Raw genomic sequence first — 54,101 nt, forward strand, 5'->3', positions numbered from 1 at the left:
GACCACCGAAGCGATCATCTGCGACAAGCCGGAAAAAGAAAAAGCCGGCGCGCCGCCGATGCCTCCGGGCGGCGGCTACGGCGACATGTACTAAGCCGAAGAGGTTTGATGATAGACGGCGGATCGGTAACGGTCCGCCGTTTTGTTCTGCGGGCTTCGAACCATGACGACTTGGTGGGTAACTCTGGGAACCGGCAACCCATCTACGACGCGCGCGGTACCTGAACCTATCTTCGCAGCGGGCCACTTGCGTCCCACCGTTTCGGTGGGGTACAACAATTCGCAATACCGCAGCTACTGCACCCCACCCGCAGGGTGGGAGATTCACTCATTATTGCAATGGCTGGTGTCTCCACCGATTGCTGAATTGGCTTCGGTGGCTGCGGCAGCGTCCACGAACTCGGTATTCGTTTTCTCGCGGATACGACTTTGTCCACCGCGCATCGCGGTCTTGGAATCGATCTATCTGCGGGCCATGGGCTCCCAATCGCTTCTAAATCGCCACTGTCGATTCGCGCCGTCCGGGCTTACCAGACGCTCGACAAATACCGAATCATTTCGTTTGGTGCTGCGCTGAGTTTCCGTTCCCACCTTTATCTGAGGTCGTCTCGCAGTTCCACAAGTCAGGCGCCCGGCGCTCCCGACATGCCGCCATCCGCAGGTCAGTCTTTGATCTCGACGGCGAGGACCCGCAGGTCGGCATCACCGACATTTTGCAGTGTGTGCGGCTCGAGTGGGGATGACCAGAGCACGGCGCCGCGGTCCGGTCGCGAAGCAAGCGACCGTGAATCAACGAGCACTCTCCCAACGTGGTCGTAGCGGATGAAGTCGCTGAAGCTCTGGACATAGAGCACGCTGGGCCATCGATGAGTGTGCAGCGGAACTGTGTCGCCGGGAGGGATGATCGTTTCAAGTACGCGGACGCGCTCGTTTTCCAGGACAACCTTGTGATGCCCCGGCGCGGCGGTGAGAGCGTCGAGGCCGTCCGGCCAAGAGTCGACTTTGGAGATATCGTTCTTTGGATCGTTCATTGCTGCCTGCCTGGCAATAGGGTTTCGAGGAGAAACTATTGATGGTAATAGAAATGTCCAGCGAGAAAATGAGCGGCCACCGGTAACCCACCTCCACCCGCACTACCCGCAACCAACTTCGCAGCAGGCTAGAACACCCCACCGTTCTGGTGAAGTACAACAACTCTCAACACCGCCGCTTCTGTACCCCACCCACAGGGTGGGAAATCTGTCGATTGCTGCAATCATTGGTGTCTCCACCGCCTGCTGTTGATATCGATCCCGCACAGCCAGACCCGCTTCGGCAGCGCAAATAGCGAAACAATTAGCATCATCCCGCGTCATAGACTATGTTGTCCGCGTTAAATAGCTCTCATCGAGGAGTATCACCGATGCAAATCCCGAGAATCCTCACCAGAGCATTGATGATTGCGCTGGCGTACGAGATAGTGTTCAAACTCGCTCATGTGTTTTCTCCGGCGCTCTTTGAGGATCCCGTGGTGCTCGCAATCACGCGATCGCTCGGCGTGCTGGTCGCGGTGATCATGATTTCGTTCCTGGTAGCCTTCTACCGGGCGGAACAATCCAATCGCGGTTTGGCGATTACGTTGCAGATTCTGATCGCAGTTGTGATCCTGGCTTTCCTCCTGCGCCTTCCGGTCGCCCAAACTTGGTTTGGCTTCCAGACAGGTCGTTTGTCCGGTGCAATCATCGGTATCGTGCGATCAGCGCTTTTCATAATGGTGTTGATCCTCTATCGCCGAAAGATTGCAGGGAGCCACGCAGCGCTGAACTCCGCCGTGATCGTCCTGGCCGGGTTCTTCGGGGTCGGCGCAATCGTCAATCTGATCGCGCTCGTTGCCTTCGCGAGCTACCTCAATTCCGGCGCTGTGATTGAGCCGGCGCCTGTCATCATAGCGCTGCTGTTTCTATTGTTTGTATTGACTCGCCTCGCGGCAATCCATTTCCTCTACCGTTACGAAAAACATGAGCTGAAATAGCCACCAAGCCGGTCAGAGCCGGTAACCCATCTCCCTCGCGGGCGCTACCCGAACCTATCTACCCAGCAAGCCACGTGCATCCCACCCTTCCGGTGAGGTACAACAACTCGCAGTTCCGCCGTTTGTGTGGCCCACCCGAAGGGTGGGAACTTCGTTGAGTGCTGCAACGGTTCTTGTCTCCTCTGCTTGCTGCCGTCTCTTAAGGTCACAATCTGTGACCTTAGAATCACAACGCTGTCACGAATCCATTTCTGACGGTGTAACCTCCGCTGGGCAAGAGATCTTCGGCCGCGCCGTGGACATAGATTCCTCCCCCTTGACACGCTCCCACGCTTCTCATAAATTGGACAACTCTAATCGATAATTGTGCGTACTAAACATCTAATTGACCGGCGCGTCGCCAGTCGAATCGGCCGCGCGTCAAGACAGTTCTCAGAGGAGACTATGAAATCAGCCAAACTTGTCCTGTTGTCGGCGTGCGCGCTGCTGCTGGCATTCGGAGGAACCGCCATGTCCCAAGACCAAGAGATGACACCCGAGCAGATGGCCGCCATGCAGGAAAGCATGAAATACATGATGCCCGGCGAGAACCACAAGCACCTGGAATACTTCGTCGGCAAGTGGAATACCACCACCAAAATGTGGCCCGCCGGTCCCGGCTCGACACCGATGGAATCTCCCGGCACGTCCGAAATCAAGTGGGTGGTCGGCAACCATTTCCTGATGGAGGAACATAACGGCACGATGATGGGCATGCCGTACCAGGGCATGGGCTTCACCGGCTTCGATGCCTGGCGCAACATGTACGCTACCTGCTGGATTTCCAACATCCAGACCAACCTGCTCACCCTGACCGGCCAGCGCGATCCCTCTGGCAAGTTCACCTACTACGGCGAGTTGGATGAGCCTTCACTGAAAGTCACTGGCCGCATGATCAAGTCGGTCACGACGATCAAGAACCCTGATCAATACGTCTTCGAGGTCTTCGATCTGCACGCCGGAGATGATTACAAGGTCTTCGAGATCACCTACGCGCGCGTGAAGTAGTCCGCAAGTCAGTCAAGCCGAACTCCCACGCGCCGTCAGGAATCTTTCCCTGACGGCCTTTCTTATGGACTGCGCGCTAAAGATGATTGACATCCCCTGCTACGATTGACTCATTTGTCGGCGTCCCAAACGTCGCAGTCGTTCAACGCGACTAACAAAAGGAGTCAAAGATGAGTTGGAACAAGCAATGGGAGGAGGAGGTCCGGAAGGCCCAGCTCCGCGTCCATTACAAAATCGCTGACAAACTCTACCCGCGCATTCGTTACGGTAGCGAGGAAGACGACTGGGGCGCCGATGTCCAGAAATGTCACGACTGCGGAGTCGTGAAGGGACAATACCACCTTCCCGGCTGTGATGTTGAGCGCTGCCCGAGGTGCGGCGACCAGGCGTTGACCTGCGATTGCCTCTACGAAGATTACAAGAAAGTGTAAGACCTGCGGGACCGTGAGAGATCAGTTCTCCCCGTGCCGTCAGGAATCCGTTCCTGACGGCCTCTGCATCAGTCGGGAAGGGATTCCCGACTGCGCGATTAGCACTTTCGCGAATGTGCCCCGTTCCCTATATTCGATTCACTATGTCTACAAACAATTTCACAAACACACCGCGCAAAGCCGCGGCCGTCGGTTTTCTCCAGATGGTTGTCGCCGGCAAGATTCACGAAGCTTACGACAAGTACATCAGCCCCGATTTCATCCATCACAATCCCTACTTCAAGGGTGATCGTCACTCACTGATGACGGCGATGGAGGAGAACGAGAGGGTCAACCCCGGCAAGATGCTTGAGGTCCAGCATGTGGTCGAAGAGGGCGATATCGTGATGGTGCACTCGCGGCTGAGATTCAAGCAGCCGCAAGCGCCGGAGATGACGGTCGTGCACATCTTCTGCTTCGCCGGCAACTTGGCGGTGGAGGCGTGGGATATCGGCATGGCGGCACCGCCCCAATCGCCGAATGAGAACGGGATGTTTTGAGGAAGGCTGAACGATCGGTCCTGAGCCAATGTCGTCCGATTCGTTGAAAGACTACTATGCCCGCCGCGCCGGTGAGTACGAGCGGATCTACGCCAAGCCGGAGCGACAGAGCGATCTGCGGACATTGGAAGCGAAAGTCACTGAGCTGCTAGCAGACCGACGTGTACTCGAGATCGCCTGCGGAACCGGCTACTGGACGCAGTTTGCCGCACAAAGTGCCCGCGCCATCACGGCAACCGACATCAACCCTGAAGTGCTCGAGATTGCCTGCTCCAAGTCGTATCGCATCGTGCCGCACTTCCTGATCGCCGACGCCTGGGAGATGGACAAGATCGAAGGGGAATTCGACGCTCTGCTGGCGGCATTCTGGTGGTCGCATATACCTCGCGAGCGGCTGGAGAAATTCCTGGCAATCATCTGTAAGTCGTTGTCTGCCAACGCACTGATCGTGATGCTGGACAATCGATTCGTGGCTGGAAGTTCGACGCCGATTGTCTTCACGGATGAACGTGGAAACTCCTACCAGGATCGCATTCTGACCGATGGATCGCGTCATCGGGTGCTCAAGAACTTCCCTACCGGTGCAGAGCTGCGAGCGACGATCGCGGGGGTTGCATCGACACCGCAGGTCATCGAGCTGGAGTATTATTGGCTGGCGGCGTGTCAAGTGGATACCGCCAACAATACTCCTTGATTACCCCATAAAATGCGTTATTATGAAGTACGCGAACAGCTTCATGATCGATATGAATCGGCTGGAAAGGAGACGCCGTGCCTGTCGACTATGAGATTCTGGACGATCTCAAACTGGTGATTGCGAAGGCGAGTGGGCATTTGATTGGGTCCGAGATCGCCTCATACCAGCGCAACATTTGGTCGGGAGCCAAGATTTTCGGCTACGACGAAATCTTCGATCTCACGGAAGTCCAGACTTTCGACTATAAGTCGGTGAGCGACGTGCGCGAGTTGGCGCAGTTGGCTTCTTCAATGGATTGGGCCAGCCGTTCGCGCAAACTTGCCCTTGTCGCGAACTCCGACATGGCGTTTGGTTTGGCGAGAATGTACCAGGCATATCGCGAATCCGATCCATCCAGCCGCACGGAGGTGCAGGTCTTCCGCAATCATGATCTGGCGCGGCAGTGGTTGGGGCGGTAGCTCGCCGGTAAGGGCCTCCTGAAGTTACACAGCCCAGATTCTCTCATTGACTTCTGACTCGCATTCTGCGATCCCTTGAAGAACCAATGACCGAGACAACGCAAGCAGAGCGTCCGCCCGGTGTGGGAGCGGCCATCGGCGTCTTTGTTCTCCTCCTGGTCGCCACGACCGTCATCTCCGTCATCGGCTATCTGACCGCCGGCATCAATCTTGCCAGCCTGCTGGCGGAAGCTGCGATCCTGGTGATTGCGATGGCGGTGATGAAGCCGTTTGGGCTGAAGATTCGCGAGGTAGTAGGAAAGCCGCCTGACGTGCCGGGGCGTTTTTGGATCTGGGCGCTGATTGCGGCACTTTCCGTCGGGTTGGTGGCGAATGACCTGACCGGTTATCTCCATCAAGTTGTTCCCCGTTCCGCCGCTTCGACGGAAGCACTGGTCGAACTGATGGTCCCCAAGTCGTGGGGTGACTACTTACTGCGAATTGCTTGTGCGGCGATTATGGCCGGCATCGCCGAAGAGATCGCTTTTCGCGGTTTCCTGCAGACCGTCTTAACCCGCAACTTGGGGGCCGTCCGGGGCTTGATTCTGACTACGTTCCTCTTTGCCATCATGCATCTTGATCCACGGATGATCCCGGGTGTGTTCTTGATCGGATTGATTCTGGGCTATATCACTTTGTTGGCACGTAGCCTCTGGATCAGCATCATAGCACATGCTCTCATCAATGCCCTCGCGTTTACGGCGGGAATGCTCTGGCCGGAATCGGCGCAAGACATGGCCTCGACGTTGCCGCTGCCGGTGACGGCCGCCATGCTCGCTCTCGCCATCATCGCGGTCAGATCGATGAGACAGGCAGTTTGTCAACGCATTACGAGCGACATGAGTTCTCGTCAGCAGAATGAGTTCTGATCCGAATCGTGACGTGGTGATACGGGAAGGATCTTCGGCTCCCAGACGGTTAGGCCGCCGTCGTCGCGGCGTCGATAGCAATTGCGGCAGCGTTTGGGTTTGCCCGTAATTCCCCTGTCAGCGAAGTACTGCTGTGCCGACGCGGTGAAGACAAACTCCTCGCCGCAGTCGACGCAGATAAGGATTTTCACGACATCTGTCATGTCCGAATCCGTTGCCCGTTTCCAGTGAGCGGGTTATCGAAAGTTATTCGTAATCAGACTCGAGGTAGTCCATCGTCTTCTGCTGGCGCTGGATGCGCTCGGAGAGCCGTTTTGACAGCGCCTCCGCCGCGTTCTCGCCGTACACCTTGAGCATGTGATTCATCGCGATGACTTCGGAAATCACCGTGATGTTCTTCCCCGGCGAGATCGGGATCGTCACAACCGGGATTTCGACGCCGAGGACCGTGGTGTAGCGCTCCTCCAGGCCGAGACGCTCATAGGCGCTACCGCCCTCCCAGTAGGTGAGGCGCACTTCAACTTCGACGCGCTTCTGCAAGCGGATCGCGCGAATGCCAAAAAGCTTCTCGATATCGATGACGCCGATGCCGCGCACTTCCATGTGGTGCCCCAGCAGCTCGTTGCTCTGACCGATGATCGTAGTCTGCGTTTTGCGGGTAATCTTGACCATGTCGTCAGCGACCAGACGGTGCCCGCGTTCAACCAGATCGAGGGCGCACTCCGACTTGCCGATCCCGGACTTGCCGGTGTAGAGCAGACCGACGCCGTAGACGTCCACCAGCGTTCCGTGTTTGGTGATCGACGGCGCAAAGACGTTGTCGAGGATCAGCCCCAAGCGACCAATGAAGTCGGTGGTAGTCAAACGCGTGGAACAGAGCGGAATCTTGGCGGCGTCGGCGACCTCGAGCATTTCCTTCGGCGGCGCGATACCCTTGGTGACCACCATCATCGGGATCGGGAAAGCCACCAGCCGGCTGATCGACTCACGACATTGTGGGCCGGTGAGGGAGAACAAGTATGCCAGCTCGGTCTCGCCGAACACCTGAACGCGCTTGAAGGCGTAGCGGTCGGTGTAGCCGGTCAGCGCCAGACCGGGCCGGAAGATTTCATTGGTTTGGATCGGCCGCGCGACGCCGTCGGCGCCCGCCAAGAGTGTTAGATCAAGGATCTCCTTGCGATCCTTGATGAGGGCATCAACAGTTAAAGCGGACATAGCCTCTAAGTCCTTGAGAAAAACAAACCGCGGTCGACTTCAGCCGGCCGCGGGTAATCTAACGGGTTGAGGCGCTCATGCAAGCCTAATAGTCAACCTCGTCAACTTTGGTCGTCAACTTGACCTTGGCTTTGCGCTCGGACAAGCCCTTCTGGTCGCGTTCTTTCATTTTGCCCTTGTGCTTTTTCAACTGCGCGGCCATCTTGTCGGTCACCATCTCAATGGTCGCAAACATATCTTCAGTCGAGGCCTTCGACACCAGCTTGGATTTCGACACCGTCATCGTCAATTCGCCTTCGCACCGAAATCCGTCCTGAGACAGGACGAGACTGGCCGAGACGATGTTGTCAAAGAACTTGTTGAGCTTCTCAATCTCTGAGATCGCCCGATCCTTGGTCCTTTCCTCCACCTCGTAACGCCGTCCGGTGACTTTGATCTTCATAACGGCTCCTCTCCTTCCAGAAAAAGGAATTTCGCCCAGCGGTGGTCTTTACTCGGGACCGCCGTGGTAATGATGGTGTGTCTTGATAAAGCGAACCGTGCGCGTCTTCAAACGCATGACCACTGAATGCGTGCTCGCGCCGTTGCGGCTGAAACGCACGCCGTCCAGCAGTTCGCCATCGGTCACGCCGGTTGCTGAAAACATCAATTCTTCGCCGGTGGCCAGCTCTTCAGCACGATAGATGCGGTCCGGGTCTTGGACACCCATTCGCACTGCGCGCTGGCGCTCCTCCGGATTTCGAAACTTCAGTCTGCCTTGTATTGCCCCGCCCAGACAGCGTAGAGCCGCTGCGGCCAATACGCCTTCGGGCGCACCGCCGATTCCCACCAATACGTCCACGCCAGTGTCGGGCATGGACGTGGCAATGGCGGCGGAAACATCTCCATCCGGTATAAGCCTGATCCGGGCCCCAAGTTTCCGAATTCGTCGAACTAAATCGTCGTGGCGCGGTCGTTCCAGAATTGCCACGGTCAATTCTTCGAGCTTCAATTGCAGCGCTTCATGAATCTGTCCCAAATTCGTCTCGATCGACTTGGACAGGTCGATCGCCTCACGAGCCTGATGGCCGACCGCGAGCTTTTCCATGTAAGTGTCGGGCGCATGCAGGAAGGAGCCTTTCGGGCCGAGTGCAACCACCGACATGGCATTGGGGCGTCCGAACGCGACCGAATTTGTGCATTCGAGCGGATCAAGCGCCAAATCGACTGCCGGACCGGTGCCGCGACCCACCTGCTCGCCGATGAAGAGCATCGGGGCCTCGTCACGCTCCCCCTCACCGATCACTACCCTGCCGGCGAAGTCCAACTCATTGAAGCGCTCGCGCATCGACTCGACGGCAGCGTGATCGGCAGCGTCGGTGTCGCCACGTCCCATCCAATGCGCACAGGAAAGTGCTGCGGCTTCCGTTACGCGCACCATCTCCAATGCCATATTCCTGTCCATGAATCAATCGTGATGATAGCAAGATGTTAAACGCTTCGAAAGTGCAGAAAATTTATCAGGAAAGTAATGCCGAGTTCTCACATTGATCCCACTGCCACCGTGATCTGCCTGAGTTAGTCTACGAGAATCGCCCCGGTGTGCTGTCCTGACCTGCAGAGATTAGACAGCGCGGCGGCGGAATCGCGCCGGCAGAATCTTCATCTCTTCGCGATACTTGGTCACCGTCCGGCGGGCGATTCGGATATCACGTTGATTGAGGATTTCGAAGATCTCCTGATCCGAGAGCGGTTTACCTGGATCTTCCTTGGCAATGATCTCCTCAATCTGCTGCTTCACAGTCCGTTTGGCGACTTCTTCGCCGTCCTGCGTTTTGACGCCGGAGTTGAAGAAGAACTTGATTTCGAAGACGCCGTGGGGCGTCTGGACATATTTGTCGGACGACACGCGCGAGATCGTGGCCACATTCATGTTGACGATGTTGGCGATGTCTTCCATCGTCAGTGGCTTAAGGTGTTCGATCCCATTTTCGAAGAAATCGAGCTGTTCCTGCACGATTGCGGTCATGACGCGGATCATCGTGTTGCGCCGCTGATTGATCGCGTTGAGCAGCCAGCGCGCTTGCTCCAGCTTCTCGCGCACGTATTTCTTGGTCTCCTGCGGCGTGTTATTGCCCCGCTTGAGCAACTCGCGATAGCCGGCGTTCACTCGCAATTGTGGCACATTGCGGTCGTTGTGCGAGATCACCCACTCTTCGCCAATCTTCTCCACGATCAGATCGGGGATTACCGCCGCCGCCGCGCGTGCGAAACGGCCGTAGGCGGGACGGGGCGACAGGCTCTTGATGACTTCCATCGCCTCCTGCACCCGCTCGAGCGACACGCCCATCGACTTGGCCAGTTGCTGAAAGCTCTTCTTATCGAGCGTTTCAAGGTGTTCTTCAACGATTCGGTAAACCAGATTGTTGTCGCAGTGACGGTCGCGCAACTGCAGCAGCAATGACTCCTTGAGGTCACGCGCGCCAACGCCGGAAGGATCGAAGCGATGTATCTTGACCAGAATTCGCTCGACACGCTCCGGATCGATCTTCAGTGTTTCCGCGATCTCTTCAATTGTAGTCGTCAAGTATCCTGATTCGTCAATATTGCCAATGATGATCTCGCCGATTTCGAAGTCTTCGGTGGGGAGCTTGAGAAAGGCCAGCTGCTCGAGTAAGTGCTCATACAGCGACTGTTCGCCGGCAACGTTAAACTCCGGCATCTCTTCGTTGTCTCCGCCTTTGAATTCTCGGGCGTTGTAGTCTTCGTTGTCGCGGAGATAATCTTCCCAATCGATCTTTTCCTCTTCCCGTGAGTCGTCTTTCTTGTCGGCCAGGATGTCTAATTCCTGTTCCTGTTCCTGGCTCTCAACTTCCTCAAGAAGCGGATTTACGGCAAGTTCATGCCGCAGAAGCTGTTCCAGCTTCAAGATCGGCATCTGCAGCATCTTCAGAGACTGAATCAGTTGTGGGGCGAGCTTCTGCTGGAGACGTTGAGTTAATTCAAGGCGCATATTATCTTATTGTCTGGTAATGCCTTAACTGATCCTGACGACTTTCTATTCTATTATCGGTCATTTATACGGTCAGTTTAACCGGAACTTCTCGCCGAGGTAGATCTTTCGGGCCTCCGGGTCGGAAGCCAGGAATTCAGCAGTCCCGGATTTCAGGATCCGACCGTCACACATAATATAGGCTCGATCAATGGTCTGTAACGTCTCTCGAACGTTGTGATCAGTAATGAGGATCCCAAGGCCTTTGGACCTCAGTGCATTGATTATACGCTGAATGTCTTCGACCGCAATAGGGTCGATCCCGGCAAATGGTTCATCCAAGAGAAGAAATTTCGGTTGCAAAACGAGCGCTCGGGCAATCTCGACACGGCGTCGTTCCCCCCCAGAGAGTTGATAGCCACGTGACTTTGCGAGCCTCATCACGTCAAGCTCTTCCAGAATCTGTCTTACCCGATCAATTCGCTCTGCTTTCTTCATGCCCAGGGTCTCGGCAACTGCCATAACATTTTGCCAGACAGTCAGTTTACGGAAGATGGATGGTTCCTGAGGCAAGTAGCCAATACCCAGCCGGGCACGTCTGTACATCGGCATACCCGAGATTGTCTTCTCATCCAGCAGCACCCTCCCTGCCAGTGGGCGGATGAATCCGATCACCATGTAGAACGTCGTCGTCTTGCCTGCTCCGTTCGGGCCGAGCAGCCCGACGACTTCGCCCTGATTGACCTCGATCGACACGGCATCAACTACGCGCCGTTTACGATAGGTCTTAACAAGCTCGGTGCAATGCAACTTTGCCATCACAGAGTATACTAACGAGTTGATAAATCGGAGGCCAATGAATTTGCGTCCGCTGCCCCAAAACAAGACGAGCGGCAGAAAAGATCTACCGCTCGTCGAAAGGTCGATTAAGAACTGGAAGCTAGGTGGTCGCCTGCTTCTTGGCGAGCTCCTCGGTCTGCCAGATCAGTACCTGATCGGCAGCCGGATCATAGCCGACGTGCTTATAGCGGATCACACCATCCTTGTCGATCACGACCAGCGTTGGAATTCCTGATACCTCGTAATTGGCGGCGACCTGATTGTTGCCGAAAAGGACATTGAAGGTGTAGCCGAAGTCAGCCAGGTAAGGCCGAACCTTAGATGTGTCGTCTTCCCAGACGTTCATGGAGACGAATTCCACGTCGGCCGGCTTACGTTCGACAAACTCTTGCAGCAGCGGCATTGTCATGCGGCAGGGGCCGCACCAGGTCGCCCAGAAGTCGACAACGACGACCTTCCCGCGCAGGCTGGCGAGTGAAACGACTTTGCCCTCGAGATTCGTGAACTCCCAAGCGGGAGCCGGAACGTTCATCTGATCGTTGACGGCCAAGGTGCGGATGGAGTCGGCGTTGGCAAGCACGCCGGCGAGACGAGCCTGGCGCTGGTTATCGGATGCGACCTTGAGTCGTCCTATCAACTCCGGAAAACCGGGCAGTTGCCGCACCGAAGCAAGCGCCTCATTACGTTCGAGGCGGCGATAGTCGCCATAGCCCTGATCGGCGGCGGAGTTCAGATAGAGCAGCGCGGAGTCCGGTTGGTTGTTAAGGGCATAGATCTTCGCCAAATCCACCAGCGCATCAGCCGGTCTTCTGGTCATGGCGACAATGGCATGCTGATACTTGAGGGCTTCGGGATAGCGGGCAGAGGTGCGATAGAGGTCGACCAAATCGCGGCGAACGCGTTCCTCCTTGTCGTGGCTCTGCGCAAATGTCACGAGGGCCGATTCGGCGCCCTGGACGTCGTTCATCGCCTTCAGAATTTCCGCCTGGGCGGATACCGGCCGATAATCATCGGGTAGTGTGACGCCGTAGGCCTTGGCATACTTGAGCGCCTCCGCATAATTCTTGCGATTCATGTAGAGCTGCGCCAACTGCGCAAATCCGGAGGGATACGAGTTGTCGATCTCCAGTGCCTGCTGATAGTGCTCGATCGCTTTGGCCGTGTCGGGCGGATTGCTGTTGAGATAGGACGAAGCCAGGCCGAAGTGTCCCCAGTAATACTTGGGATCAAGGTCGACCGCTTTTTGGAAGTAGGTGATCGTCTCCATGCCGCCAAGACAGCGGCCATAAAGATAGGCAGCCATGGCGGACGTCGGGTTCGTATCGTACAGGTTCTTGTAGTACGCCAGTTTCTCTGGCGTCTTCTCGTAGCCGTCAAAAGCGCTCTGGTAGTCGCGATGCAACAAAGTGGAATTGGGATACTTAGTTAGGAAGTGCTCAAAGACCGCCTGAAAATCCTCGAAGGTGATGTTTCCCTGTTTGGCGACAGCAAGGGCTTCAAGCGAGTCATTTACGGCCTTTACCTCAGCCGGCTCCTGGTACACGGCTGCAGTCGGATCCCCCGGTACTTTGGAACAGGCGCCCAGCATCAATGCGGCGAGTAGTAGGGAAGCAAAGGCAATTCTCATCAGTCCTCCGATATAGTTAGGTGAACTCATCTCAGTAGATGCAATGTATATGAAATGCAACGCCGGGGAACGACAAAAGTTTCGAGCCGGCACCGATTCTTGGGGCAATACGACTCTGTTGTGGAAGGAAAACGAAACGGGCGCATCGTGGGATGCGCCCGGAAATGCTCAAGAATCGTGAGGATTTAGAAACGCAAGCCCAGCGAGAATCGGTGCACTGATTCCAGGCGGCCGAAATCGGCGAAAGCATAGTTCACTGCCAAATTGGTCGATTCCCAGACTTTAAGATCGCAGCCACCGCCAAAGGTGAGGCCTTCTTCTTCATAGTTCACCTTCCAGCCGCCGCGCAGGAAGAACATTTCATGAAAGGCCACCTCCGTTCCGACCGATCCTTGTTGACGGTTGTCGGACGGATCGCGCGCTTCCACGGCGAACGTCACGCGTGTATTCGGCGAGTATTGCAGATCGTAGGCAGCGCCGATGCGGAAGATCAGCGGCAGGTCGTAGGAATCAACATCCAGCACGCCCTTGGCATCGGCATAACTGTCATTGCCTTCCTGGGGATTGTAATTGAAGTTCAGTTCCGACCCCGACATCTTCATTTCCGGTCCGAGATTCGAAATGTTCATGCCGATGCGCAAATTACGATAGCCGGGGTAGAGCAAGGTCCCAAAGTCGAAGGCGACGCCGGAGGCGCGCTCCTCGGAAACGCGTTCGGTGATGTACTTGGTGGAGAGGCCGAACGAGAAGAATTCAGTCCACTGACGCGCATAACCGAGCGTGATCGCATAGCTCGAAGCCGAGAACATCCGGCCGGTACCGTCGGGTTGATCGACGGTGGTGATCTCCATGTCGCCGGAGGTCAGGGCAGTGACGGACACGCCCACGCTCCCGAACGCGAGCGGTTTGGCCAACGAGACATAATTGAGATTCACGCCGGCGACATAATTGATGTTGGAGAATTCGAGATACGAATGACTCAGCGCGCCCAGCCCCGCCGGATTCCAGTAGAGAGCGTAGCCGTCGCAAGCCATCGCGACGGAGGCTTCTGCCATGCCCGTGTAGCGCGCGCCCATGCCGATTTTCAAAAACTGCGCGCCGGCCGTGCCGACCTTCGAGAAGTCCTCGGCGTGCAGCGTGGCCGCGGCCGTCAGCATTGAGAGCAGCAGCGCGGTTGTGATAGTTTGACGCATTGTGATCTCCTCTGCCGATGCCTATTTGACCACCGCGAACTTGCCCACCTTCTCGCCGACATCGGAATTGACGTGGTAGAAGTAGAGTCCGGGCGCGATGCCCTGGCCATTGACTGTAAGCATGTTCCAGACGCAGGTGCCCGAGCCGGAATGCTCGAGTGTCTGCACCAGGTCGCCGGCGAGCGTGTAAATGCTGATGGTTGCCCGATCGGGAAGGTTCACGAATTCCATGCGACGTTCGCCCTCGACGCTTTCCCAAGCCGCGCGCGCGATGTAGGGATTGGGCACGACGCGGATGCGATCCAGAGCCTGTGTAGCCGCCTGCTTATCAATGCCGGGAATACTGTAAACGAAGCGATCACCGGCCCCGTTCAGCGGTGCGCCGCCGACTTCAAAGATGTCGCCGACGTGATAGTTGTAGCTGGCGGTGTCGAGCCGGAAGAACCAGCCGTGGTAATAGGGAAAGGCTTCCGGATGCGGGTCACCGTCATAATGAATATTGACAATCGAAATGTAATCGCGAAGGCGCGGATCCCAGCCGGGATTCCCGGAATCAAGATGATAGATCTCCGCGAGCACCTGCTCGTTGGTCGTGGTATTCCAGACCTCGAAGGGAAGTTGAATCGGCGTGACGTCATCATAGAATGAGTATCCGACCGAGCCACCAGGTGTGAAGCGCAATTGATAGGTCGAGCGGAAGTGAATGTCGCCGCCGAGCGGGAAACCGAAGACACTTCCCATCGCACCGTAGGAGAAACCAAGTTTCAGCGTGGTGTCGGAACCGGTCGCAAAGGAAACCTGGCGAAAATGCGATGGTTCGCGCTCGCCGTTCACGACCAACAGCCGTACGCCGTCGACGATTGGAGCTTGCGCGATGTCGCCGGTTTGATCGATCTGGTCACGAATCAGGGTGTCGCCGGTCGTGTGATTGATGACGAACCAGGTGGTGGCGTACGGTGATTCGTCAAAGCCGACCAGGTAATCTTGGCCGGTGAACTGCTGATCATCAAAAAGCACTGGCACCACTTCACCATCAGACGGCGAGCCGGTGCCGCTGTACTCGTGACGCAACGTCTGTTCGATTGGCACGTATCCAGCGGGATTCGATCGCGGCACGACCGCAGCGGCGTTAACGTCGCCTCCGGGAACGCCATAGGCTGTTTGCAGCGGCCCGACGCCGGAGGCAGTGTCACCCTTGTCGAAGGCGACAATTGAGTACCAGTACTCGAAGCCATTAGTCAGACTGGTGTCCACATAGCTGTGCGGGATTGGTTCGGACGGATCCTCGACGCGCCACATCGCCAGCGGCACGTAGTCGGGACCCAGACTGCCATCGGGATTGCGCGCCAGTCGTCCCCAAGTTATCCCCTTGTCGGTCGATCGATAGATTTTGTAGCCGGCGAAGTCGGGCACGCCGAGCAGCGGATCGATCGACTCAATTGCGCTTCGGTCCCAGGAGAGGCGCACCGACTGCGCCGTCGGGTAGGCGCTCAGGACCGGCGGCTTGGGCGGCGCGGGGCCGACAAACCGATTGGAGTAGATCGTCTGGGCAATCTTGGCCTTATCGCGGAAGTCGTCTTCGTCGTAACCGGCGATCAGGGCGAAGCCGATCCGAATCGTCTTGCCGGCTTCGAGATTGATCCCGGAGGTCGCCTGCACATAGTACTGGTCGGTCGGCGGCAGTGACGCTTCGTAGACCTTCTCGGAGATGTAGGCGTATTTTTCTCGATCGTCGGTGTTCGCGATGCGTTCCCATTCGCCGGTGCGGAAGGCAGTCATGCCGATACCGTCGGGAGTCTCGATATAACGGGTACCCATCAGGCCGGTCACGACGCTCGGTCCCCAGCCGGGGTCGTAACCGTCAGCGTCGTAGGTCCATGCCAGATTCAGCGAGGTGTCCGATGCAACAAGGTCACCAAGACGTCCGTTCTCACCGGTGCCGTCGGGGCCGCCGATATCGAAGTCGCAGTAGAGCCCGAAGGCAAAATCGGTGTAGTCGTTGTCGCTCTTGTTAGTGATATCGAGGACAACGAACATAAAGTCTTCGTTGTAACTGTAGTTCCATTGGTAAATGGTCTGCACCAGCTCCAGCCCCAGCAACGAGGATCCCAGCCCGGCATCATTAAAGCGATAGATGCTCTCCTGCAGCGACGACGGGCCGCCCGGCAAGTAGCTTTGCGTCTGCGGATCCCAGACCTGATTGTAGACCCACTGGCCGGTTTGCGGATCGAAACTGCGCCAGCCGTAGGCCGGATGATCAAGTCCGAGGCCAACCGTATCGTTAGGATCGTATTCGTAACGCTCAGGGTCCGTTGAGAGCCGAATGCGATAGTCGAGGTCGGTTTGGAGATCGCGAATCGGCGCAAAGTCATCATCGGTGTTTGCCAGCAATGTGTCCCCGGCGATTGACGCCCCCATCCAGTATTTGATCTCAGCCAAATAGTCATGGCCGGATCCCTTGGGCCATTCACCAGAGGGGTAACCGATATGACTCAGGCCGCCGATCGTTCCCCAATTGGAGACCGTCGTCCGAATGTTTCCTTTGTCGTGAGTGATCATATCCTGGATCTCAGGGGGCGGCACTTGCGTACCAGCCGCGGCTGCCAGCAGGTTTCCGGCCAGGGCGCTCCAAAGACCGAGGGTCACGAGTATCGGCAGGAGGAGGAAGTTTCTGCTCATGCGATAACCTCCGTGGTTCCTTAACATTAGAAGATCCATTCCAACCCCCACTGAATCGAGCGCGGCGCATCGTAATTTTGCGGATCGTTGGCCAGCAGGCGCCGCAAGGCGTTGACATCGTCAGCAGTGGCCGGTCCGGGCGGATCGGAGGTCAGTTCGTAGTTGTAGCCGTCGATATCGGCCAAGCCAGTTCGCGAGTAGACGTTGACGACGTTGCGACGGTCAAAGAGATTGTTGACTTCGACAAAAAGCCGCAGCTTGGAGTCGACAGCCTGGAAGGGGAAGAAGTCCTTGTCGAAACGGAGGTCGACGCGGTAGTTTGCCGGCATCCGCCCCTCATTGAGTCCGCCCAGGCGCATTCCGCTCTCATCCGTGCGGGTATACGGCATGCCGCTGCCATAGGTAAAGAATGCATTGGCTCCCCACGCGGACGGTACGGCCAGCCCGAATACCTTAAGTTTCTGATGGCGCGGCACCCGGAAATCGACGTTGACGTTAAGCGTGTGGCGCTGGTCGAAGGCCAGCGGGAACTCCTGCACCGGGATAACCGGGGCATCGTCGCCGCGGGTGAAGTAGTCATAGTAGAATTCGTTGGCATCGGACGAGTTGCCCTGCGCGATCATGTACGAGTAGTTGATTGAGCCGGTGAGGTTGGAGTTGCCAACGCGAGTCAACGCGAAGTCCAGACCCTTAACAGAGCCATAGTCCCCATTGTAGTATTGAGTGAACCCGCCAGAAGCGGTAGTCACGAATTTGCTTGATACCAGATTCGCCACATCCTTGAAGAAGGTGGTGACATTCAAGCGAACATTATCGGCGACGCGCTGCGTCAGACCGAGCTCATAAGAAATCGTGCGCTCCGGCTCCATATTTGGGTTGCCGACAATGGGGTAGCCAGTTGTCAGGTCCGCTTGAAGATTGGTAAACATGTACGGATACTGCGGCACTTGATAGTAGTAGCCGTAGTTGAGATGGAAGAGTGTGTTCTCGGAGACCGGATGCGAGAAGCCGAGACGCGGCGAGAGGTGCGTTTTGCTCTTGGAGCGCAAGCGGGTGGTTTTGGTTGCAGGATCGTCCCAGTAGTCGACCTCGGCATTGAGGTAGTCGAGTCGGAGACCGGCGTTGATGATCATGTAGCCAAGCTCAATCTTGTCCTGCAAATAGGCCGCGGCGTAGCTGGGGCCGACATCGTATTTCTCGCCGTACGGGCGAGCGTTGAAGAACTGCTTGTTGTCCCAGACGAGACGGTTCTGGCGGTATTCGCCACCGAGCGTCACCTGATGGTACTTGGAGACCTGCGAGAGCAGGTCGAAGCCGACCGACTTGTACGATGACTCGCGATTGAGGTAGTAAGGATAGAAGAGCGTGTCGTTGACATACCCAGTATAATAGTAGGCCGAATCGGTTGAGTAGTTCTCCTGAATGGTGCCGTTATAAAGACCGTTGCCATCCACGGAGTAACCCGGCCACTGATCCCAGTAGACGTCAAACAGGTGATCCGGCGCGAGTTTGGTACGGGTCTTGAAATAGCCCAGCTTAAACGACACCATGGTATTGGCAGACAACTGCAGAGTGGCGTTGCTGCCGATGCGCGCCGCGCGATTCTTGATCAGGCCGGAATTCTGCAAAGCAAAATCGTAGGAGTAGCCGTTGACGTCGCGGTGCTCGTAGCGTTGCTGTTCACGATCATAGAGGTTGGAGTACAGCGTCACCTTGAGATTCTGCAGCGGACGCAGGGCCAGTTTGGAGGTCAAGGTCCAGCTCTCGGCGCGGTTGTGTGGGAGATACCCGCCATTGTGCGCGTATTCGAGCGAATTGAAGAAGTTGGCCCGTTCGGAGTTAAGGGTCGGGATCGGACCGGCGAGGTTGAATACGCCGTAGTAGTTGTCGGTACGCCGGGTGCGGTCGAATCCACCGGTGTGAACATTGTAGGGACTACTCATGCCATCGGCGAGTTTCAGTTTGCCAACGTATCGATCCGAGCCTTCCTGCGTCAACAGGTTGACGACACCCGAGAGCGCTTCACCGTACTCGGCCGAATAGCCACCCGAAGTCAGGCTGACCGTTTCGAGCGCGTCGGGATTGACCCGGGTGCCGAGGCCGCCGGAGAACTGATCCTGCACCGGCATGCCGTCAAAGTAGTAGGTGACCTCTCCGTAGCGGCCGCCACGCACATGGAGTCCGCCGTCATTGTCGGACACCGTGCCGTTCATGCGCAAGATGACCTGCTGGATGTTGCGGCTGTTCGGTTGCAGGTCGATTTCTTCTTTGGTAATGGTGCGCACCGAAGCCGTGAGGTCGCGCTGGATCAGCGGTCGTTCCGCCACCACCGTGACGGCCGTGTCGAGTTCCACAGTTGCCGGCATCAGTGCAATCGTGACGGGGGTGGTCAAATCGAGCAAGACCTTGAGCCCAGCCCGGATTTCGGTCTGATAGCCGATGAGCTGCACGGCGACGTCATAAGTGGCGACCGGGAGGTTCAGGATGTAGAATTCACCGTCAAGATCCGTTGCCGTCACAATCGGTTCGCCGACGATGGTCACCGTTGCGCCGGCGAGCGGCTCGCCGGTTTCGGCCGAGACAACCGTGCCGGAGATTTTTCCCGTGGTTTTGGCCATTGTTAGACCAGCAAAGCCGGCAACGATCAACGCTGCCAGGATCGCGCCTGCGAAAACTCTATTGCTTCTCAAGCTACCTCCGGTTGTTTGACGGTGAACAACCCGCTGCAGCATCGCGCTTCAGCGATCGACAATGTTTCGCACCGAGTGCCATCCGACCCTCATCGGGCGGAAACGACGGGGTTGAAATTCGCTTAGACGACTTGCGACCGATGAGTCGGATTTCGGTGATCTCAAGAGCTTGTATCGGAAGTCAGGGAGCTTTTTTAACGCCGGCAGCCGCGAAAATCAAGGTGGTGCCACGAGAAATTCGCCAAAAAAGTCCCGCTAATCCGGTCTTCGAAATTGGCGCGCAGAGCACGACGCTCGTGGTACGGCTACTTGTTCCAAGCTGAACAACTGCAGGCGCTGATTCTCATCGACCGCAAGAAATTTCTGCGATTGGTGTTTCGCAGTGAAGCAAATGCACCGACAAAACGCGGAATCCGCATAAAGGCGGTACTCCAGCTTCCGATAAAAACACTTGAGCAGCAGTCGTGTGGCTATCCGCCTCTGAGGCAACGACTATTCCAAGGCCGACCTCGCAGTCTGACGCCGCAGCGGCAAAGGCTGTTCAACACCCGCATCACCTTTGGGAGGGAATGTTCGTGCCGACTGCATCGGGTGAATGCAGACAGTGTCGGAGACCACTTCGCCGGAACGGGATTGACGGGGGCACGCGTTTGTGAGTCAGAGTCGCCTCTCCGTTCTCGCCTTGGCCCTCCTGCTACTGCTCGGTTCCGCGCAGAGCTTTGCCGCGCGCCGCGTGGCAGTGTTGTACGCCGATTCCAGCAAGCACACAATGCGCACCATTGCCGGACTGGAATGGTCGCTGCGCGGCTGCAATCCTCCTTGCAGTCTGATCATCCACTATCTCAAGACCCAGGACCAGGCGCAGGTCGCTGTGATTAACGACTACAAACCGGAATTGCTGGTCACCGTCGGCACGACCGCCACCGCATTCGCCGACCGCAGTTTCCCGAGTTTGCCGATCGTCTTCGCCAAAGTGCTCAACCCAATTGAATCCGGCTTCATTACATCCTGGGACAAGCCGGGGTCACATGTCACCGGCGCCGCCCTGGACATTCCGGTCGACCAGCAGATTCAGCGTTTTGCCGAAATCCTGCCGGGACTCAAACGTATTGGCGTGATCTATACCAAGAGCACGGCGCGGTTGGTCGCGGAAGCGCGACGCGCGGCTGCAGCACTGGGTCTGCAATTGGTGGATATTGCCATTGCCACGAGCAAGGAGCTTCCGACCGCGGTCGACAGTCTCTGTCATTCCGTTGACGGCATCTGGACGGTCGCCGATGAATTGCTGTCGTCACCGCAGTTCATCCGGCACACCTTGCTGGAAACGCTGCGCTGCGGCGTACCGATCATGGGCTTCAATCAGAATTTCGTGGAGAACGGCGCTCTGTTCTGTCTCGAGGCCGACTACAAGTTTATTGGCCGCCAGGCCGGTGAACTGGCCTTGCAGTTGTTGTCCGGGCGCGAATTGGCGAGCGTCAAGCCGACGACTCCGGACGTGGTCTATCTCTATCTGAATCTTAAGTCCGGAAAGCTGCTCAATGTCAACCTGTCGCAGGAATTGATCAGCGTCGCCAAGGAGACCTACTGATGTCGTTGTTGGAACGCATCCATAATCGGGTCGGCCTGAAGTGGCGTTTGATTATCGGCGTCAGTGCGTTGCTTCTGATCAACTCGCTGATGTTGTCGATGTTCTTGCTCGATGAGTTTTCCGAGTCGGCGCTGGATGGGCTGCGTTCGCGGGGCATGTCGCTGGCGCGGAACATGGCGCATAATGCCGAGTTTGGCGTGATGCTCGAAATCGAGACGGAGCTGGAAGGCCTGGTCAACGGCATCCTGACCGAACCGGAGATCTTGTTCGCGCAGATCTATACTGCCGACGGGCGAGTCTTGCATGAAGGTCATCAACCGGAGGTCAAAGACGGGGCGGTACGCATCGGCGACGCGGCCGAGCACATGGAGAAGATGTTTACAGCGACCGATGCCATCGTGGCCGCGCACGATCACTCCCTGTCCGACGCCTTTGACTACATCGAAATCGTCGCTCAGGTGCGCTCGCACAAGAACGACGTCTCCCGCGAGGAACTCGGTCAGGCGAGCACCGCCGCCTTGACCAACCAGGGAGAAGTGATCGGCTTCGTGCGGATCGGCATCAGCACCAGCCAGACTGTCTCCAAGATCAGCGAAACACGACAAATGATCGTGTACTCGACCTTGTTGCTGGTCATGCTCGGGATCTTGCTGTCAGTGACGCTGGTGAAGATGATCGCCAGCCCGATCAATACGCTGGTCGAGGCGACCGAAACAATTGCCTCGGGTAATCTGTCGCAGCGCGTCAAGATGCAAGCCGATGCTGAGCTGGAGCGCTTGGCCGAGGCCTTCAACACGATGTGCGATTCGCTCCAGCGCACTCAAAATGAACTGGAGATGCATAACCAGACATTGGAGCAAAAGGTTCGCGAACGGACGCAGAAGCTGGAAGAAGTACAGAAGCAGGTCATTCAGTCGGAAAAGATGGCCGCAGTCGGCCAATTAGCCGCCGGAGTTGCTCACGAGCTCAATAACCCACTCGGCGGTATCCTCGGCTACGCGCAATTTGCGCTGGAGAAGCTGCAAAGCGGCAAGCTCGACGAACGCGACTATGCCAACTTCCAACGTTACCTGGCTGATATCGAACTCCAGGCGCGGCGCTGCAAGATGATCGTCAAGAACTTGCTGAAGTTCAGTCGTTCCTCCGATAAAGCGGAGTTTGATCTGGTCGACGTCAACGCGGCGCTGGAAGAGACGTTTGTCTTCACGCAGCATCAACTGGGGATGAAGGATATCCACCTGACGGTCGAACTGGAGCCGAACCTGCCGAACGTGCTCGGCAATGTCAATCTGCTGCAACAGGTGTTTACGAATATTCTCATCAACAGCATGCAGTCGATGCCGCAGGGCGGCGATTTGGTGGTCCGCACGCGACACAATCCACCGGTCGGCGAATTCGGCGGCGCCATCGAAGTGTTGTTTACAGACAGCGGCATCGGTATTCCCGAGGAGAACCGCGCCAAGATTTTCGAGCCGTTCTTTACGACCAAGAAAGTCGGAGAAGGTACCGGACTGGGGTTGTCGGTGTCTTACGGTATCGTCCGTGACCACGGCGGCGACATAAAACTCGATTCCCAGGTCGGCGTCGGCTCAACTTTTACCGTCGTTTTACCGATTGTTAAAGAGAAGGCTCGCGTGCCCATAATTCAGAATACCTAAAGTATCAAGGTGCAGGATGCCCGACCCAAAGAAGATATTAGTCGTTGATGACGAAGAAGTTATGCGTGAGTTTCTGCTGGAGGTCTTTTCGGCGCAAGAGCCGGTCGGCGCTCACAACGGTGAAGAAGCTCTGGCGGTGATTCAGCAGAGCCAGGTCGATCTCGTCATTACCGACCTGAAAATGCCGGGGATGGACGGGTTGACGCTCCTAAAGAAGATTAAGGAGCACAACAAGTCGATCAAGGTCATTGTGGTGACTGGCTATGCATCCTTGCAGACCGCTTCAGAATGTATCCAGGCCGGCGCCGCCGACTTTCTCAAAAAACCGTTCTCGATCGCGCAGATTCGTGCTGCGGTTCAAAATGCTTTGGGCACGATATGAACGAGCCACGCTCCATCAAGTCGATCCTGGTTGTCGACGACACCGAAATCATCCGGGACCTGTTGGCGGACGTTTTGCGCAACGATGGCTATCAGGTCGAGAAAGCGCCGAACGGAATCGAGGCTGTATCCAAGGTGGCGCAGCAGCATTATGATCTCGTGTTTACGGATATGCACATGCCGCGGCAGGATGGCCTGACCACAGCGCGCAAGGTGCACGAACTTGACAAGCGCACAATGGTAATTGTAACCGATTCCTATCCCGACAAGCTCGGCCGCGCCACTGAGAATCCCGGCGTGGTCGGGACGATCTGCAAGCCGTTCGACCTGGCAGAGTTGCGAACGGTGTTACAGCGCGCCGAGGCAATTGCCGCGGAGCGCAGCGCAGCGAACAGAGGAGAGACAAAATCGCAGGCGACGCCGCTAAAATCCTGATCGTCGATGATGAAGAAATCGTTCTTCACTTTGCCACCGACGCCCTCTCGACTGTGGGACACACAATCTTGTCCACCCCCAGCCCGCAGGAAGCCCTGCGCCTGGTTTCCCATGAGAAGTTCGATTTCGTACTGACCGACATCAAGATGCCGGACATGGACGGGATCGCGCTGGCGCAGCGCGTGCTCGAGATCGATCCCGAGGTCGGTATTCTCTTCATGACCGGCTATGCCGATGTCGAGACCGCCAAGAAGGCCATCGCGACCGGGGCTTATGACTACATTATGAAGCCGTTCGAATTGGCGGAAATCCGGAAGTCGGTGGCCACGGCCTTTGCCAAGCGCCGCGAGTTGCAGAAGAAGCAGGGCGCCGGCGGACTGCAGCACCTGTCCAATCTGATGGGTGCCCTCTACACTGCCGGCGACTCCGAATCACTGATTAAACTGGTGTTGCGGTTCGCGCTGTTTCATTTCGGCTTGAAGGAAGGCATGGTCGTTTTCTACAACAAGGCCGCCGAACTGGTTCAAGTTGTGCTTGGCACAGCCGGCCAGGACACACATTTAGTCAAGGCCGAACCGGCGCCGGCAGCGGAGTTTCCCGAAGATTTCTTCGCCGCCGGCGAATCGGAATACACCGGTAAGATGAACCAGCATCCGGCGCTCCGCCGACTGCTGGGCCTGCCCGCCTTCCGAGGATTAGCGGAACTCCTGAGCGACAACGCCGGATCCTATTGTTTCTTCTCGCTGCCGGCCACGGACAAGCTCAAACTGGTGTTGGTGATTAAGAGCGATCAGCCGGTCAGTGTGACCGAGGCCGATCGCCAGATGCTCACCGTCTTATTGAGCCTTAGCTCGATCTCCCTCGACAATATCGTGCTGCTGCAGGAGGCGCAGTCGGCCATGGTACGGCTGGAGGATTTCAAGGATCATCTGGTCAGCATCGAGCGCGCCGCTACTCAGGGGATGATGTCGTCCGAAATCGCTCATGAGCTCAATAATTTCATCGCCATTGTCTTGTCGAATATTGAGTTATTCGAGATGAAGGCGGCGGGCGCCTATCCGGAGTCCGCAGTCAAGTATCTGGAAAACGTGAAGAAGAACATCGGCAAGTTCGAGAAGTTCACGGCCTCACTGTCGGCAGCCGGCAAGCTGGATACCAAACGACAATCTTTCGATCTCAATGAACTCATAAATGAAATCGCCACCTTCGCCCGCCACCAGCGGCGGTTTCGCAAGATTCGTCTCGAGTTGACCCTGGATAATGCGCTGCCGCAAGTCTTTCTCGACATGTCGCAGATGCAACAGGTACTGTACAACATGATCAATAACGCCGCCGATGCAATCGGCGCCGAGCGAGCCGACGGCGTGATCAGAATCAGCACCTGGTCTGACGTTGAAAAGCACGCATTCAAGCTGGTCGTGCAGGATAACGGCTGCGGCTTCAGTCCGGAAAATCTGCAGAAGGCATTTCGCGACCGCTTCACTACCAAGGAGCACGGCCACGGCTTCGGCCTGACGGTCTGCCGCAAGGTGGTCAAGAATCACGATGGCACGATTGACGTCGAATCCACGCCCGGCCACGGGGCGTCCATCACGATTTCGATTCCGCTTGCCGATCCACAGACCGCACAGACAGCGCCCGCCGCGATCGCAGCACCGGCCGCAAGCTGAACCACCACGGTTTCCCCATTAGCTCTTGATGGAGTGTAAGTTCCGATCTGAGCGACCGCTCAGTTGGTCAGGACTGTCAGGAGAATTTGGAATTACCGCAGCCGCAACTCGTACCCGGCTTGCTACCGCTCGAGGATGTGGCAAACGTACTGAAGAGGCGCTCGAGTCGATCGGAGGCACAATGCGGGCAACGTTGCTCGTTGGCGACGCGCTCACTGGCGACCAGCAACTCGAATTTCCGGCCGCATTCTTTGCAGCAGTATTCATAGATCGGCATCGCGGTCTTTCCCTTCACTCAATCTCAGTCCAATCAGGGCGCCCAAAGCAGCACCAACCAGCGTCGTCGCCCACGGCGACGAGGTGATGCCTCACGTACTATGGCAGCCGATGAAATAATAATAGAGGTACCCCGCAATGGCAAGCGCCGCGGCCGAGATCAAAACGATTGACGTAGATTTCATAGTCATAGCATCGACGCACCTCGCGTCAAACATGATACGCAAAAATCGACAAATGGTGGGAATTCCCCGAATTAAGGGGCTCGAAAATCCGCTTGCCGCCGGGATCGTGAAGGCATATCGTGCCTGCAACCGGGGAGTATGTCATGAAATATGAGTTGAAGCGAATCGCGATCTGGCCCGCCGTCAAAATCTCATTCTTGGTGCATCTGATACTTGGTTTTGTCGTGGGCATTTTTTATGCACTCTTTTTTGCGCTATTGATGTCGCTGCCGGCGTCGATGGGTGACGCTGATCTGGCGGCATTGTCGGCGTTCTCGGGAGCGCTCGTTGTGTTCCTGCCGTTTATTGTCTCGATCTCGATGGCGGTTTTCAACACGATCTTCATTGTGATCGGGCTGGTGATATTCAACTTCTTTACGCGGATCGCCGGCGGGCTGGAGTTTGAGCTTGCGCCTCTGGCTGAAACCGCACCAGTGGCGGTCGCCAGGCCGATGGCACCACCGCTACCCACCGCTGCACCGCCGAGCCCAACGGAAGCGCCGACAGCACCACACTCGCCGTTCTCCCCCCCAATCAACACCGGCGAGGAACCACCGCAAGCACCGTCATTATGAGCTTTCAAGAGATTCGTGTTCGTATCGCGCCGTCACCAACCGGGTATTTTCATGTCGGTACCGCACGCGCCGCGCTGTTCAACTGGCTCTTCGCCCGCCATTCCGGTGGCAGGTTCCTGCTGCGCATTGAAGACACGGATCAGGAGCGCTCAAAACAGGAATATGTTGATGTCATCCTCGGTGGACTGAAGTGGCTGGGGCTCGATTGGGACGGCGACGTAGTCTATCAATCGCAGCGGCTGCATACCTACAAGCCGTTTGCGGAGAAGTTAGTTGAAATGGGCAAGGCCTACCGTTGTTTCTGCAGCGCTACCGCACTGCAACAGAAACGCGAAGCGGCACAGGCGGCTAAGGTAGACTACCACTACGACCGCACTTGCCGTTCGCTCAGTCCGGCGCAGGCAGAAGCGAAAGTCGCGGCCGGCCAGGCGCACACCATCCGCCTGGCGCTGCCGACCTCCGGTACTGCCTGGTTCGATGATGTGGTGCTCGGAAGGATTGAGAAGGACTACCGCGATCTCGATGACTTCATCATTCTCAAGTCAGACGGCAACGCCATCTACAATTTCGCGGTGGTGATTGACGATCATGAAATGGGGATCAGCCACGTGATCCGCGGGAATGACCATATTGCCAACACTTTTCTGCAAAAGGAAATCTACACCGCGTTCGGTTGGGACTTGCCGGTGTTCGGCCACCTGCCGCTGATTCTGCGCATGGACAAGTCGAAAATGTCAAAGCGCAAAGGCGACAAGAGCGTGGATGAGTATCAGCATGAAGGGTACCTGTCCGAAGCGATGTTCAATTTCCTGGCGCTATTGGGTTGGTCGCCGAAGGACGACCGCGAGAAAATGTCGCGCCAGGAACTGATCGACGCATTTACGCTCGAGGGCATCAACGCCTCCAATGCCGTCTTCAATCCGGAGAAGCTAACCTGGCTTAATCATCAGTATGTAATGGAGAAGTCCAATCACGAACTCGCGGAAATGGTAGCGCCGTTGCTGGTCGAGTCGGGATTGACAACAAAGTACTACCTGGAGACGCGCTGGCAGTGGTTGATGAAGATCATGGGATTGCTCAAGGAACGCTGTCGCTTGATTACGGAGTTTGCCCCGGCCGCGAGCTATTTCTTCACCGAAAACTTCACCTATGACGCGAAAGGCGCACTCAAGGCATTCACGTCAGAGGGCGCCGGATTTCTCAAGAAACTTGCCGAGCGTTACACGGCGCTGCCGGAGCTTTCGGAATCGGCTGCGGATCAGACGTTGCGGTCGCTGGCAGAAGAGCTGGGAGTCAAGCCGGCGGCCATTATCCATCCGACACGGCTGGCGGTATCAGGACTGACCGGCGGGCCGTCGCTGTTCGCGATGCTGGAGCTGATCGGCAAGGAGCGAGTGATCGCTCGACTCCAGCGAGCGGTCGAATTCATTTCGTCGAGAACTTAGGAAACTCCGGAGTGGGGGTTACTTGGCTGCAGCAATTGTCGTCAAGACTAACGAGTTGTACTTGGTATCGACGGTGTCATAAGCGGAAGTCACTACGGCCGGGACTTTGCCCCCGGTCAGTAACACGCCGACATCGCTGCGAGTATACATTGTGAGGGCTTTGTAGACGCCGTAACTGGTCGCCAGATTCGGCCCGATCAGCAGGTCAGCTTTGCCGGCGACTTCACCCTTGGCGCCCTTTTCCTTGGCTGCTTCCTCAACGATCGCCACATCCATCGAGAGCGGCCCGTCCACAAGACAATTCTTAATCTGCCCTTTGTCGACCATCTTCGCGATCACAGCTCCGACGATCGTAACCGGCATTTGGGGATAGATCACTTCGACAGCGGCCAGCATCGCCACTTTCGGCAGTGGGTTACCCAGTTTGCGCGCGACCACGACGGCATTGTTCACGATATCAACCAGGTCCATCATCTCCGGCTGCGGGTTGACAACCGGATCAGAGGCGAGCAGGAGACGATCAACTTTGTCGCTCTTGAACACCGCGATGCCGGTGACAAGATTCTTGGCGACGCGGAATCCGAGCCGGCGTTCGAACAGCAGTGACAAGAAGTCCTTGACGCCAAAGACGCCTTTGCCGATACCGCCGACCTTGTTGTCGCGGATCAATTCCAGTGCCTGATAGGCCGAGTAATTCGCGTCGGGCGAGCGTACCAATTCCCAGCCGCGCACTTCAATTCCCGCCTCGTTGCCGGCTTTGAGGATTGACGCCTCATCCCCGATCAGCACCGGTTTGACGAGACGATGCTTCATCGCACGGTCGATCGCCTGGATCAACTTCGGTTCATGCGGCTCGACAAATGCAACCAGGAGCGGATCAACCGTCTTCTCCCGCGCCAGTCGTTCAAGCGCCGCAAAATCCTTGATCATGCGCGCCCTCGCCGATAGAAATTGGCCAACAAGCAGGCAATCGAGATCGACGCCAGTTTATTGCGCGCCGTATCGGTACGAGACACCAGACTGACCGGGACTTTGGCGCCGACGATCACGCCGGCAAAGGTTGCCGGAGCCAGCAGGATCAGTACCTTCGAGATGATATTGCACTCTTCGATCGAGTCGACGAGGAAGATGTCCGCATCACCGGCGACGTAGTTTTTGATGCCGCGACCGAGCGCCACCTCGCGACTCGTGGCCGCGTCCAACGTCAGCGGGCCGTAGACTTCGCAGTCCTTGATGAGACCGTCCTTACTCATGGCAGTCAGTTGGGCGGCTTCAGTCGTTGCCGGCAGTTTCGGGTGGATGTAGTCGACCGGGGCCGAGACGGCCACTTTCGGCGTTTCATAGCCCAGGCAATGGAAGAGTTGGACAGAATTGTTGATCATCTGGAGCTTCTGCTCGAAGTTTGGCTTGACCACCATGCCGCCGTCCGTAATACCGATCAGTTTGTGATAGCCGGCGAAACCGAGCACTGCGACATGATTCAGTGTATCCGACGCGCGCAGGGCGAAATCACGCGATAACACCGTCTTGAGCAGGCCGGAGGTTGAGATGAACCCTTTCTGGATCAGATCGGCTTCACCGTTGTCGGCGGCCTGAGCAGCCAGGTAAGCTGACTCGTTGGCGTCTTTGGTGCTGACAATCTTGAAGCCGCTGAAGTCGATCCCGTGCTTTTCGCCGATCTCGCGCAATTTGGCTTCCGAGCCGTAGAGTGAGAAAGTCGCCGTGCCCAGTCGAGCGGCTTCAGCACATGCCTTCAGGACGTCATCATCCTCGGCCGCTGCTACCGCCACCCGAAACGGGCCATGCTTTGAGCCCAGGGTCTTGGCTGCATCAATGATACCGTCAGCGGTGGTGATTGTCCCGTACTCGGTTGCCATGTGGTGAATGTAGCAATCTTGAAGATCAGAGTCAACCATTGCGCTCTGCTGTTACAAAATCGACCGAAATTGGCTTTCGTGCGGCTTGACTTGCGGCGCGCCAGCATCTATCGTTGACATTCAGGTAGGGAACGTGCACATCCCCCTTGACTCGACTACAATGCTCTAATGATAAACCCGCGGAGGGACCGTGAATTTCAAGAAGATCGGAATTGTCGGATTCGGGCAGATGGGATCAGGTATCGCACAAGTAACGGCGGCAGCCGGATACCAGATCATTGCCCGCGAAGAGAAAGAGGAACTGCTTCAAAAAGGAATCAAAGGGATCGAGAAACTGCTCGACAAGGCCATCGAGAAGGGCAAGGCAGTGGCTGAGGACAAGAGCAAGGTGCTGGGCAATATCAGGACCACCACCAAATTGGAGGATCTTGCCGACTGCGATTTGGTCATCGAGGCGGTGACGGAGAACCTGGAGGTCAAGATTCCGATCTTTCGCGCGCTCGACAAAATCTGCAAGCCGACCGCGATCTTCGCCTCGAATACTTCGTCGCTCTCGATTACCGATATGGCGGTGGAGACTTCGCGTCGCAGCCAGTTCGTCGGCCTCCACTTTTTCAATCCAGTACCGGTGATGAAGCTGGTGGAAGTTGTGCGCACCGTCATGACCGATGACCAGAGTTTTGCCGACGCAGTGGCGTTTGCCGAATCGGTCGGCAAGACCGTGGTGCGCGCCAAGGACTCGTGCGGTTTTGTCGTCAATCTGCTGCTGGTGCCGTACTTGATCGATGCGATCCGCTGGTATGAAGCCGGGCTGGCGACCAAGGAGGACATCGACAACGGCATGAAGCTGGGCTGCGCCCATCCGATGGGACCGCTGGAATTGACCGACTTCATCGGGCTCGACACGATCATGTACATCGGCGATATCATGTTCGAGGAATTTCGCGAACCGCGATACGCCTCGCCGCCGCTGTTAAAACGAATGGTCAAAGCGGGATACCTGGGCCGCAAGTCGGGTCGCGGGTTCTACGAGTACAGCAAGAAGTGAGGACTGAATGACTTACAACAATATCTTGGTCGAGATCGATGGCGCGAAGGCGAAGATCACCTTTAACCGGCCCAAGGCGCTGAATGCACTCAACTCCGAAACGCTCAAAGAAGTCCAGCACGCGTTCACAGAGTTGGAGAATGGCGGTCAGGTTCGCGTCGTCATCTTCACTGGCGGCGGTGACAAGGCTTTCATCGCCGGCGCCGACATCGCCGAACTGAAAGAACTCGATGTCGTCCGCGGCAAGGCTTTCGTTGAGCTGGGCCATGCGGTGCTGGCGCAGATCGAGAATTCGAAGATCGTGTCGATCGCCGCGGTTAACGGTTTCGCACTGGGCGGCGGCTGCGAGTTCATGATGGCGACGGACATTCGCATCGCCTCGGAGGTCGCCAAGATGGGTCAGCCGGAAGTTAATCTCGGGATTACGCCCGGCTTTGGCGGAACACAGCGGTTGCCGCGTCTGGTGGGCAAAGGCCGCGCGAAGGAACTCACGGTGACTGCACGGATCATCAAGGCTGACGAGGCACTGAATATCGGTTTGGTCGAGAAGGTCGTTCCTGCAGATCAGCTTCTGGCTGAAGCCGACAAGATGGCGGCCACGATCTTATCGAAGTCGCCGGTGGCGGTGTCGTACGCCAAGGAACTGATCAATCGCGGCATGGAAGTCGACCTCGACAATGCCAACGCATTCGAAATTCAAGCGTTTGCCGCCCTGTGTGCCACGGCGGACAAGAACGAGGGCCTGGGCGCATTTCTCGAGAAGCGCGACACCAAGTTTTCCGGCAGATAATCGGCAGTGACGGTGGTTGTGGCCGACCTGGCCACGACCGCTGTCTGCAGGGCTTACCGACGTAACGTTCCTTGATTTCGCATCGACTAATCCGTTATACTGAGTTTGTATGATCGTCGGACTAATCGGACTCGGGCTCTCGGGCAAGACCACCATCTTCAATGCCGTGACGCGGGGCAATGCTGAGGTTTCCAGCTTCCAGTCGCAGAAAGGCGCGTTTAACCGCGGTCGAGTGTTAGTGCCGGATTCGCGTGTGGATTGGCTGGCGACACTTGAGAACTCGAAAAAGAAGACCTTCGCCGAAGTCGAGTATATCGATGTCGCGGGATTCTCGGGTGAGAAGGAAGCCAGCGTCGAAAATGAAATTCCGCAGGTCCTGCGTGAATGTGATGCGCTGGCGCATGTTGTGCGCGGCTTTGCCAACGATGAGGTACTGCATCCCAAGGGCTCGGTCAATATCAAACGCGATATCGAGACCCTGGAGGAGGAGCTTGTCTTTGCCGATTTGCTGTTGATCGAGAAACGAATCGACAAGGTCGAAAAGCAGGCAAAACTGGTTAAAGACGATAAGGTGCGGCATGAGTACGAAGTGCTCAAGAAGGTCAAAGAGGCACTCGAAAGTAATCAGGCGTTACGTGCGACCGATCTGACGGCTGAGGAACTCAAGGCGATTCGCGGTTTTCAATTTCTATCACTGAAGCCGTTGCTGGTGGTCATCAACATCGGAGAGGAAGATCTGCCTCGTCTCCCGGCGCTCAACGCCGAATTCGCCGCTTTGTCGCAGCGTCCGAACACCGATTCTGCGGTGGTTTGCGGCAAGATCGAGATGGAATTGGCGCAACTCAGCGACGACGACCGCAAATCGTTCATGGCGGATTTAGGCGTCCGGGAGTCGGCTCTCGACCTGTTGATTAAGAGGTCTTACGACCTGCTCGGCCTGATTTCGTTTTTGACGGCGGGCGAGAAGGAATCGCGCGCGTGGACGGTGCGCAAGGGATCGACGGCGCCGACAGCGGCCGGCGTAATTCACGCCGATCTCGAACGCGGGTTCATCCGTGCCGAGGTCGTACACTACGACGACCTGAAACGCCATGGTTCGCAGGCGGAGGCCAAGAAACACGGCCTAGTGCGGCTCGAAGGCAAGAACTATATCGTACAAGACGGCGACGTCATTCTGTTTCGATTCAATGTCTAAGACGCCGCGCTTCCCCGCTCTTCCGATTAATCTCCTCTCGGTGCTGGCCATTTTTCTTCTGGCTGCTCCCTGGCAATATCCCAATTCATGGTGGGGGCTCAACCTGCTGCAATTTCACGACTGGTCGGTGCGGACAATTGTCTTAATCGCATCAGTGCTTTGTGCCGCGTCGGTGATATTAGGAGGCGAGAATCTGCGCCTCGGCGAGTTGCCGCGCAAGCTGTTGATCTATCTCGGCGTGCCCGCGCTGCTGACCATCCTGTTCATCGCTCTCAGGGTGCGCGCGCATTTTCTCGGCGACGGTCTTCTGCGCGCCCGTGAGATCGAGGTCGGGGTGTCGTGGTTGCCGACTGAGCCGCTGGCGCAACTCGTCAACTTCGTCATGTATCAGTTGACGAATGTTCCGCTCGGTTTCATTGGCACCGATGCCGTCCGAATCGTGTCGTTTATCGGCGGGATTGCCTATTACTTCGCCTTGCTCTGGTTCGTGCGTACGGCCTTCGTCGAGCCGGCGCTGCGCCTGCTGATGTTTATCGTGTTGTTCTTCTCCGGGACGACGCTGCTGTTTTGCGGTTATGTCGAAACCTACATACTGATACCGGCGTTGATGGCCTTATTCTTTACCGCCGGTATCAAGGCTCTGCGCGGCGAAATTCCACCGTTAGCGGCGTGCGGGTTCTATCTCCTGCTGGTGCTTTTCCACTTCAAGGCACTGATTTTCGCGCCGTGTTTACTTGTGGGCGCCTATTTCGCCCATCGCGACGGCCGCAAGGGAGTAACGCTTCTCTACAGCGCTGCCGTCGTGCTCTCGGTGGTCCTGGCGGCGGTCGTGCCGCGGCTCTCGACACTGCCGACCCTGGGAGTCAGTCAATTGATCATGGGGCTGAGCCCCTCCGAGAGCAGTTACACGCTCCTGTCGTCCCAGCATTTGATTGACGTCATCAACGAGTTGTTCCTCACAGCCGGGGTGGGGTTGATTCTGATCGTCGCCTCCCTGACAGTCAAGCCGCGTACCTCCTGGCGCGAGCAACGCCCGCTGTTGTTGGTTGCGGCGGCACTCCCGGGTGCAATCGCGATGCTGCTGCTTCTGCACTCACGATTGGGCTACGCCGTTGACTGGGATCTGTTTTCCGCCGCCGGGTTGACTGTAACGTTCTTTGGCGCAATGCTGTTCAGCGAGTACAAGGAATTCCGCGTGTGCCAGGTAGCGCCCATCGCACTCGCGGCGGTCGCATTTGCACTGTTTTTCTCCTTTGCCGCTGTAAACGCCAGCTTCGAAAAGGCCACGCAGCGACAGATTCAAATCTTGAGCCTGTATGATCTCGAGGGCGCGGTGGGATTCGAGATGATGGGCAATCACTTGCGTAACGAGGGCAACATGGTGCTGGCCGAACGGATGTGGAAGCGTTCGTTGGCGCTGCGACCGCATACGCGCATTTACGCCAACCTGGCGCAACTCAGCCTGAATGAAGGCCGCTTGACCGACGCCAAATATTATTGTGATAAGGGTCTTGAATTAGACAGCACGGCGGCGGCGTTGTGGACGCACCTGGGACAGGTCTACACACGTCTCGGCGACTACGATCGCGCCATCGATGCGCAACAGAAGGCAATTCGTTACGAACCGCGCGATCCCGTATACTATCACAACTACGCCATTACTCTCGGCTTGATGCAGCGCTGGGCCGAGGCCGAGCAGTATGAGCGCGAGGCGTTGACGCGGATGCCAAACGACCTCAAGGCGTTGCTCGGACTTTGCGTTGCATTGATCAACCAAACCAAACTTGACGAAGCCGAGATGATCTGTAACCAGATGATGGCGATCAATCCGATCACGCCGGATCCGTACATGTATCTGGCGCAGATATTCGACCGGCGCGGACAAATCGACCGGGCGCGCGCCGTACTCACCGGTTATCTCCAGAACTATCCAGATAGCCCCGCGACCGTGCGCATCAGCGAGATTCTGGCAGAGCTCAATCGCCGATCCGGTGGCTAAGTCCTTATCTGCAAATGGGTAGTGAAGCTTTTTGCGATTTTTACGATATAGTACATGTAGTCCCCAGTTTGGGAGTGAATCACCGGGATGCAACGTTTCGCTCTCTGGATGGTTGATCTATAGGAGGTTGCATTGCAGGCGCCAGTTATGACGAAGAATGATCAAACCCCGATGACGGAAAAGGTCATGCCGATCCTGCCGCTGCGGGGGATGGTGGTGTTTCCTTACCTGATCATGCCGCTGATGATTACCGATCAGCGGCAGGCAAAGCTCGTTGACGATGCCCTGATGGCGGGTAAGACCATCGGCCTCTATACGCAGCGGGAGAATCAGGGCGAAACCAACGACCCGCAAGACGTCCATTCAGTCGGTACGGCGGCAACGGTCCTGAAGATGTTGCGTTTTCCCGACGGTTCGGTACGATTCCTGGTGCAAGGGCTCCATCGCATCCAACTCAAGTCGATCCGCGAGACGGAACCGTTCATCATGGCCGAGATCGATATCCTCAACGATATCGAATCATCCGGGGTGAAGATTGAAGCCCTGAAACGCAACGTGCTCGAGTTGGTCAAGACCGTGGTCGAACTGGCCTCCAACGTCTCGGAGGAAATCTACATCACGGCTATCAACCAGGAGAGCCCGTCCAAGCTGGCCGATTACCTGGCCTCCAATATCAACCTCAGCATCGCCAACAAGCAGGATTTGCTGGAGACGCTCGACGTCCAGCAGCGGCTCGAAAAGCTGATTCAGCATCTCAACAAGGAAGTCGGTGTGCTGCAGCTGTCGAAGAAGATCCAGAATGAAGCGGCTCATGAGATGGGGCGGATGCAGCGCGACTACATCTTGCGCGAACAACTCAAAGCGATCCGGAAGGAACTCGGCGAGGATGATGACCGCAGCAATGAAATCGAGGAGTTCCGCAACCGGATCATCGAGAATGGATTGCCGAAGATCGCTCGGGAAGCGGCTGAGAAGGAACTCGACCGGCTCGCCAAGATGAATCCTTCGGCCGCCGAGTATATCGTCAGCCGCACTTACCTCGATTGGATGACGACTCTGCCGTGGAACCGGTCGTCTGATGAAGCTCTCGACATCAACAAGGCCGGGAAGATTCTCGACGAGGACCATTTCGGTCTGGAGAAGGTCAAGGAGCGCATCCTGGAGTTTCTCGCGGTGCAGAAGCTCAAATCAGAACTCAAGGGCCCGATCCTTTGCTTCGTCGGTCCGCCCGGCGTGGGCAAGACCTCATTGGGACGTTCAATTGCCCGTTCGATGGGACGGAAGTTCCAGCGCATTGCCTTGGGCGGCATGCACGACGAGGCAGAGATTCGCGGTCATCGCCGCACCTACATCGGTTCGCTGCCGGGTCGGATTATCCAGGCGATCCGCCGCTGCGACACCAACAATCCGGTGATCATGCTCGATGAGGTGGACAAGATCGGCAAGGACTTCCGCGGCGATCCATCCTCGGCGCTGTTGGAAGTGCTCGATCCGGAACAGAACAACAGCTTCTCCGATCACTACCTCGATGTCCCCTTCGATCTGTCCAAAGTGATGTTCATCACTACCGCCAATATTCTTGACACGATCCCATCGGTGCTGCTCGACCGGATGGAAGTTATCCGCATCCCGGGTTACACCGACAAAGAGAAACTGGCGATTGCCAAACGCTATCTCGTGCCGCGGGAGATCGAAAACCACGGTCTCAAGAAGACTGATCTGCAAATCGCCGATGAGGCAATTCTGAAGGTGGTTCACGATTACACTCGCGAATCGGGCCTGCGCAACCTCGACCGCGAGTTGGCGGCGATCGCCCGCAAGGTTGCCAAGAAAGTCGCGACCGGGCACAAGGGCCGCGCCACCGTCAAGGCCAGCGATGTCCCCGATTATCTCGGACCCGAGCGCTTCATTTCCGATCGGATTCCGCGCGAGGGCGAGGTTGGAGTCGTGCCGGGACTGGCCTATACCTCGGTAGGCGGCGATATCCTCAACATTGAAGTCACCCGAATGGCGGGTAAAGGGCAGTTGACCTTGACCGGTAGCCTGGGCGATGTCATGAAGGAGTCCGTGCAAACGGCGCTGTCGTGCGTCCGCTCCTCTGCCGCTGATTTGGGTATCGATTCCACGATGTTCGACAAGATTGACCTGCACGTGCACGTCCCGAGCGGCGCGGTGCCGAAAGATGGTCCGTCGGCCGGGATTACGATTGCTACGGCGCTGGTCAGCCTTCTTTCTGATCGTCCGATCCGCCCCAAGGTGACGATGACCGGTGAAATCACGCTGCGCGGCGTAGTGCTGCCGATCGGCGGCCTGAAGGAAAAGTGTTTGGCCGCTCTGCGCTATGGCTTCAGAGAGGTTATCATTCCGCGTGACAACGAGAAAGACTTAGTCGATCTGCCGCCGGAAGTGAAGTCGCATATCAAGTTTCACAGCGTCGAACGAGTCGGCGAGGTCTTCCACCTCGCGTTCCTGCCCGCAAAACCGGCGCGCAGGCGTAAGTAGCCTGTTGAGGGCGGAGATTGGACCGCCCTCGATTTGTCCCCCAACCGCCGCTTGCCGACAACGGCACTTCGTTATTGCTTACCCAAATTCACATTGAACCTTTCGTCGACATTCGCGTATTATCTCCCAATGCTGGAAACCACTGAACGACAGCGCACGGACTTCACCGAAGGCTCAGTTTTGGGCTCGATTCTCAGGATGGGGCTGCCGTCTATGATCGGCTTCTTGTCCCAGCACCTCTATTCCGTGGCCGACATGTTCTGGGTTTCGCGGCTTCCCGAAGGCGAAAACGGCGTTGCTGCGATCACGTTTTTCACCAACCTGATGTGGATCCTGTTCGCGTTCAACAGCCTGATCGGTCCCGGTTCGGTGGCAATTATTTCCCGCCGATACGGGGAACGCGATTTTGATCGCACCGAAACGGCGATCAAAGAGACACTGATCCTCAAGCTCTTTTTCGGCCTACTCGTCAATATTGTCGGTCTGATCTTCCTTCCCATCATGCTGCGTCTGCTCGGTGCCGAGGGCGAGGCTTATGCCATGGGTGTCACCTATGGCCGCATTGTAATCATCGGGTTACCGGTGTTCTATGCGGCCTATTCGATCTTCACGGCGCTGCGTGGCGTCGCCAATCCCAATTTGGCGATGGCGCTGATGATCGGCTCAAACGCGCTGAACGTCATCCTCGATCCGTTGCTGATGTTCGGCTGGTTCGGGTTGCCCGCGTATGGGATCGCCGGCGCGGCCTATGCAACCGTTGCCAGTTTCGCCATCTGTTTTGTCGTAGGGATGTTGTTGTTCCTCTCGCCGTATGTCAATGTCCAGCTGCATTTGCGCAGCCGGGTGCCCGTCTCGGTCGCGTCGATGTGGAAAATGCTCTGGCTCGGTGTGCCGGCCTGGATCGGGGAGCTGTCGTGGTCGCTGTCACGTTTACTGATTACCCCGATCATCGCCACCTTCGGAACCGGCGTGGTCGCGGCGTTCGGCGCCAGTATGCAGGTGTTCGGCTTCGGTATCGCTTTGATCGTCGGCATCGGCCTGGGGCTGTCGTCGCTGATCGGCCACAACCTCGGCGCGCTCAAGTATGTACGGGCCAAGACGACAGCCGATCACGCGATCTGGCTGGGGGCAGGGATTATGGGCACTCTCGGTCTGCTGACGTTTGTCTTTGCCGAAACCTACATGCGGATTTTCTTCGACAATGCCGAGACTATCCGACACGGCGCAACCCTGCTTCGGATTACGGCGGTCGGCTACCCGTTTTTTGGCGCGTTCATCATGCTCGAGCAAGTGCACCTGGGTGTTGGTCTAAACACACCTTTTATGATCGTCAGCATTATTCACTCCTGGGCGCTGCAAGTGCTGCCGGCGGTCATCGTCACACAGGTATTTGGCTGGCCGCAGACGGCAGTCTGGTGGGTTCTGACGATTTCCGGGATGATTACGACGGTGGCCTTCTACTGGTACTATCAGCGGGGTCGCTGGCTGACGGCCAAAGTCTGACCTCCGCCTTGCTATTTGACTCCAACGCAAACAACGCATACCTTGACGCTGAATGTACGCGAGACGCATCATCGGCATCGACTACGGCCGGCGGCGCATCGGCATCGCCTACTCCGATCCACTGCGCATGACGGCGCAGCCGCTGGCCACCATCGTGCTGAAATCCCCGGCGGAAGCCGCCGAGCGGGTCCGGCAGGCGCTGCTCGAATTCGACGTCGAACTTGTCATCATCGGCTTGCCAGTCTCTCTCTCCGGCGGCAGCCACGGCCAGATGGCCGAGGAGATCAAGATCTTTGCGCGACGGATCGAGGAGTTCGGTTACCGGGTGCGCCTCGAAGATGAACGCTTCACTTCCAGTCAGGCCAAGGATGCACTGCGCGCCGGCGGCAAGAGCGAAAGACAGATGCGCGGCAAACTGGACGTCATCGCCGCGCAGTTGATCCTGCAGGACTATCTCAACGCCCACTATTCAAAATGATTGATGCGAACTGCCCGCGACATTCTGCTCTGGCTCGTTTCCACGGTATTGCTGTTGCTGATCTTGCCGCTGCTGCCGCTGCTCCTGGTGATCGAAACGATGGCACGTAAGAAAGTCTGGCTGAGACTCGCCCTGGTCATCCTGATCCTGGCCGGCGGCGGTGGGATTATGCTCTATCGATCAGTCATGGAACCGATTGGATCGGCGGGGGCATCCTACAATATTGTCATCCATCCAAAGGATGACGCCGGCGACCTGCGGCAGCGCCTGGCTGAAGCAGGATTGCCGGTGAATCGGCGGCTTTACAACTTTTTCATGAGCCATACCGGCGCCGACAAACACCTGCAGCCGGGACGATATCACGTCCCGGGCGGGATCTCTCACTGGGAACTGGCAAAATTCTTCCGGAAGACAATGCCGGAACTGAGTCGAGTAACAATCCCTGAAGGTCTGACGCTGAAGGAGATTGTACCGATTCTGGTACACGAAATTCCCACCGATTCAAATGAATTGGTGAAGCTGCTCGAAGATGCGCGATTCTGTGAGGAACTCAATATCCCCGCGCCTTCGTTTGAGGGTTTCTTATTCCCCGAGACGTATTCGTTCTATCCCTATCAAGAGCCACACGAAGTAGTCCGCACAATGGTAGCAATGTTTCGGGAGAAATTCACGCCCGAGATGGAGCAACGGCGGCAGAAGCTGAATCGCCCGCTGCTGGAAATCGTGACACTGGCATCGATGATCGAAGCCGAAGCCGCCGCCGGCTCCGAGCGGGAGCTGATCTCGTCAGTCTTTCACAATCGCCTGCGCCAGGGAATGAAACTCCAGTGCGATCCGACAGTGATCTATGCGTTGGGTGGACTCGATCGACCGCTCTTGCGCGATGACCTTGACTACGACTCGCCTTACAATACCTACTTGTACTCCGGTCTGCCGCCCGGTCCAATCGGTGCGCCGGGGCTGGCGTCGTTGCACGCAGCGCTGTTTCCGGCGACCACCGACTACTACTACTTTGTCGCCACCGGTGACGGGCACCACATCTTCACGTCAACGCTCGCGCAGCACAATCAAGCGGTCGCCCGCGCAAAGCGGATGTGGCGGGCACTCCGTCCGTAGTGAACACAGCCCGTGGCACTATTTGCCCGCGTACCCCTGCAGTTCATCGTACTTCTTCACCTGCTCAGAGCTGAGAACCGCCTTCATCTGCAAGTGAGCGCGCATATGGGCGAAACGCAGGTCGCCGCGTAGCTGCGCGATTTTCTTGACTAGCTTCTCCAACTCACTTTCAGTGATCTTAGCGCTGGCGCACAGCCTGTCCAGGCGCTGTTCTTCTTTGACGATCTGCTCACCCAGCTCGAGCGCCCGGCGCTGCTGATCATTGAAGATTTTCTTGGTCGCGGCAATCTGATCATTCGTGAGCTGCAGTTCCTGGGTGTACTCAAGCACATGTTTGGGTCCGGGGTAGTGGTTCAGCTCGGCCGCGTCTGCTAGTCCCATGCCATAGCCGTTAAGATAGCCGTCGATTTCCTCCTGCGTGAGAGCCTTGATTCTTCCGCTGCTTGACGAGCCGACCGCAGCGGTCGAAGTCGACTCGCTTCGCCCCGATTGCAGCGGCACCAGCAGAGCCAGGCACCCCGCCAGCACAACAGCGCGAATCATCGCGAAATTGATTCCCGTGATCATACGTCTCCATACTTCTTGCCCAGTAGTTACCAACTTCCTTCTACTGCGTTAGCCGCGCAAAGATTCACGTTGATCACGAAAATCTTATTCAATTGATTCAACAGCCGCAGATCGATAGATTCGGAATCGGGATGCGATACGGCACAACGATCTCTGAGGAAGTCCGATGAACCTGCCCAATTTCCTGACGATGGTGCGCATTGTGCTCGCGCCGGTGTTTATGGCATTGTTCATCGTCGATAATGCGTGGGCCAAGTTCTGGGCAATGATCATTTTCATTGTCGCCGCGTTGACCGACTTGTTTGACGGCTACTATGCCCGCAAGTACGGCATTTCCACGAGTTTCGGGAAATTCTTCGACCCACTCGCCGACAAGATTCTGACCTCGCTGGCCTTCATCGCCTTCGTCGCCCTCGGTTACGTACAGATGTGGATGGTGCTGCTGATCATTCTGCGCGAATTTCTGATCACCGGGCTGCGTACGATCGCCGCCTATCGCGGCGTCCTGATTACGCCGTCCTGGTCGGCTAAGGCGAAAACGTTTCTGCAAATGACATCGATTACTGTGATACTGCTGGTCATCAACGCACGCACGTTTCTGCCCTTACTGGAGATCGAATGGCCGTGGCTGAAGTCGCCGGCGCCGGAACGCATGATTTTTTGGCTGATGTTCGCGACGGTCGCCATTACCGTCGGCACCGGCATTGACTATCTGTGGAAGAGCCTGTATCTTCTGCGCAACACAATGAAGTAGGCTGCTTGCGAAACTTTCTGATCAAATGCATCGCCACCGGGCTTGGCTTCGGCCTCTCACCGACCATTCCCGGCACGACCGGCACGATTCCCGGGGTTGTGCTGGCCTGGTTCCTGTTTCCTCTGGGGATTCCCACCCAGATCATCAGCACCGTCGTGATGTTGGCGGTCGGGGTCTGGGTTGCGACCGAAGCCGAGCATTTCTTCGGCCACGACGGCAAACCGATCGTCATCGACGAGATCGCCGGCATCATGGTGAGCTATTGTTTCGTGCCGGTGACCTGGCAGAACTACCTGGCCGGATTCGTGATCTTCCGTATTCTCGATATCATCAAACCGTTTCCGGGACGCTATTGGGAACGCACTTTGCCGCGCGGTTGGGGTATCATGGGCGATGACTTCGCCTGCGGCGTCTACACGAATCTACTTTTGCAGGGACTCATCTACCTTAGGCTGTGGTCATGATCGCGGAACTCATCATCGTCGGCGAGGAAATCCTCTCCGGGCAGACGGTCGATTCCAATTCGGCCTATGTTGCGCGTCGACTGGCGGATATCGGCATCGAGGTCGCCCGCAAGACCACGGTCGGCGACCGGCATGACGATATCAGGGAGGCGATCCAGACAGCCTGGCAGCGTTCGCCGGTCACGATCATGACCGGCGGCCTCGGGCCGACGAAGGACGATGTCACCAAGAATGCCATTTGCGCTGCATTTGACCGCAAGCTGGTCCTCAATGACGAGGTGATGAGGCGTCTCGAAGCGCTGTTCCAACAGCGCAATCGCAAGATGCCAGCGATTGCCCAAAGCCAGGCGCTGCAGCCGCAAGGCGCCGATCTGCTCGTCAATCCGATCGGCACTGCCCCCGGGATTGTTTTCCAGGACTCTGAGCGCTTCTTCGCGGCGCTGCCGGGCGTGCCGGCGGAGATGGAAGCGATTCTCGATCAGGCGATTATTCCATACCTCTCCAAGCGCCCGGGGCGCGGGGCGATCATCATTCGACGCATCCGCACCATTGGCATCACGGAGACCGAGATCGCGGAGACCATCGCCGAACTCGAACCGGCCGGCGAGAGACTCAGGTTGGCATACCTGCCAAGCTACAAGGGTGTTGATTTGCGCGTGACGGCCACGGCATCGATTCCGGAAGAGGCCGAATCTGCCGCCGATCAGTTGGTCAAGGCAATCTGCCTCAAGTTGGGAGACTACGTCTTCACAATCGGCGAAGAGTCAATGCCGGATATCATTGCCCGGCTGTTGATCGCACGCGGACAGACGCTCGCGACGGCCGAGTCGTGCACCGGTGGACTAATCGCAAAGCGGCTGACCGACCTTCCCGGCAGCTCGCAGTTCTTCGTCGGCAGCGTAGTAGCCTATGCCAACGCGGTCAAATCGGCAGCCTTGAATGTGCCGACGGAACTGATTGCCGGACACGGCGCCGTCAGCCACGAAGTTGCCGAAGCGATGGCGTGTGGCGTGCTGCAATTAACCGGATCCGACTACGCGGTGTCGGTGACCGGTATTGCCGGACCAGGCGGCGCGACGCCGGAGAAGCCGGTCGGGCTGGTGTACGTCGGCTATGCTGATCGTAAGGACAATGTGTCCGTTCTGAAGCTCAACTTGTTCGGCACGCGCGAGCGCATCCGCGAGCGCGCGGCCACGCAGGCGCTCGACTTCTTGCGCCGGAAATTGCAGCCGTAGTATGCGCCTCTTTATCGCCGCCCGAATTCCAACGGTTACGCAAGATCAGGTCGGCGATTTCATGGAGCAATTCCTCAAGCTGCCGGGGCGGGTCAAGTGGGTCGAGCCGCACAATATTCATATCACGTTGAAGTTCCTCGGGGAGACCGCGCCCGAATTGCTTGAGTCGGTGAAATCTTCCATCCGCGTTGCCGCAACCGGATTTGGCCCCTTTGATGTCACCCTGCGCAACTGCGGCACGTTCCCGAATCCGCGGGCACCGCGCGTGTTCTGGGTGGGAATCAATGATCCGGAAATGAGGTTGGCTGCGATCGCTGCGACGCTTGACCGCGAGACCACGCAGCTTGGTTTTGAGTCGGAGAAGCGGGCCTTCTCACCTCATCTGACACTGGGCCGCGTCAAGGAACCGGAACGACTGGAGGCGCTGAAAGCGGCCTTTGCCCGCGCTTCGTTCGGGCCGGTGCCCGTACATGTCGACGCAATTCACTTGATCGAATCGCACCTTCGACCCTCTGGGCCACTCTATAAGGATCTTGCGGAATTCAAACTGTAGCTATTCACCTGCCGTCGCCAAGCTGACTTCGTTTTCACATCGCCAGTCTCCGAGCCCACAAGTGCACGCAAATCCTGACTGCAGCGAGTCCATGTTTTGGTTGACTCCCTTTCACGGCGCTGCTTCCTTGAGCAACAGAAATGGACATGTTCGCATTCGAATGCATGCTCGCACTGGCTGTCTTCGCCGGGTTCTTCGGCGTGGTTTACCTGCTGGTTACGGTGCAGAATTTGCGCCAGCGCATCGGCAGACTCGAGAAGCTGCTGACAGAAGGCACAGTCTCGGCCCCCGTGCGACCTGCCGCCGCCGAAGCAGCACCGGCAACACCGGTTGCTGCCGCTGGTACTCCGCGTCTGGTACCATCGGCCGTGCCGCTGGGTTCCGGAACGACCTCGGCTGACCGGCTGGTTCGTTGGCTGCGCGAGGATTGGTTGCTGAAGCTCGGCGCCTTGCTGCTGCTGTTTGGCTTTGCTTGGCTGGCAACATACGCTTTCCTCAACAATTGGATCGGCCCGATGGGGCGAATCGCACTTGGGTTGGTCGCGGGCGCGGCGATTCTCCTCCTGGGTTGGTGGCGTATCCGCACATACCGCCATCAAGGCGGTATCTTCCTGGTTCTCGGCTCTACTACGATCCTGATTACAATCTTTGCCGCGCGCACGTATTACGATTTCTTTACTCCGCTCGCGGCGTTGATCGTGATGTTCATGAGCACTGCCTTTGTAGCTCTGGCGAGCGTGAAGGAGAAGAGCCGGCCGCTGGCCGTTTGCGGTTTGATCCTTGCCGGAGTCGCGCCGCTGTTGACGCACCCGCCGCAGACCGACCAGATCGGATTATTCTCATATCTGCTGATCGTGACACTGGGCGTAATCTGGGTCGTCTTCCTCACCGGCTGGCGCGAGTTGACGCTGACAGCGCTTGCCCTGGTTGCAGCCTATAGTGTGCCGATCTTCTTTGACTCGCGTTATGCCGATCACAGCCACCTGCTACCGTTCGCTTTCGGTTTCGGTGCAATATTCTACCTGACCAACTCGGCTGGAATTATCCGCGCACGTTCCGGTCGCAGTATCACGGACTTGATTGCCGCTGCCGGCACTGGCCTGTTCTTACTGATCTGGATCCGAACTTGCGCGCCTGACGAGTGGCAGAGCCTGATCATCTGTGCCTGGTTGGTAGCCTTCGTGGTTGGCGCTTTTCTCCTGACGCGCGCCACCAATCGCCGTGAACCTTTCTACGTCTACACCGCGGTCGGTGCAGTCTTGTTGGCGGCAGCGACAGCGGTCGAGTTGGATGGCGCGGCGCTGACAATCGCCTACACCATCGAATGCGCTGCCCTGTGTGTCGCCGGCTATTATCTGCGCCGGGATTTGCGGCTGGCACAATGGTTATGTCTGCTGTTTGTCGTCCCGATGGCACTGTCGGTCAGCAGCATCACTTCCAACTCCTGGCTCTCCAGCGTCTTCCACCGCGACTTCTTTGTCTTGGCGGTGTTAGCCCTGACCATGATCGGGCTGGGCACATTCTTCCGGCAATTGACACGCGGCATCATTGAAGCTGGAATGCCGCGATTTGGCCCACCGCTGATTGTCCTTGGTTCACTCTATTCGTACATCTTGTTATGGCAATCACTACATGCGGTGTTGGCGAGTCCCGATCGCGCCGTCACGCTGGCTCTGGTGATCTACACGATCATCGGGCTTGCGAGTTATCTCTATGGCCGCGGCCGCGATCGTCGTGGGCTGGTCGTTTACGGCGGAGTACTGCTCGCGTTCGTTGTTGGTCGGTTGCTCGCTGTCGACGTGTGGAGAATGGAGTTGTCTGGGCGGATCATCACCTTCTTCCTGGTCGGCGCGCTCTTAATGAGCACGGCATTTTGGGCACGTCGCCGACAAAAGTCCGAGTCCGGCAAGTCGGAGAAGGGAACAACATCATGAATCTACCCCGATTGCTCTTGTGGTCCTCTCTCCTTATGATCACGGTCGTTGCGAAGGCAGCGCCGCTGCCCCAGACGCAGATTGACGGCATCACCAGCGCCTACCGGAGCTACAAGACGCCGCAGATACCCGCACTTGCCGTTCCGACGGTCGTTGAGATGTCGTTTGCGTCTGACGTGGTCGAGCGTTGGGAGTTTGCCGTGCTCGATACTGTGGAGCGCATATTCGAGCCGTCATTATTCGAGGCCACTCCGATCATCAACCAATCCTGCCTGAGTATTGACGCCAACACCTATTACCAAGGCGCACAGTTAATGCTCGACGACGATGTTCGCACCTTCGCCGATTTCTACTTCACCGCCGAAGATCGCGGCGAAGCCAACATCACCCTGACCTGCTCCGATTCGATCACCTGTTCCGGCGTGGTGCTCATCCTGGATGAACATGTCGCCTTGCCGCAGAAGATCTCCGTAAATGTTCGCGGAGAACATGGCGAACTGCGGGCGCTAGCCTCCGGCGCCAAACTGGACTCGACTGTCGTTCGCTTTCCGAAAGTCCGCTCCGATTACTGGAACTTCACCATTGAATTCATTCAGCCGCTGCGGATTTCCGAGTTGCGTCTCATTACTGAGCAGGAAGCCCGCGATACGTCGCGCGTTCTGCGCTTCCTGGCCCAACCCGGGCATGGCTACCGTGTCTACTTTGACCCTGACCGCCATATCTGGCCGCCGGTGGCTGAACCAGGCAATCTAACAGACGACCGCGGCGTCGTTCAGCTCCCAGACGTGGCGGCTCAGGCAAACGGTGGATACGTCTTCTCTGATCTTGATGAGGACGGAATTCCCGATATCCGCGACAATTGCATTGAGATTGCCAATCCCGATCAGACCGACGCTGACAACAACGGTCGCGGCGATGCCTGCGACGATCTTGATCGCGACGGCATTATCAACAGCCTCGACAATTGCCCGAACGTCCCCAACCGCGACCAGTACGACCGCGACGGCGATGGCATCGGCGACGTCTGCGACGATCAGGAGAATCGCTTCACCGAGCGTCATCGCTGGATACCCTGGGTCGGGATTGGATTGGCGGCCGTGGTGCTGGGCGTTCTGTTTGCACTGACCATGCGCAAGCCGGGGCAGCCGTCGGCTTAGGTGTCGGGGTTTTGTCCCGCTTCGATGGATACGATATTATCTGAGTTTGCGCTTCAGCACTAACTTGTACTTGGGATCAAAGCGTGAGGGCGAGCATTTGCCGCAGGAGGCCGAGATCAGCCGCTTGCGCCGGGGGTATTCCGTCTTGCAGGCACGGCACTGGTAGACATACCGGGGCTGCATTCTGAGGGTCTGGTGGGTCTTGGCTTTGACTGAGGCGCCAATCCGCGCGGCTTCCCGTTTGAAATCGGCGCTGTGATTGAAGTGAATAATGTGAATCATCTCGTGTTTGAGCGTGTCGTCGATATCTTGTGGGAAGACCTCGTGGTATTTGCGTGACATCACGATTTCCTGCCGGCTGCGGATATATTGCCCGGCGCACAGCATCCGCTGAGAGTAGCGTATTCGCGGCGTCGGCAGTTTGCCGGCAAAGTACTTGATGTTGTACTGCTGAAATCGGCGGTAGAGTTCATCGACCGACGGCAACAGCCCCGTCTCCGCCGCCTCCGGTTCGCGTCGCTTCGACTCGGCCAGAAACGGCTGTTCGAACAGGTCGAGCGTGGTGGGCAGCACGCCGGATGAGCTTTTTTTCCTGTTCATGACCGCCAAACTTAATTAGGTTAAAACCATCTCGCAAGCGGAGGAGTTATGCGTTTTTTGATCGCCGTCGTTGCAGTCTTTGCGGTCGTTCTGACCTCGTGTGCCGAGCAATACCAGCCGCAGTTTCGCACGATCTTCGCGCGCGCAGATGCTCCGCGCGGCGGCGACGGCTCCTATCGAGCGCCTTATGCGGATTTGCAGACCGCGATCGACTCGGCGCGCTCCGGCGACAAGATTATCCTCCTCCCGGGTGTCTATCAGGCAGTATCGGCGAAATATTCCGAAGAATTATGCGGCAACTGCCTCGAACCGCGCACGATGGTAGACGCAACCTACGGCTTCCTTGTCAAAGGCAAAGCGCTGGCGATCGCCGGCGAAATCCCAGATTCGACGATCCTGGTCACCAATGCCGGGTACGGTGTGCTATTTCTCGACAGCCGGGGTTCGACGCTTGAAGGCGTCACGATTACCGGCGGTATGCGCGATCATGACGGCAATGCTACCGACGCCGCCGTTGTCGCCAAGTTCTCACGCGTCACCATCCGCAACTGCAACATCTACGATAACAACCAGCGCGACACGACAGTTGTCGTGGGCATCGGCGGCATCTTCGGCCGCGAGGGCTCCGAGTTGTTTATCGAGAATAACCGCATTATCAACGGCGGCTGGGACGGCATCGCCCTCTACCGCGGCGCCAAGGCATTCATTTCAGACAATGTCATCAGCAAGGGTCGCGGTGCTGGAATCGGGATTACCTGGGATGCCCAGGCAACAGTCTTGCGCAACCGGGTGAGTGAGTTCTGGAAGGGGATTGGCTCGTTCGGGACTTCGCGGGCCGTCGTGCGCAACAACGTTGTGATGGACTGTCTTGGCTGGGGAATTATCGCGACCGGTACCTCGTTCCTGGAGGCAACCAACAATCTGGTCTACCGCAACGGCAATTGCGGTTTTGCCAACTGGGGCGATCGCGCCGAGAAAACGGGCCCGCGCGGCGTCTTCGTCAACAATATCGTGTACAACAACGGTTGGCGGGCGCACTGGGTTTGCCCTTGCGTCGGTATCTGGATGCTCGGCAATCCCAACGACTTCATTGTTACCAACAACTGCGTCTGGGTTGACTCGAACCTGATTTCCGCCGAACGGACGACGCCGACCACCGAGCCGGGCAAACCCCTGAAGTACGCGGGCAACTACGCTGAGATCACGGATCTGACGGGCAAGTTCGGCAATCTGTCAATCAATCCGCTCTTTGCCGATACCCTCACTTTCAAGCTATCGGCGACGTCGCCACTCATCGATGCCGGCGACTCAGTGCTGACCGATCTTGACGGCAGCCGCTCGGATATCGGGATTGGGGGAGGAAATTCGGCGAGTAAGTGACAATTCAGTCACTATTCATATCGCAGGGCCACGATTGGGTCGATTCGTGCAGCGCGCCAGGCCGGATACAAGCCGAAAATCATGCCGGTTCCGGCTGACAGCAGCAGTCCAATTACCGCCCACACCGGCGAGAAGAAGTAGCGCCATTCCAAGACCGTAGTTACCAGCCAGCCCAAACCGGCGCCAAAGACGATTCCCACCACACCACCGATCATTGTCAGGGTCGCAGCTTCGACAAGAAACTGAAACAGGATATTGCGCTTGCGGGCGCCGACGGCCTTACGCACGCCGATCTCGCGGGTCCGCTGAGTTACGGCTACCAGCATGATATTCATCACACCAATGACTCCGACCATCAAACCAACGCAGGCCACCGCCGTTGCGCCCAACTGCACCTTGGAAGTGATCCCCGCGACCTCGTCTTTGAACCGATCCTGCGTCAGAATTCCAAAGTTGTTCTCCTCGTCGGGACGCACCTTACGCACCCGCCGGAGCGCGTTGATCACCTGATCCATCGCGTCGCCGAACTGCGATCGCGAAACGGCACTGCACATGAGAGTCACTTCGGTGGTGTTCGGATAGAGTCGATCGAAGGTCGTCATGGGGATGAAGATGAAATCATTCTCGCTAATGCCGAAGAGGTCTTCAACCCGCTCCTGCACGCCGATGACCGTGAATTTCCAGCCGTTGATCCGGATTTCCTGGCCGACTGCTTCTTCATATGAATCGAACAGCGCCTCGGAGACTTCCGGGCCGATAACACACACCATCGCTTCGCGGCGCATATCGTTTTCGTCGATAAATCGCCCCTGTGCCATCTCGCGATTGGTGACGATCATCTGTGTCGGCCAACAGCCGCGGAAATCATCCGGATTGCGGATCGAGCGATTTCCGTTTTTGGCGATATTGTTGTAGGCGCGCTTCTGCGGCGCCACGGCCTTGACCAGCGGACACATTTCTTCGATCGCGGACGCCTCGATCATTGTGATGTCCTTGCGGCGGCGCTGCTCCTGTGTCAGATTGTCGAAGTCGGTGCTTTCGTCCCACTGGGTGATATACAGCACGTTGCTGCCGATCTTGTCGATCGACGACTCCGCATACGCCGTAAATCCATCCATGATCGAATTCACCAAGATCACCGCGCCGACGCCGACCATCACGCCGATGATCGTCATCAGACTACGGAATTTATTGGCGCGGACCGCCTCCAGCGCCAAGTGCATCCCCTCGCGGGTCTCCCAAAGCCGCTGCGACCAGCTACTCATAGCTGAGTGCCCGAATCGGGTCAAACCGGGAAGCCCGATAGGCCGGATAAATGCCGAAGAACAGCCCTACGGCGGTTGAGATGCCGAAGCCAAGAATGATCGCCAGCGTCGTTGGCGCAACATTGATATCAAGCAGCGAGGTCAACACCATCTTGCCGATCCAAATGCCGAAGAGAATTCCTGCCGATCCGCCCAGAAGCGACATGAATGTCGATTCGTAGAGAAATTGTGTCAGAATGTGGCGCCGTCGCGCGCCCAGGGATTTGCGAATGCCGATTTCCCGGGTGCGTTCGGTCACCGAGATCATCATGATGTTCATGATCACGATCCCGCCGATCACGATCGACAACAATGGCAGTGAAATCATCACGATGCGGAAGCCGGCGGTGAAGTCGTTGATGAAACTCAGAATCGCATCGGGAGTGACAATTGTAAAGTCATCTCCATCGTCGTAGGACACGTGCCGGGCCGAACGGAGCACAACGCGCACTTGATCCATGGCCGGCTCGCGCCGCTCGAGTGACACCGCGCTGATCACCAGATTGACCGGATTGCCCGGCTGCTGATAGAGCTTCTGGTGGGTTGCCAATGGAATCGAAATGAATTCATCCATGTCCTCCCCTAGCATCCCGCCCAGTTCTTCCGCCACACCGATGACGACAAACTCATGCTTACCGATGCGAATCTTTTCGCCGATCGCGTTCATGCCCTCGAACAGCCGCTCGTAGACCCGGTGCCCCAGAAATGCCACCTGGCGGCGCCGAGCATCGTCTTCCCATGAAAGATAGCGGCCGACGGCCACGTCCAAATCACGCATATCCAGGATATTGGGAGTGCTCCCTTCAACGGAAACGTGCCCCATGCGACGCGATCCGTACTTAACCGGATCGGAAGCGTAGGTCTCGGCGCCGACCTCGGCGCAGTCGGGACAACCTTCCTGAATCGGTTCGATCAATCCCCGCGTCAGCTTGCGCCGATGCATCCGTTCGAGATACTCCTGCATTGACAGGCCGAAGCCGAAACGGGTGACCATGAAGGTATTTGAGCCAAGCGAGGCAAACGCATCTTCCAGATTGTTTTGCATCCCCTCGACGGTCGAGACAATAGCGATAACTGAAGTCACGCCCAGCGTCATGCCGAGTACGGTCAGACCCGACCGCAGGCGGTTGGCCCAGAGAGCGGCCAGGGATTCGCGAATCAGCGAGAACAAGATCATCCGGCTGCTCGCGACCTGCTCGGCTGAATCCTATTTCTCATTCATTTTCTCGAGCGACGACGGTTCAATCGTCACGACATCACCTTCAGCGAGCTTGCGCAGAGTCTGGTACGAACCGGAAATCACCGTGTCCCCGGGTGCGACGCTGGACAGAGCTACGATATTACGCTCGTCGGCGATGCCTGTGGCAAGCTCCTGAAATTTGGCTTTGCCGGCGCGGATCACGAAGATTCCGGTCTTCTTCACCTTGTCGTCCTTGTTGCGCTTCCCCGCGTCCGATGGCTGCGGTTCGGCTTGCGCGGCATTGGCTGTCTGAATCAGGCCGCCGTCTGACTTGGCGGCGACTGTCTTGAGCGAGTCGCGGTCAAATTCGCGCGTCACCAATGCGGCATAGGGGATCAACAAGGCGTCCTCGGCTTTGTTGGTCGTGATATCGACAGTCGCCGACATGCCCGGGCGGAAAGTGACCTCCGCTGTGTCAAAACGCACTTTGACACGAAAACTCGTTGTGTAATTCTCCGAGCCCTGCCCCGCAATCAGCGCCGAATTGCCGATCTCAACAACCGTGCCGGCAAAAGTTGTGTCGCGAAAGGCATCTACTTCGATTTCGGCTTTCTGTCCCAGCTTGATCTTGGCGATTTCACTTTCGTCGACGTCAATCTCAACCTCGAACACCGCGAGATCGGCAATCGTCATCAAGGTTGCTCCCTGCGTAAACGCGGTCTGTGCCTGGGCGATTTCTCCGACTTCGACGCTGAGGAAGGTCACCACCCCCGGCATCGGTGCGCGAATCGAAGCCTTGGAAAGATTGTCCTGCGCCTTCTCCAGTCGTGCCCGGGCAGTCTCAACCTGTGCCAAGGCAGCACGGTAATTGGCAGTCGCATTCTCCAGGGCATAGCGTGCATTATCGGCTGCCGTCTTGGATGTAAGCTTCTGCTCGAACAACGCCTGCTGGCGTTCGGCTTCAAGCCGGTCGATCTCCAACTGGGCCTTGGCAGCCTCGGCGCGCGCAGTGATCTCATCAAGTCCGAAGTGCGCCTGCGCGACATCCGCCTGCAACTGAATCGTGTCCAGCACGATCAGCATCTGTCCGCGCTCGACGACGTCACCTTCCTTGACGAAAATGCGAATGATTTCAGCCGAGACTTCGGATGTGATATCTACCTTGGTCTGCGGTTGAATGCGCCCGGAGGCTGAGACCACCTCGGCAATGTCATCCCGATAGGCCAGATCGGCCTGTACCATCTTGGCGTCATTCCCGGAACCGGAACTGAGCGCCACGATAACGACGATGGCGATGACGATACCGAGGGCAGTCAAAATGACCTTTTTCGATCGCCACTTGAATACCATGAGTACTCCCTATGCACGTACTTGTTTACCGAATCATTGCAGGACCCCGAAGTGTAGCTTCGGGTTGTCGCCCTGCAGCGCCCCCTTCCGGATTGCGGCGGAGACACTGCGACTACTGAGTTTTGACTGGAGAAAGCGGCCGATTGTTTCAGGAATGATCGGGATTTTGCGCGGCGCCTGCTCCGCAGGGTGTTATTCGCTGCGCAAGGCGTCGACCGGATCAAGCCGGGCGGCACGACGAGCGGGATAATAGCCGGCGATCAGGCTGACGGTGATGCCGATCGCCAGCGCGATCGCCACTAACCAGAGCGGCAACGCAAAGAGGTCGAGTGGATCGATCCCCTGTCGCGCCATCACGAATTGCGCCACCGCCGACGCTACCCGTGCAATGGCCCAGCCAAAGAGGACTCCCAATATCGCCCCGGCCGTGCCGATGGCGCCGGCTTCGAACAAAAAGATACGGCGCACGTCCGAGTCATCCGCGCCCAGAGCCTTGAACACCCCGATTTCGCGCCGTCGTTCGAGCACTGACATGACCATCGTATTAGTGATCCCCAGCGATGCCGTCACCAGCGCAATCAGACCGACCAGGCCGAGCGCCATGTCAAAGAAGAGCAGAAAACGCTGGATCTCGGCGAACTGCTCAGCGAACGAGTATGGCCGAAATCCCAGCGCCTTGACGGAGTCACGAACCGCTTGGAAGGGCACGTGCGGATCGAGGTCAAGAGTGATCTTGGGGTAATTTCGGCTGTCGGATGTGGAGAAGAGCGCGGGCACTTCTCCGGAGCTCACTGTGCTGAGAAGGGATGTTGGTGTCAGAGCCATGTCGCCGGCATTGAAGCGGCGCGCCGTTGCCAGCGGCATGATGACGTGCTCGATGCGCATGGGGCTTTCGGCACGTCCGGCCAGCACACCGCAGACTGTGAGCGTCTCGCTAACGACCTCGCGGTCGTTGAAAAGGCCGTCAAGAAACCGTCGCATCGCTTCCAGCACCTCACGCCGCACTAACCGCTTGCTGTAGTCCCAGTAGAAGAGCGAGTCCACCTCGGTATTCGACAGGCGACGCCGAATCGATCGGTCGGGATCGCGGACCACGGCCAGCAGGGCGCTATCGACCCGGATCAATCGTGCCTCAATCACCAGCGGCTTTCCAATCAGCGAGTCTGCGGACTCGATGCCGATGCGCGGCAAGAAGTCCCGAGTGACCATTACTTGCGCAGCGCTATCGGACTCAAACCGCCCGCCCGCAACGAACTGCGACAGCGCCCGCGTTGCGGTAACCTCCAACGGTATGGCCTGTGCGTTCACCTTGGCTGCGCTATCGCCGTAAACCGCGCGGATTTCGAATGACTCAAACGGGTAGGCCAGCCGCACTCCCGGTATTGCGGCCAGGTCTCGCAGCGCCTGTTCATCCAGCGGCCGCGGCGGAATCGTATCCACCGCTGCTTCTTCCGCCGGCTCCGGGTGCATATGTGGATCGCGTTCCGTTTGACCGCCCTTGGGGAAGACATGGATCGTCGAGAACAAACCAAACTTCTCAAACTGGTCGTTAACGTA

48 protein-coding genes are annotated in these 54,101 nt (G+C 57.2%); 28 read left to right on the plus strand and 20 right to left on the minus strand.

What is annotated here, in order from left to right:
* Positions 1-662: 662 nt before the first annotated feature.
* The gene (locus IT585_03335) at positions 663-1,031 is read right to left on the minus strand and encodes a cytoplasmic protein (protein ID MCC6962261.1); all 369 of its coding nucleotides are present in this window, start codon (positions 1,029-1,031) and stop codon (positions 663-665) included.
* Between the two features lie 371 nt (positions 1,032-1,402).
* Here IT585_03335 and IT585_03340 point away from each other — a divergent pair, with 371 nt between their 5' ends.
* From IT585_03340 to IT585_03370, 7 genes are all read left to right on the plus strand, one after another.
* Complete coding sequence (locus IT585_03340; GenBank protein ID MCC6962262.1) at positions 1,403-2,011, plus strand: hypothetical protein; 609 nt, start codon at positions 1,403-1,405, stop codon at positions 2,009-2,011.
* A 444-nt stretch (positions 2,012-2,455) separates the two neighbouring features.
* The gene (locus IT585_03345) at positions 2,456-3,058 is read left to right on the plus strand and encodes a DUF1579 family protein (GenBank protein MCC6962263.1); all 603 of its coding nucleotides are present in this window, start codon (positions 2,456-2,458) and stop codon (positions 3,056-3,058) included.
* Positions 3,059-3,228: 170 nt separating this feature from the next.
* A complete protein-coding gene (locus IT585_03350) occupies positions 3,229-3,489 on the plus strand; it encodes a hypothetical protein (GenBank protein ID MCC6962264.1) in 261 nt (86 codons plus the stop codon).
* 143 nt (positions 3,490-3,632) lie between these two features.
* Positions 3,633-4,028: a nuclear transport factor 2 family protein gene (locus IT585_03355; protein MCC6962265.1), complete on the plus strand. Its 396-nt coding sequence runs from the start codon at positions 3,633-3,635 to the stop codon at positions 4,026-4,028.
* A 28-nt stretch (positions 4,029-4,056) separates the two neighbouring features.
* Entirely contained in the window at positions 4,057-4,722 is a 666-nt protein-coding gene (locus IT585_03360) for a class I SAM-dependent methyltransferase (protein ID MCC6962266.1), read from the plus strand.
* Between the two features lie 77 nt (positions 4,723-4,799).
* The gene (locus IT585_03365; GenBank protein MCC6962267.1) at positions 4,800-5,183 is read left to right on the plus strand and encodes a hypothetical protein; all 384 of its coding nucleotides are present in this window, start codon (positions 4,800-4,802) and stop codon (positions 5,181-5,183) included.
* Between the two features lie 86 nt (positions 5,184-5,269).
* Positions 5,270-6,091 carry a CPBP family intramembrane metalloprotease gene (locus IT585_03370; protein ID MCC6962268.1) on the plus strand — a complete coding sequence of 274 codons (822 nt, stop codon included), beginning with the start codon at positions 5,270-5,272 and terminating at the stop codon, positions 6,089-6,091.
* Here IT585_03370 and IT585_03375 read toward each other — a convergent pair.
* The 10 genes from IT585_03375 to IT585_03420 form a co-directional block, all read right to left on the minus strand.
* Positions 6,073-6,294 carry a zinc-ribbon domain-containing protein gene (locus tag IT585_03375; protein MCC6962269.1) on the minus strand — a complete coding sequence of 74 codons (222 nt, stop codon included), beginning with the start codon at positions 6,292-6,294 and terminating at the stop codon, positions 6,073-6,075. The two genes, IT585_03370 and IT585_03375, sit on opposite strands and share 19 nt — an antisense overlap.
* A gap of 43 nt (positions 6,295-6,337) precedes the next feature.
* A complete protein-coding gene (gene hprK, locus IT585_03380) occupies positions 6,338-7,306 on the minus strand; it encodes an HPr(Ser) kinase/phosphatase (protein ID MCC6962270.1) in 969 nt (322 codons plus the stop codon).
* An 85-nt stretch (positions 7,307-7,391) separates the two neighbouring features.
* Positions 7,392-7,748 carry a ribosome-associated translation inhibitor RaiA gene (gene raiA, locus IT585_03385; GenBank protein MCC6962271.1) on the minus strand — a complete coding sequence of 119 codons (357 nt, stop codon included), beginning with the start codon at positions 7,746-7,748 and terminating at the stop codon, positions 7,392-7,394.
* A 48-nt stretch (positions 7,749-7,796) separates the two neighbouring features.
* The gene (glpX, locus tag IT585_03390) at positions 7,797-8,750 is read right to left on the minus strand and encodes a class II fructose-bisphosphatase (protein ID MCC6962272.1); all 954 of its coding nucleotides are present in this window, start codon (positions 8,748-8,750) and stop codon (positions 7,797-7,799) included.
* A 159-nt stretch (positions 8,751-8,909) separates the two neighbouring features.
* Positions 8,910-10,298: an RNA polymerase factor sigma-54 gene (rpoN, locus tag IT585_03395; protein MCC6962273.1), complete on the minus strand. Its 1,389-nt coding sequence runs from the start codon at positions 10,296-10,298 to the stop codon at positions 8,910-8,912.
* A gap of 72 nt (positions 10,299-10,370) precedes the next feature.
* On the minus strand, positions 10,371-11,096 hold the full coding sequence (lptB, locus tag IT585_03400) for an LPS export ABC transporter ATP-binding protein (protein MCC6962274.1): 726 nt from the start codon (positions 11,094-11,096) through the stop codon (positions 10,371-10,373).
* 121 nt (positions 11,097-11,217) lie between these two features.
* Complete coding sequence (locus IT585_03405) at positions 11,218-12,744, minus strand: redoxin family protein (protein MCC6962275.1); 1,527 nt, start codon at positions 12,742-12,744, stop codon at positions 11,218-11,220.
* Positions 12,745-12,929: 185 nt separating this feature from the next.
* On the minus strand, positions 12,930-13,937 hold the full coding sequence (locus tag IT585_03410; GenBank protein ID MCC6962276.1) for a PorV/PorQ family protein: 1,008 nt from the start codon (positions 13,935-13,937) through the stop codon (positions 12,930-12,932).
* 21 nt (positions 13,938-13,958) lie between these two features.
* Complete coding sequence (locus IT585_03415; GenBank protein ID MCC6962277.1) at positions 13,959-16,616, minus strand: T9SS type A sorting domain-containing protein; 2,658 nt, start codon at positions 16,614-16,616, stop codon at positions 13,959-13,961.
* 26 nt (positions 16,617-16,642) lie between these two features.
* The gene (locus IT585_03420) at positions 16,643-19,306 is read right to left on the minus strand and encodes a TonB-dependent receptor (GenBank protein MCC6962278.1); all 2,664 of its coding nucleotides are present in this window, start codon (positions 19,304-19,306) and stop codon (positions 16,643-16,645) included.
* Positions 19,307-19,958: 652 nt separating this feature from the next.
* Between IT585_03420 and IT585_03425 the strand changes: the two genes are divergently transcribed.
* The 5 genes from IT585_03425 to IT585_03445 all read left to right on the plus strand — a co-directional run bounded on the left by IT585_03425 (position 19,959) and on the right by IT585_03445 (position 25,038).
* On the plus strand, positions 19,959-20,894 hold the full coding sequence (locus tag IT585_03425; GenBank protein MCC6962279.1) for a hypothetical protein: 936 nt from the start codon (positions 19,959-19,961) through the stop codon (positions 20,892-20,894).
* Entirely contained in the window at positions 20,894-22,552 is a 1,659-nt protein-coding gene (locus IT585_03430; GenBank protein MCC6962280.1) for a HAMP domain-containing protein, read from the plus strand. The genes IT585_03425 and IT585_03430 overlap by 1 nt, the downstream gene beginning before the upstream one ends.
* Before the next feature lie 61 nt (positions 22,553-22,613).
* On the plus strand, positions 22,614-22,934 hold the full coding sequence (locus tag IT585_03435; protein MCC6962281.1) for a response regulator: 321 nt from the start codon (positions 22,614-22,616) through the stop codon (positions 22,932-22,934).
* Positions 22,931-23,368: a response regulator gene (locus IT585_03440; protein MCC6962282.1), complete on the plus strand. Its 438-nt coding sequence runs from the start codon at positions 22,931-22,933 to the stop codon at positions 23,366-23,368. The genes IT585_03435 and IT585_03440 overlap by 4 nt, the downstream gene beginning before the upstream one ends.
* A 68-nt stretch (positions 23,369-23,436) precedes the next feature.
* Positions 23,437-25,038, plus strand: a complete 1,602-nt coding sequence (locus IT585_03445; GenBank protein ID MCC6962283.1) for a response regulator — start codon at positions 23,437-23,439, stop codon at positions 25,036-25,038.
* A 76-nt stretch (positions 25,039-25,114) separates the two neighbouring features.
* On the opposite strand, the gene IT585_03450 is transcribed toward IT585_03445, so the two are convergent.
* A complete protein-coding gene (locus IT585_03450) occupies positions 25,115-25,315 on the minus strand; it encodes a zinc ribbon domain-containing protein (GenBank protein ID MCC6962284.1) in 201 nt (66 codons plus the stop codon).
* Between the two features lie 327 nt (positions 25,316-25,642).
* Between IT585_03450 and IT585_03455 the strand changes: the two genes are divergently transcribed.
* Positions 25,643-26,113: a DUF3566 domain-containing protein gene (locus tag IT585_03455; protein ID MCC6962285.1), complete on the plus strand. Its 471-nt coding sequence runs from the start codon at positions 25,643-25,645 to the stop codon at positions 26,111-26,113.
* The gene (locus tag IT585_03460; protein ID MCC6962286.1) at positions 26,110-27,558 is read left to right on the plus strand and encodes a glutamate--tRNA ligase; all 1,449 of its coding nucleotides are present in this window, start codon (positions 26,110-26,112) and stop codon (positions 27,556-27,558) included. Before IT585_03455 ends, IT585_03460 begins: the two co-directional genes overlap by 4 nt.
* Before the next feature lie 18 nt (positions 27,559-27,576).
* Here IT585_03460 and IT585_03465 read toward each other — a convergent pair whose 3' ends face one another.
* Together IT585_03465 and IT585_03470 are read right to left on the minus strand one after the other, a co-directional pair.
* On the minus strand, positions 27,577-28,488 hold the full coding sequence (locus tag IT585_03465; protein MCC6962287.1) for a phosphate butyryltransferase: 912 nt from the start codon (positions 28,486-28,488) through the stop codon (positions 27,577-27,579).
* Positions 28,485-29,474: a phosphate butyryltransferase gene (locus IT585_03470; protein ID MCC6962288.1), complete on the minus strand. Its 990-nt coding sequence runs from the start codon at positions 29,472-29,474 to the stop codon at positions 28,485-28,487. Before IT585_03470 ends, IT585_03465 begins: the two co-directional genes overlap by 4 nt.
* A 151-nt stretch (positions 29,475-29,625) precedes the next feature.
* On the opposite strand from IT585_03470, the gene IT585_03475 reads away from it, so the two are divergent.
* The 8 genes from IT585_03475 (at position 29,626) to mltG (ending at position 40,066) form a co-directional block, all read left to right on the plus strand.
* Entirely contained in the window at positions 29,626-30,483 is an 858-nt protein-coding gene (locus IT585_03475; GenBank protein ID MCC6962289.1) for a 3-hydroxybutyryl-CoA dehydrogenase, read from the plus strand.
* Between the two features lie 7 nt (positions 30,484-30,490).
* Positions 30,491-31,273 (plus strand): enoyl-CoA hydratase/isomerase family protein, encoded by a 783-nt coding sequence (locus tag IT585_03480; protein MCC6962290.1) that lies wholly within the window; start codon positions 30,491-30,493, stop codon positions 31,271-31,273.
* 109 nt (positions 31,274-31,382) lie between these two features.
* Positions 31,383-32,468 carry a redox-regulated ATPase YchF gene (ychF, locus tag IT585_03485; protein ID MCC6962291.1) on the plus strand — a complete coding sequence of 362 codons (1,086 nt, stop codon included), beginning with the start codon at positions 31,383-31,385 and terminating at the stop codon, positions 32,466-32,468.
* Complete coding sequence (locus tag IT585_03490; GenBank protein MCC6962292.1) at positions 32,461-34,467, plus strand: tetratricopeptide repeat protein; 2,007 nt, start codon at positions 32,461-32,463, stop codon at positions 34,465-34,467. The genes ychF and IT585_03490 overlap by 8 nt, the downstream gene beginning before the upstream one ends.
* A 147-nt stretch (positions 34,468-34,614) precedes the next feature.
* Complete coding sequence (gene lon / locus IT585_03495; protein MCC6962293.1) at positions 34,615-36,969, plus strand: endopeptidase La; 2,355 nt, start codon at positions 34,615-34,617, stop codon at positions 36,967-36,969.
* A 129-nt stretch (positions 36,970-37,098) separates the two neighbouring features.
* Positions 37,099-38,472, plus strand: a complete 1,374-nt coding sequence (locus IT585_03500) for an MATE family efflux transporter (protein ID MCC6962294.1) — start codon at positions 37,099-37,101, stop codon at positions 38,470-38,472.
* A gap of 52 nt (positions 38,473-38,524) precedes the next feature.
* Positions 38,525-38,950 (plus strand): Holliday junction resolvase RuvX, encoded by a 426-nt coding sequence (gene ruvX, locus IT585_03505; protein MCC6962295.1) that lies wholly within the window; start codon positions 38,525-38,527, stop codon positions 38,948-38,950.
* 3 nt (positions 38,951-38,953) lie between these two features.
* The gene (mltG, locus tag IT585_03510; GenBank protein ID MCC6962296.1) at positions 38,954-40,066 is read left to right on the plus strand and encodes an endolytic transglycosylase MltG; all 1,113 of its coding nucleotides are present in this window, start codon (positions 38,954-38,956) and stop codon (positions 40,064-40,066) included.
* Positions 40,067-40,084: 18 nt separating this feature from the next.
* Here the strand turns inward: mltG and IT585_03515 are convergent, their stop codons facing one another.
* Positions 40,085-40,633 carry a hypothetical protein gene (locus tag IT585_03515; protein ID MCC6962297.1) on the minus strand — a complete coding sequence of 183 codons (549 nt, stop codon included), beginning with the start codon at positions 40,631-40,633 and terminating at the stop codon, positions 40,085-40,087.
* A gap of 166 nt (positions 40,634-40,799) precedes the next feature.
* Here IT585_03515 and pgsA point away from each other — a divergent pair, with 166 nt between their 5' ends.
* The 5 genes from pgsA (at position 40,800) to IT585_03540 (ending at position 46,730) form a co-directional block, all read left to right on the plus strand.
* Positions 40,800-41,387: a CDP-diacylglycerol--glycerol-3-phosphate 3-phosphatidyltransferase gene (gene pgsA / locus IT585_03520; protein MCC6962298.1), complete on the plus strand. Its 588-nt coding sequence runs from the start codon at positions 40,800-40,802 to the stop codon at positions 41,385-41,387.
* Positions 41,388-41,392: 5 nt separating this feature from the next.
* Positions 41,393-41,851, plus strand: coding sequence for a phosphatidylglycerophosphatase A (locus tag IT585_03525; protein MCC6962299.1), 459 nt, complete (start codon positions 41,393-41,395; stop codon positions 41,849-41,851).
* Complete coding sequence (locus IT585_03530) at positions 41,848-43,086, plus strand: competence/damage-inducible protein A (GenBank protein ID MCC6962300.1); 1,239 nt, start codon at positions 41,848-41,850, stop codon at positions 43,084-43,086. Before IT585_03525 ends, IT585_03530 begins: the two co-directional genes overlap by 4 nt.
* A gap of 1 nt (position 43,087) precedes the next feature.
* Positions 43,088-43,639, plus strand: coding sequence for an RNA 2',3'-cyclic phosphodiesterase (gene thpR / locus IT585_03535; GenBank protein ID MCC6962301.1), 552 nt, complete (start codon positions 43,088-43,090; stop codon positions 43,637-43,639).
* 1,618 nt (positions 43,640-45,257) lie between these two features.
* On the plus strand, positions 45,258-46,730 hold the full coding sequence (locus IT585_03540) for a thrombospondin type 3 repeat-containing protein (GenBank protein ID MCC6962302.1): 1,473 nt from the start codon (positions 45,258-45,260) through the stop codon (positions 46,728-46,730).
* A gap of 36 nt (positions 46,731-46,766) precedes the next feature.
* Here IT585_03540 and IT585_03545 read toward each other — a convergent pair whose 3' ends face one another.
* Positions 46,767-47,330: a SprT-like domain-containing protein gene (locus IT585_03545; GenBank protein ID MCC6962303.1), complete on the minus strand. Its 564-nt coding sequence runs from the start codon at positions 47,328-47,330 to the stop codon at positions 46,767-46,769.
* A 48-nt stretch (positions 47,331-47,378) separates the two neighbouring features.
* On the opposite strand from IT585_03545, the gene IT585_03550 reads away from it, so the two are divergent.
* Entirely contained in the window at positions 47,379-48,710 is a 1,332-nt protein-coding gene (locus IT585_03550; protein MCC6962304.1) for a right-handed parallel beta-helix repeat-containing protein, read from the plus strand.
* 11 nt (positions 48,711-48,721) lie between these two features.
* Here the strand turns inward: IT585_03550 and IT585_03555 are convergent, their stop codons facing one another.
* From IT585_03555 to IT585_03570, 4 genes are all read right to left on the minus strand, one after another.
* The gene (locus tag IT585_03555) at positions 48,722-49,975 is read right to left on the minus strand and encodes an ABC transporter permease (protein ID MCC6962305.1); all 1,254 of its coding nucleotides are present in this window, start codon (positions 49,973-49,975) and stop codon (positions 48,722-48,724) included.
* Entirely contained in the window at positions 49,968-51,191 is a 1,224-nt protein-coding gene (locus IT585_03560) for an ABC transporter permease (GenBank protein MCC6962306.1), read from the minus strand. The genes IT585_03555 and IT585_03560 overlap by 8 nt, the downstream gene beginning before the upstream one ends.
* Positions 51,192-51,221: 30 nt before the next feature.
* Positions 51,222-52,544 (minus strand): efflux RND transporter periplasmic adaptor subunit, encoded by a 1,323-nt coding sequence (locus tag IT585_03565; protein ID MCC6962307.1) that lies wholly within the window; start codon positions 52,542-52,544, stop codon positions 51,222-51,224.
* 192 nt (positions 52,545-52,736) lie between these two features.
* Positions 52,737-54,101: ABC transporter permease (locus tag IT585_03570; protein MCC6962308.1), on the minus strand; the 1,365-nt coding region annotated here is incomplete at its 5' end.

The organism is Candidatus Zixiibacteriota bacterium (assembly GCA_020853795.1).
Lineage (GTDB): Bacteria > Zixibacteria > MSB-5A5 > CAIYYT01 > CAIYYT01 > JADJGC01.

Bases quoted from the DNA above. Each gene is read 5' to 3' on its own strand.
- IT585_03335 (MCC6962261.1), bottom strand. From the start codon at position 1,031: ATGAACGATCCAAAGAACGATATCTCCAAAGTCGACTCTTGGCCGGAC.
- IT585_03340 (MCC6962262.1), top strand. From the start codon at position 1,403: ATGCAAATCCCGAGAATCCTCACCAGAGCATTGATGATTGCGCTGGCG.
- IT585_03345 (MCC6962263.1), top strand. From the start codon at position 2,456: ATGAAATCAGCCAAACTTGTCCTGTTGTCGGCGTGCGCGCTGCTGCTG.
- IT585_03350 (MCC6962264.1), top strand. From the start codon at position 3,229: ATGAGTTGGAACAAGCAATGGGAGGAGGAGGTCCGGAAGGCCCAGCTC.
- IT585_03355 (MCC6962265.1), top strand. From the start codon at position 3,633: ATGTCTACAAACAATTTCACAAACACACCGCGCAAAGCCGCGGCCGTC.
- IT585_03360 (MCC6962266.1), top strand. From the start codon at position 4,057: ATGTCGTCCGATTCGTTGAAAGACTACTATGCCCGCCGCGCCGGTGAG.
- IT585_03370 (MCC6962268.1), top strand. From the start codon at position 5,270: ATGACCGAGACAACGCAAGCAGAGCGTCCGCCCGGTGTGGGAGCGGCC.
- IT585_03375 (MCC6962269.1), bottom strand. From the start codon at position 6,294: ATGACAGATGTCGTGAAAATCCTTATCTGCGTCGACTGCGGCGAGGAG.
- hprK (MCC6962270.1), bottom strand. From the start codon at position 7,306: ATGTCCGCTTTAACTGTTGATGCCCTCATCAAGGATCGCAAGGAGATC.
- raiA (MCC6962271.1), bottom strand. From the start codon at position 7,748: ATGAAGATCAAAGTCACCGGACGGCGTTACGAGGTGGAGGAAAGGACC.
- glpX (MCC6962272.1), bottom strand. From the start codon at position 8,750: ATGGACAGGAATATGGCATTGGAGATGGTGCGCGTAACGGAAGCCGCA.
- rpoN (MCC6962273.1), bottom strand. From the start codon at position 10,298: ATGCGCCTTGAATTAACTCAACGTCTCCAGCAGAAGCTCGCCCCACAA.
- lptB (MCC6962274.1), bottom strand. From the start codon at position 11,096: ATGGCAAAGTTGCATTGCACCGAGCTTGTTAAGACCTATCGTAAACGG.
- IT585_03405 (MCC6962275.1), bottom strand. From the start codon at position 12,744: ATGAGAATTGCCTTTGCTTCCCTACTACTCGCCGCATTGATGCTGGGC.
- IT585_03410 (MCC6962276.1), bottom strand. From the start codon at position 13,937: ATGCGTCAAACTATCACAACCGCGCTGCTGCTCTCAATGCTGACGGCC.
- IT585_03415 (MCC6962277.1), bottom strand. From the start codon at position 16,616: ATGAGCAGAAACTTCCTCCTCCTGCCGATACTCGTGACCCTCGGTCTT.
- IT585_03430 (MCC6962280.1), top strand. From the start codon at position 20,894: ATGTCGTTGTTGGAACGCATCCATAATCGGGTCGGCCTGAAGTGGCGT.
- IT585_03435 (MCC6962281.1), top strand. From the start codon at position 22,614: ATGCGTGAGTTTCTGCTGGAGGTCTTTTCGGCGCAAGAGCCGGTCGGC.
- IT585_03440 (MCC6962282.1), top strand. From the start codon at position 22,931: ATGAACGAGCCACGCTCCATCAAGTCGATCCTGGTTGTCGACGACACC.
- IT585_03450 (MCC6962284.1), bottom strand. From the start codon at position 25,315: ATGCCGATCTATGAATACTGCTGCAAAGAATGCGGCCGGAAATTCGAG.
- IT585_03455 (MCC6962285.1), top strand. From the start codon at position 25,643: ATGAAATATGAGTTGAAGCGAATCGCGATCTGGCCCGCCGTCAAAATC.
- IT585_03460 (MCC6962286.1), top strand. From the start codon at position 26,110: ATGAGCTTTCAAGAGATTCGTGTTCGTATCGCGCCGTCACCAACCGGG.
- IT585_03465 (MCC6962287.1), bottom strand. From the start codon at position 28,488: ATGATCAAGGATTTTGCGGCGCTTGAACGACTGGCGCGGGAGAAGACG.
- IT585_03470 (MCC6962288.1), bottom strand. From the start codon at position 29,474: ATGGTTGACTCTGATCTTCAAGATTGCTACATTCACCACATGGCAACC.
- IT585_03480 (MCC6962290.1), top strand. From the start codon at position 30,491: ATGACTTACAACAATATCTTGGTCGAGATCGATGGCGCGAAGGCGAAG.
- ychF (MCC6962291.1), top strand. From the start codon at position 31,383: ATGATCGTCGGACTAATCGGACTCGGGCTCTCGGGCAAGACCACCATC.
- IT585_03490 (MCC6962292.1), top strand. From the start codon at position 32,461: ATGTCTAAGACGCCGCGCTTCCCCGCTCTTCCGATTAATCTCCTCTCG.
- lon (MCC6962293.1), top strand. From the start codon at position 34,615: ATGACGAAGAATGATCAAACCCCGATGACGGAAAAGGTCATGCCGATC.
- IT585_03500 (MCC6962294.1), top strand. From the start codon at position 37,099: ATGCTGGAAACCACTGAACGACAGCGCACGGACTTCACCGAAGGCTCA.
- ruvX (MCC6962295.1), top strand. From the start codon at position 38,525: ATGTACGCGAGACGCATCATCGGCATCGACTACGGCCGGCGGCGCATC.
- mltG (MCC6962296.1), top strand. From the start codon at position 38,954: ATGCGAACTGCCCGCGACATTCTGCTCTGGCTCGTTTCCACGGTATTG.
- IT585_03515 (MCC6962297.1), bottom strand. From the start codon at position 40,633: ATGATCACGGGAATCAATTTCGCGATGATTCGCGCTGTTGTGCTGGCG.
- pgsA (MCC6962298.1), top strand. From the start codon at position 40,800: ATGAACCTGCCCAATTTCCTGACGATGGTGCGCATTGTGCTCGCGCCG.
- IT585_03530 (MCC6962300.1), top strand. From the start codon at position 41,848: ATGATCGCGGAACTCATCATCGTCGGCGAGGAAATCCTCTCCGGGCAG.
- thpR (MCC6962301.1), top strand. From the start codon at position 43,088: ATGCGCCTCTTTATCGCCGCCCGAATTCCAACGGTTACGCAAGATCAG.
- IT585_03540 (MCC6962302.1), top strand. From the start codon at position 45,258: ATGGCAATCACTACATGCGGTGTTGGCGAGTCCCGATCGCGCCGTCAC.
- IT585_03545 (MCC6962303.1), bottom strand. From the start codon at position 47,330: ATGAACAGGAAAAAAAGCTCATCCGGCGTGCTGCCCACCACGCTCGAC.
- IT585_03550 (MCC6962304.1), top strand. From the start codon at position 47,379: ATGCGTTTTTTGATCGCCGTCGTTGCAGTCTTTGCGGTCGTTCTGACC.
- IT585_03555 (MCC6962305.1), bottom strand. From the start codon at position 49,975: ATGAGTAGCTGGTCGCAGCGGCTTTGGGAGACCCGCGAGGGGATGCAC.
- IT585_03560 (MCC6962306.1), bottom strand. From the start codon at position 51,191: ATGATCTTGTTCTCGCTGATTCGCGAATCCCTGGCCGCTCTCTGGGCC.
- IT585_03565 (MCC6962307.1), bottom strand. From the start codon at position 52,544: ATGGTATTCAAGTGGCGATCGAAAAAGGTCATTTTGACTGCCCTCGGT.